Annotated in this window: 56 protein-coding genes (1 of these 56 cut by a window edge); 31 read left to right on the plus strand and 25 right to left on the minus strand. The window is 72.7% G+C overall.

Features of this window, described 5'->3' with window-relative positions:
- Nucleotides 1-448: 448 nt before the first annotated feature.
- From FLX07_RS28650 to FLX07_RS28665, 4 genes are all read right to left on the minus strand, one after another.
- The gene (locus FLX07_RS28650; protein ID WP_142574802.1) at nucleotides 449-1,660 is read right to left on the minus strand and encodes a Dyp-type peroxidase; all 1,212 of its coding nucleotides are present in this window, start codon (nucleotides 1,658-1,660) and stop codon (nucleotides 449-451) included.
- Nucleotides 1,653-2,270: a copper chaperone PCu(A)C gene (locus FLX07_RS28655; protein WP_142574803.1), complete on the minus strand. Its 618-nt coding sequence runs from the start codon at nucleotides 2,268-2,270 to the stop codon at nucleotides 1,653-1,655. The genes FLX07_RS28650 and FLX07_RS28655 overlap by 8 nt, the downstream gene beginning before the upstream one ends.
- 234 nt (nucleotides 2,271-2,504) lie before the next feature.
- Nucleotides 2,505-3,119 (minus strand): MFS transporter, encoded by a 615-nt coding sequence (locus FLX07_RS28660; RefSeq protein ID WP_167748424.1) that lies wholly within the window; start codon nucleotides 3,117-3,119, stop codon nucleotides 2,505-2,507.
- 109 nt (nucleotides 3,120-3,228) lie between these two features.
- Nucleotides 3,229-4,188, minus strand: coding sequence for an AraC family transcriptional regulator (locus FLX07_RS28665; protein WP_142574805.1), 960 nt, complete (start codon nucleotides 4,186-4,188; stop codon nucleotides 3,229-3,231).
- A 99-nt stretch (nucleotides 4,189-4,287) separates the two neighbouring features.
- On the opposite strand from FLX07_RS28665, the gene FLX07_RS28670 reads away from it, so the two are divergent.
- The 10 genes from FLX07_RS28670 (at nucleotide 4,288) to FLX07_RS28715 (ending at nucleotide 15,036) form a co-directional block, all read left to right on the plus strand.
- Nucleotides 4,288-5,244 (plus strand): SDR family NAD(P)-dependent oxidoreductase, encoded by a 957-nt coding sequence (locus tag FLX07_RS28670; RefSeq protein ID WP_142574806.1) that lies wholly within the window; start codon nucleotides 4,288-4,290, stop codon nucleotides 5,242-5,244.
- 58 nt (nucleotides 5,245-5,302) lie between these two features.
- The gene (locus FLX07_RS28675) at nucleotides 5,303-5,527 is read left to right on the plus strand and encodes a hypothetical protein (protein ID WP_142574807.1); all 225 of its coding nucleotides are present in this window, start codon (nucleotides 5,303-5,305) and stop codon (nucleotides 5,525-5,527) included.
- Between the two features lie 58 nt (nucleotides 5,528-5,585).
- The gene (locus FLX07_RS28680; RefSeq protein ID WP_189104908.1) at nucleotides 5,586-6,623 is read left to right on the plus strand and encodes an N-acetylglucosamine kinase; all 1,038 of its coding nucleotides are present in this window, start codon (nucleotides 5,586-5,588) and stop codon (nucleotides 6,621-6,623) included.
- Nucleotides 6,614-8,149, plus strand: coding sequence for a glycoside hydrolase family 3 protein (locus FLX07_RS28685; RefSeq protein ID WP_142574808.1), 1,536 nt, complete (start codon nucleotides 6,614-6,616; stop codon nucleotides 8,147-8,149). The genes FLX07_RS28680 and FLX07_RS28685 overlap by 10 nt, the downstream gene beginning before the upstream one ends.
- Nucleotides 8,150-8,297: 148 nt before the next feature.
- Entirely contained in the window at nucleotides 8,298-10,118 is a 1,821-nt protein-coding gene (locus FLX07_RS28690; protein WP_142574809.1) for an ABC transporter substrate-binding protein, read from the plus strand.
- Nucleotides 10,115-11,149 (plus strand): ABC transporter permease, encoded by a 1,035-nt coding sequence (locus FLX07_RS28695; RefSeq protein ID WP_142574810.1) that lies wholly within the window; start codon nucleotides 10,115-10,117, stop codon nucleotides 11,147-11,149. The genes FLX07_RS28690 and FLX07_RS28695 overlap by 4 nt, the downstream gene beginning before the upstream one ends.
- Nucleotides 11,146-12,078, plus strand: a complete 933-nt coding sequence (locus FLX07_RS28700) for an ABC transporter permease (RefSeq protein WP_142574811.1) — start codon at nucleotides 11,146-11,148, stop codon at nucleotides 12,076-12,078. The genes FLX07_RS28695 and FLX07_RS28700 overlap by 4 nt, the downstream gene beginning before the upstream one ends.
- A gap of 5 nt (nucleotides 12,079-12,083) precedes the next feature.
- Nucleotides 12,084-13,115, plus strand: coding sequence for an ABC transporter ATP-binding protein (locus tag FLX07_RS28705; RefSeq protein ID WP_142574812.1), 1,032 nt, complete (start codon nucleotides 12,084-12,086; stop codon nucleotides 13,113-13,115).
- Entirely contained in the window at nucleotides 13,112-14,143 is a 1,032-nt protein-coding gene (locus tag FLX07_RS28710; RefSeq protein ID WP_142574813.1) for an ABC transporter ATP-binding protein, read from the plus strand. Before FLX07_RS28705 ends, FLX07_RS28710 begins: the two co-directional genes overlap by 4 nt.
- Nucleotides 14,140-15,036: a GNAT family N-acetyltransferase gene (locus FLX07_RS28715; RefSeq protein ID WP_142574814.1), complete on the plus strand. Its 897-nt coding sequence runs from the start codon at nucleotides 14,140-14,142 to the stop codon at nucleotides 15,034-15,036. The genes FLX07_RS28710 and FLX07_RS28715 overlap by 4 nt, the downstream gene beginning before the upstream one ends.
- 2 nt (nucleotides 15,037-15,038) lie before the next feature.
- Here the strand turns inward: FLX07_RS28715 and FLX07_RS28720 are convergent, their stop codons facing one another.
- Nucleotides 15,039-16,145, minus strand: a complete 1,107-nt coding sequence (locus tag FLX07_RS28720) for an exo-beta-N-acetylmuramidase NamZ family protein (protein ID WP_142574815.1) — start codon at nucleotides 16,143-16,145, stop codon at nucleotides 15,039-15,041.
- A 24-nt stretch (nucleotides 16,146-16,169) separates the two neighbouring features.
- Between FLX07_RS28720 and murQ the strand changes: the two genes are divergently transcribed.
- The 3 genes from murQ to FLX07_RS28735 all read left to right on the plus strand — a co-directional run bounded on the left by murQ (nucleotide 16,170) and on the right by FLX07_RS28735 (nucleotide 19,049).
- Entirely contained in the window at nucleotides 16,170-17,072 is a 903-nt protein-coding gene (gene murQ, locus FLX07_RS28725; protein ID WP_142574816.1) for an N-acetylmuramic acid 6-phosphate etherase, read from the plus strand.
- Nucleotides 17,073-17,076: 4 nt separating this feature from the next.
- The gene (locus FLX07_RS28730) at nucleotides 17,077-18,126 is read left to right on the plus strand and encodes a serine hydrolase domain-containing protein (protein WP_223854117.1); all 1,050 of its coding nucleotides are present in this window, start codon (nucleotides 17,077-17,079) and stop codon (nucleotides 18,124-18,126) included.
- Between the two features lie 110 nt (nucleotides 18,127-18,236).
- Nucleotides 18,237-19,049 carry a DUF1206 domain-containing protein gene (locus tag FLX07_RS28735; RefSeq protein ID WP_142574817.1) on the plus strand — a complete coding sequence of 271 codons (813 nt, stop codon included), beginning with the start codon at nucleotides 18,237-18,239 and terminating at the stop codon, nucleotides 19,047-19,049.
- A 22-nt stretch (nucleotides 19,050-19,071) separates the two neighbouring features.
- On the opposite strand, the gene FLX07_RS28740 is transcribed toward FLX07_RS28735, so the two are convergent.
- On the minus strand, nucleotides 19,072-19,671 hold the full coding sequence (locus FLX07_RS28740; protein WP_142574818.1) for a TetR/AcrR family transcriptional regulator: 600 nt from the start codon (nucleotides 19,669-19,671) through the stop codon (nucleotides 19,072-19,074).
- Nucleotides 19,672-19,811: 140 nt separating this feature from the next.
- Here FLX07_RS28740 and FLX07_RS28745 point away from each other — a divergent pair, with 140 nt between their 5' ends.
- A complete protein-coding gene (locus tag FLX07_RS28745; protein WP_142574819.1) occupies nucleotides 19,812-20,756 on the plus strand; it encodes an SDR family NAD(P)-dependent oxidoreductase in 945 nt (314 codons plus the stop codon).
- Between the two features lie 59 nt (nucleotides 20,757-20,815).
- Here the strand turns inward: FLX07_RS28745 and FLX07_RS28750 are convergent, their stop codons facing one another.
- Nucleotides 20,816-21,769, minus strand: a complete 954-nt coding sequence (locus tag FLX07_RS28750) for a methyltransferase domain-containing protein (RefSeq protein ID WP_208762438.1) — start codon at nucleotides 21,767-21,769, stop codon at nucleotides 20,816-20,818.
- A 225-nt stretch (nucleotides 21,770-21,994) separates the two neighbouring features.
- On the opposite strand from FLX07_RS28750, the gene FLX07_RS28755 reads away from it, so the two are divergent.
- From FLX07_RS28755 to FLX07_RS28795, 9 genes are all read left to right on the plus strand, one after another.
- Nucleotides 21,995-22,678, plus strand: coding sequence for a DUF998 domain-containing protein (locus tag FLX07_RS28755; protein WP_142574820.1), 684 nt, complete (start codon nucleotides 21,995-21,997; stop codon nucleotides 22,676-22,678).
- Between the two features lie 48 nt (nucleotides 22,679-22,726).
- A complete protein-coding gene (locus FLX07_RS28760; RefSeq protein ID WP_142574821.1) occupies nucleotides 22,727-23,098 on the plus strand; it encodes a YciI family protein in 372 nt (123 codons plus the stop codon).
- 22 nt (nucleotides 23,099-23,120) lie between these two features.
- Nucleotides 23,121-24,401 carry an RNA polymerase sigma factor gene (locus FLX07_RS28765; RefSeq protein ID WP_142574822.1) on the plus strand — a complete coding sequence of 427 codons (1,281 nt, stop codon included), beginning with the start codon at nucleotides 23,121-23,123 and terminating at the stop codon, nucleotides 24,399-24,401.
- An 80-nt stretch (nucleotides 24,402-24,481) separates the two neighbouring features.
- Complete coding sequence (locus FLX07_RS28770) at nucleotides 24,482-25,051, plus strand: ArsR/SmtB family transcription factor (protein ID WP_142574823.1); 570 nt, start codon at nucleotides 24,482-24,484, stop codon at nucleotides 25,049-25,051.
- Nucleotides 25,044-25,895, plus strand: coding sequence for an SRPBCC family protein (locus FLX07_RS28775; protein WP_142574824.1), 852 nt, complete (start codon nucleotides 25,044-25,046; stop codon nucleotides 25,893-25,895). The genes FLX07_RS28770 and FLX07_RS28775 overlap by 8 nt, the downstream gene beginning before the upstream one ends.
- Complete coding sequence (locus FLX07_RS28780) at nucleotides 25,843-26,565, plus strand: class I SAM-dependent methyltransferase (RefSeq protein ID WP_142574825.1); 723 nt, start codon at nucleotides 25,843-25,845, stop codon at nucleotides 26,563-26,565. The genes FLX07_RS28775 and FLX07_RS28780 overlap by 53 nt, the downstream gene beginning before the upstream one ends.
- Nucleotides 26,566-26,632: 67 nt before the next feature.
- The gene (locus FLX07_RS28785; RefSeq protein WP_142574826.1) at nucleotides 26,633-27,181 is read left to right on the plus strand and encodes a TetR/AcrR family transcriptional regulator; all 549 of its coding nucleotides are present in this window, start codon (nucleotides 26,633-26,635) and stop codon (nucleotides 27,179-27,181) included.
- Between the two features lie 23 nt (nucleotides 27,182-27,204).
- Nucleotides 27,205-29,367: an MMPL family transporter gene (locus tag FLX07_RS28790; protein ID WP_142574827.1), complete on the plus strand. Its 2,163-nt coding sequence runs from the start codon at nucleotides 27,205-27,207 to the stop codon at nucleotides 29,365-29,367.
- A gap of 67 nt (nucleotides 29,368-29,434) precedes the next feature.
- Nucleotides 29,435-30,322 carry a universal stress protein gene (locus FLX07_RS28795; RefSeq protein WP_223854118.1) on the plus strand — a complete coding sequence of 296 codons (888 nt, stop codon included), beginning with the start codon at nucleotides 29,435-29,437 and terminating at the stop codon, nucleotides 30,320-30,322.
- 116 nt (nucleotides 30,323-30,438) lie between these two features.
- Here FLX07_RS28795 and FLX07_RS28800 read toward each other — a convergent pair whose 3' ends face one another.
- From FLX07_RS28800 to FLX07_RS28825, 6 genes are all read right to left on the minus strand, one after another.
- Nucleotides 30,439-30,783 carry an RNA polymerase-binding protein RbpA gene (locus FLX07_RS28800; RefSeq protein WP_142574828.1) on the minus strand — a complete coding sequence of 115 codons (345 nt, stop codon included), beginning with the start codon at nucleotides 30,781-30,783 and terminating at the stop codon, nucleotides 30,439-30,441.
- Nucleotides 30,784-30,908: 125 nt separating this feature from the next.
- Complete coding sequence (locus FLX07_RS28805; RefSeq protein WP_142574829.1) at nucleotides 30,909-32,258, minus strand: MFS transporter; 1,350 nt, start codon at nucleotides 32,256-32,258, stop codon at nucleotides 30,909-30,911.
- A gap of 117 nt (nucleotides 32,259-32,375) precedes the next feature.
- The gene (locus tag FLX07_RS28810; RefSeq protein ID WP_142574830.1) at nucleotides 32,376-33,173 is read right to left on the minus strand and encodes a glycerophosphodiester phosphodiesterase family protein; all 798 of its coding nucleotides are present in this window, start codon (nucleotides 33,171-33,173) and stop codon (nucleotides 32,376-32,378) included.
- Between the two features lie 57 nt (nucleotides 33,174-33,230).
- Nucleotides 33,231-33,536 (minus strand): acyl carrier protein, encoded by a 306-nt coding sequence (locus tag FLX07_RS28815; RefSeq protein ID WP_142574831.1) that lies wholly within the window; start codon nucleotides 33,534-33,536, stop codon nucleotides 33,231-33,233.
- Complete coding sequence (locus FLX07_RS28820; RefSeq protein WP_142574832.1) at nucleotides 33,533-35,203, minus strand: fatty acyl-AMP ligase; 1,671 nt, start codon at nucleotides 35,201-35,203, stop codon at nucleotides 33,533-33,535. The genes FLX07_RS28815 and FLX07_RS28820 overlap by 4 nt, the downstream gene beginning before the upstream one ends.
- Complete coding sequence (locus FLX07_RS28825; protein WP_167748425.1) at nucleotides 35,200-36,261, minus strand: SDR family oxidoreductase; 1,062 nt, start codon at nucleotides 36,259-36,261, stop codon at nucleotides 35,200-35,202. Before FLX07_RS28825 ends, FLX07_RS28820 begins: the two co-directional genes overlap by 4 nt.
- A 75-nt stretch (nucleotides 36,262-36,336) precedes the next feature.
- On the opposite strand from FLX07_RS28825, the gene FLX07_RS28830 reads away from it, so the two are divergent.
- Entirely contained in the window at nucleotides 36,337-36,900 is a 564-nt protein-coding gene (locus FLX07_RS28830) for an EF-hand domain-containing protein (RefSeq protein ID WP_167748426.1), read from the plus strand.
- A gap of 108 nt (nucleotides 36,901-37,008) precedes the next feature.
- Here the strand turns inward: FLX07_RS28830 and FLX07_RS28835 are convergent, their stop codons facing one another.
- The gene (locus tag FLX07_RS28835) at nucleotides 37,009-37,560 is read right to left on the minus strand and encodes a TrmH family RNA methyltransferase (protein ID WP_142574835.1); all 552 of its coding nucleotides are present in this window, start codon (nucleotides 37,558-37,560) and stop codon (nucleotides 37,009-37,011) included.
- Entirely contained in the window at nucleotides 37,557-38,201 is a 645-nt protein-coding gene (locus FLX07_RS28840) for a class I SAM-dependent methyltransferase (protein ID WP_142574836.1), read from the minus strand. The genes FLX07_RS28835 and FLX07_RS28840 overlap by 4 nt, the downstream gene beginning before the upstream one ends.
- A 128-nt stretch (nucleotides 38,202-38,329) precedes the next feature.
- Here FLX07_RS28840 and FLX07_RS28845 point away from each other — a divergent pair, with 128 nt between their 5' ends.
- The 3 genes from FLX07_RS28845 (at nucleotide 38,330) to FLX07_RS28855 (ending at nucleotide 41,322) form a co-directional block, all read left to right on the plus strand.
- Nucleotides 38,330-38,890: an RNA polymerase sigma factor gene (locus tag FLX07_RS28845; protein ID WP_142574837.1), complete on the plus strand. Its 561-nt coding sequence runs from the start codon at nucleotides 38,330-38,332 to the stop codon at nucleotides 38,888-38,890.
- Nucleotides 38,887-39,765, plus strand: a complete 879-nt coding sequence (locus FLX07_RS28850; RefSeq protein ID WP_223854120.1) for a hypothetical protein — start codon at nucleotides 38,887-38,889, stop codon at nucleotides 39,763-39,765. The genes FLX07_RS28845 and FLX07_RS28850 overlap by 4 nt, the downstream gene beginning before the upstream one ends.
- Before the next feature lie 132 nt (nucleotides 39,766-39,897).
- Complete coding sequence (locus FLX07_RS28855) at nucleotides 39,898-41,322, plus strand: hypothetical protein (RefSeq protein ID WP_189104909.1); 1,425 nt, start codon at nucleotides 39,898-39,900, stop codon at nucleotides 41,320-41,322.
- A gap of 5 nt (nucleotides 41,323-41,327) precedes the next feature.
- Here the strand turns inward: FLX07_RS28855 and FLX07_RS28860 are convergent, their stop codons facing one another.
- From FLX07_RS28860 to FLX07_RS28870, 3 genes are read right to left on the minus strand one after another with little or no spacing between them, the layout of a single operon-like run.
- Entirely contained in the window at nucleotides 41,328-42,275 is a 948-nt protein-coding gene (locus tag FLX07_RS28860) for a VWA domain-containing protein (protein WP_142574838.1), read from the minus strand.
- Complete coding sequence (locus FLX07_RS28865) at nucleotides 42,272-43,192, minus strand: DUF58 domain-containing protein (RefSeq protein WP_142574839.1); 921 nt, start codon at nucleotides 43,190-43,192, stop codon at nucleotides 42,272-42,274. Before FLX07_RS28865 ends, FLX07_RS28860 begins: the two co-directional genes overlap by 4 nt.
- Nucleotides 43,189-44,232, minus strand: coding sequence for an AAA family ATPase (locus FLX07_RS28870; RefSeq protein ID WP_142574840.1), 1,044 nt, complete (start codon nucleotides 44,230-44,232; stop codon nucleotides 43,189-43,191). Before FLX07_RS28870 ends, FLX07_RS28865 begins: the two co-directional genes overlap by 4 nt.
- Before the next feature lie 125 nt (nucleotides 44,233-44,357).
- Here FLX07_RS28870 and FLX07_RS28875 point away from each other — a divergent pair, with 125 nt between their 5' ends.
- Entirely contained in the window at nucleotides 44,358-45,110 is a 753-nt protein-coding gene (locus tag FLX07_RS28875; RefSeq protein WP_223854121.1) for a hypothetical protein, read from the plus strand.
- 8 nt (nucleotides 45,111-45,118) lie between these two features.
- Here FLX07_RS28875 and FLX07_RS28880 read toward each other — a convergent pair whose 3' ends face one another.
- The 3 genes from FLX07_RS28880 to FLX07_RS28885 all read right to left on the minus strand — a co-directional run bounded on the left by FLX07_RS28880 (nucleotide 45,119) and on the right by FLX07_RS28885 (nucleotide 48,010).
- Complete coding sequence (locus FLX07_RS28880; protein ID WP_142574842.1) at nucleotides 45,119-46,342, minus strand: beta-ketoacyl-[acyl-carrier-protein] synthase family protein; 1,224 nt, start codon at nucleotides 46,340-46,342, stop codon at nucleotides 45,119-45,121.
- A gap of 170 nt (nucleotides 46,343-46,512) precedes the next feature.
- The gene (locus FLX07_RS36705; RefSeq protein ID WP_167748427.1) at nucleotides 46,513-46,653 is read right to left on the minus strand and encodes a hypothetical protein; all 141 of its coding nucleotides are present in this window, start codon (nucleotides 46,651-46,653) and stop codon (nucleotides 46,513-46,515) included.
- A gap of 43 nt (nucleotides 46,654-46,696) precedes the next feature.
- On the minus strand, nucleotides 46,697-48,010 hold the full coding sequence (locus FLX07_RS28885) for an alpha-amylase family protein (RefSeq protein ID WP_142574843.1): 1,314 nt from the start codon (nucleotides 48,008-48,010) through the stop codon (nucleotides 46,697-46,699).
- 277 nt (nucleotides 48,011-48,287) lie between these two features.
- On the opposite strand from FLX07_RS28885, the gene FLX07_RS28890 reads away from it, so the two are divergent.
- Nucleotides 48,288-49,055: a sulfite exporter TauE/SafE family protein gene (locus FLX07_RS28890; protein ID WP_142574844.1), complete on the plus strand. Its 768-nt coding sequence runs from the start codon at nucleotides 48,288-48,290 to the stop codon at nucleotides 49,053-49,055.
- Between the two features lie 30 nt (nucleotides 49,056-49,085).
- Here FLX07_RS28890 and FLX07_RS28895 read toward each other — a convergent pair whose 3' ends face one another.
- The 3 genes from FLX07_RS28895 to FLX07_RS28905 all read right to left on the minus strand — a co-directional run bounded on the left by FLX07_RS28895 (nucleotide 49,086) and on the right by FLX07_RS28905 (nucleotide 51,633).
- Complete coding sequence (locus FLX07_RS28895) at nucleotides 49,086-50,102, minus strand: zinc-binding dehydrogenase (RefSeq protein ID WP_142574845.1); 1,017 nt, start codon at nucleotides 50,100-50,102, stop codon at nucleotides 49,086-49,088.
- Between the two features lie 90 nt (nucleotides 50,103-50,192).
- The gene (locus FLX07_RS28900; RefSeq protein WP_142574846.1) at nucleotides 50,193-51,014 is read right to left on the minus strand and encodes a class I SAM-dependent methyltransferase; all 822 of its coding nucleotides are present in this window, start codon (nucleotides 51,012-51,014) and stop codon (nucleotides 50,193-50,195) included.
- Nucleotides 51,015-51,030: 16 nt separating this feature from the next.
- Nucleotides 51,031-51,633 carry a TetR/AcrR family transcriptional regulator gene (locus FLX07_RS28905; RefSeq protein ID WP_167748428.1) on the minus strand — a complete coding sequence of 201 codons (603 nt, stop codon included), beginning with the start codon at nucleotides 51,631-51,633 and terminating at the stop codon, nucleotides 51,031-51,033.
- A 419-nt stretch (nucleotides 51,634-52,052) separates the two neighbouring features.
- Here FLX07_RS28905 and FLX07_RS28910 point away from each other — a divergent pair, with 419 nt between their 5' ends.
- Nucleotides 52,053-52,310, plus strand: a complete 258-nt coding sequence (locus tag FLX07_RS28910) for a carbohydrate ABC transporter permease (protein WP_208762440.1) — start codon at nucleotides 52,053-52,055, stop codon at nucleotides 52,308-52,310.
- Nucleotides 52,311-52,357: 47 nt separating this feature from the next.
- Nucleotides 52,358-53,728 carry a GH1 family beta-glucosidase gene (locus tag FLX07_RS28915; protein ID WP_142574848.1) on the plus strand — a complete coding sequence of 457 codons (1,371 nt, stop codon included), beginning with the start codon at nucleotides 52,358-52,360 and terminating at the stop codon, nucleotides 53,726-53,728.
- A gap of 23 nt (nucleotides 53,729-53,751) precedes the next feature.
- On the opposite strand, the gene FLX07_RS28920 is transcribed toward FLX07_RS28915, so the two are convergent.
- Nucleotides 53,752-54,388, minus strand: the 3' portion of a protein-coding gene (locus tag FLX07_RS28920) for a LacI family DNA-binding transcriptional regulator (protein ID WP_142574849.1). Its footprint extends 413 nt past the window's final position; the window shows 637 of its 1,050 coding nt (coding positions 414-1,050); the start codon falls outside the window, past its right edge; its stop codon occupies nucleotides 53,752-53,754.

The following is a 54,388-nucleotide window of genomic DNA, read 5'->3' on the forward strand; positions in this document are numbered from 1 at the left end:
CACTCCCGAAGATCATCCAACCCGCCCCCGACCCCCAGCCCCGCAACTGGCCCGACACCCCGCCCGGACACCTGCCCGCCAACCCCGCCGGAACACCGGACACCATCATGACTCCATCCCGACCTCAGACAACTCCCAGTCACAGCGGCGGACGTCACGACACGACCAGTGGCGAGGCGGACAGCGAAACCAGACAGGGCGCCAGACACGGTGCCGGACACAGTGCCATACACGGTGCCGGACACGGCGCCAGAAGCGGTGCCGGACACGGCGCCAGAAGCGGTGCCGGACACGGCGCCGGACATGGCGCCGGACATGGTGCCAGTGAGCAGGCCGACGACGAAACCGGAGGAGCTTCCTTCAGAAGCGACCTCGAAGTGCCGCCGTTCTGAAGGGGGGCGCGATCCCCGTGACAGGAACCGGGCCGGTCCGTCAGGATGCGCCGGGGTCAGGACAGGATGGTCTCCCCGATCCAGCCGTCTGGCGAACACCCGGGCGGTATGGCGAAAACAGCCGACCCGATGGGTGTGATCCACTGGTTGAGCAGGTCCACCTCGGCGAGGCGCTGCTGAATCGGGACGAACTGCCGTGCCACGTCGGCCTGATAGGACGCGAACAACAGACCCGCGTCGGGCCGGCCCTCCGGGCTGAGGCCGTACTCGTAGTTGTAGGCCCGCCGCAGGATCCGCAGGCCCGGGTCGGCGACCCGGGCGCGGCGGATGTGCGCGTACTCCGAGATGATCGGCAGGCCCGACGGGCCGAGCGCGGCGAAGTCGGGCTCGTCGGTCTCGGCCCGGCCGGTCAGCGGCGCACCGGTGTCCAGCCGCCGCCCGACGCTGAACTCCTTGGCCGACCGGTCCGCGGCGTCCCACTTCTCCAGGTCCATTCGGATGCGGCGAAGCACCAGTGTCGTGCCGCCGCGCAGCCACCCGTCGCGCACCCACACGGCCCGCTCGAAGTCCGCCGACCCGGGCCGGGGGTTGACGGTGCCGTCGAGCTGGCCCATCAGGTTACGCTGGGTCGTCCCCGGCGCGCGCACCTGCGGGCTCTGCCGGAACCCGTGCTGGGTCCAGCGCACGGTGGCGAAGGAGCGGGCGTCCCTGACGAGCACGCGCAGCGCGTGCGCCAGCGTGACGCGGTCGTCCGCGCACACCTGGACCAGCAGGTCCCCGCCGCTCCAGCGGGGCTGGAGGGCGTCGACCTTGAACGGCGGCAGCGCTTGCGGCGCGAGATGCCCGGCCCCTGCCGCCTGGAACAGCCCAGAGCCGAATCCGAAGGTGACGGTGAGCCGCGCGGACAGGAGCGCGAGTTCGGCGTCGGTGTCGGCGAGGGCGGGCTCGCCCCGGGTCAGCCGCCGTGCGTCGTCGGTGAGCAGCCGCATCAGGCGCGCGAGCGCCACACGGCCGGTCCCCGTCCGCAGGTCGAACCCGGCGAACACCGCGAACGTCTGCGGAGACGTCGCGACGCCCGCCTGGTGGGCGCCGTGGAAGGGTTCGACGGCGTCGCCGCCGGGGAGGGGCGCCGGTCCGGCCGATGCGCGTCCTGGAGTGTCCGGTACGGCGGAGACCGGGGCGCAGGCCGCCGCCGCGGCGGCGGCCCCTCCCGTGAGAAGGCCGCGCCGGGTCAGTCGCAGTCCCGCCGCGTATCCGCCCTCACTCATGAGAGGCGTAGGACTCGTTGGCGCCGGCGAAGTCCTTGGCCACCGCAATGAAGGACACCGTCCTGCCGTCCTTCAGGGTGAGCGTGAAGGGCACCTCCACACCCGGCTCGACGGCTGTGCGCACGCCTATGAGCATGATGTGGTCGCCGCCGGGCTGCAGCACGTGCCTGCCGCCGGCGGGGATCACGAACCCGCCCTGCTTGCGGCGCATGGTCGTGGTGCCGCCGTCTCCGACGACCTCGTGCAGCTCCACGGACGAGGAGACGGGAGTGCTCGCCGCGACGACGGTCACCGCCTCGCCGGTGGTGTTGACCAGCGTGGCGAAGGCGGCGCTCATGCCGGAGCGGGCCGTCTTCACCCACGGGTCGCTGATCGACAGCGGGGCGGCGGCCGAAGAGGCGGGGGCCGGCGAGGCCGCGGTAGCCGTAGCGGCCGCGATGGTGGTGGCCGCGGTGGTGGTGGCGGTGCCGGCCACGGTGTGGGGAGTGGCGCCGGTCACGGTGTGGGGGATGGCGCCGGTCACTGTGCCGGACGGCGCGGAACAGGCCCCGGCGGCCAGGAGTGCGGTCAGCGCCGCCGGGAGCACGCGGGTAACGGTCGTGATGGGCATGCGAAAGCCTTCTCTCGGTCGTCCGGCGGGCACGCGGATGGCGTTCCTGGGCATGCGAGGCAGACCCTGTGGGCCGTCCCCTGCGGGCCGTCCGCTGCAGGCCGTCCCGGCGGCGCGGCGGGGACTGGCCGCCACGGCCGAAGATCGGGCATACGCGCGGCATGCTCCGCCGGAAAAAGCATCGACAACGCTCCCGGGGCCCTATGCGGCCGGGAGCGGGTGAGGAGAGCCGTCTCAGATGGACGGCTGGAGAAGGCGAGGGGGGCCGCGCCGGGTGACGCAGTGACGTGGCGCGACGGAGCGCGGCAGGCACGGCTCGTCCGGGTGCGGCGACGCCGGCGGCGTGAACACCGGCGGTGCCGGATCGGCCGCGATCCTCGTGAGCCGTACGGCGAGCCGCCGCAGCAGCGCCCACAGGGCGGCCTCGCCCCTGGCCAGCCACAGCGCCGTCAGCACCACCGCCCAGCCGTGCCCGGCCAGCATTCCGAAGCCCGGCCCGGCATGCGCGTGCCCGGCCATGGCGAGCCCGGTCGGGACATGCTGCGCGAGGACATGCTGCGCGAGGGCATGCTCAGCCAGGACATGAACGGCGGACGACGACGGGGACGACAGGGCGAACAACACGTGCAGCGCGACCTGCAGGGCCGCGAGGAGGGGCAGGATCGCGCGCAGCGTCCGTTCCCTGCCCGACAGCGGCAGCGCGGCGGCGAAGACCGCCGGCAGGCCCAGCGCCAGCGCGCCGGGGGCGACCTCACCACCGCTGACCAGGTGCGCCACCATGCCCAGGCCGAGGCACACCGCGGTGAAGGCGGCGGCTCGGGCGAGGCGGAGAGGCGATGTCACCGGCATGGCACAGCCAATATGGCATGCCGGGTGCCCGGTTCCCGGTCCGGGACGCCGTGTCGCTCGCGGCGCGGACGTCCGGTTTCTTATCCGCCGTCCCTGCGGCGATGCCGGTTCAGCCGGCGGGCTGCGGTGCCGGGCTCGGGGACGCGACGACGGCCGGAGCATCCGCCCGCTGCCGTCGATACTCGCGCGGTGAGCTGCCGGTGATCCGCTTGAACGCGGTGCTGAGGGCGCTTTCCGAGCCGTAGCCGACGGCGAGGGCGATCGTGGCGAGCGTGTCGTCGCCGATGCGCAGACGCTGGGAGGCGAGCTCGATCCGCCACCGGGTGAGGTAGTCGAGGGGGCCGAGACCGACCGTGTCCTTGAACCGCGCGGCGAGGGTGGATCGGGACACCGCACCGGCCCGTGCCAGCTCCGCGACGGTCCACGGGTGGGCGGGCCGGGCGTGAATGGACCGCAGCGCCGCCGCGACCACGGGGTCGGCGAGACCGGCGAGCCACCCCGACACCGCGTGGGGCTCGCGGGCGAGATGCAGACGCAGGACGTGGATGAGCATGACCACGGCGAGATGCTCGGCCACGAGCGTCGAGCCGATCGGACGCCCCCGCAGCTCGGCGTCGATCTGACCGAGGGCCCACCGCACCGCGCTCGCCTCGTCGGTGTCCGCGGGCACGTGGATGACCGGGGGCAGCCCGTCGAGCAGGAGCCCGCGCGCGCGGTCGCCGAACGAGAAGCGGCCGCCGACGAGGAAGGTGTCGACACCGTCGCCGACGTGGGGGAGGCGGTCCCCTGCGGCCGTCCACAAGGGCCCGGCGTCGACCGGGACGGCGTCGGGGTCGCTGAAGAGCGTGAAGGCGAGGGGGTGCGTGAGCAGGAAGCAGTCGCCCTCCGCCAGAGGGATCGGCGCGGTGAGGCCCTCGACGTCCAGGAGGCACCGGCCGCGCCGGAGGGTGTTGAACTTCACGCCGTCCGGCGGTTCGAAGCGCACCGCCCAGCTGCCGCCCGCCGTCATTCCCGTGGACAGGTGCGCCCTGGTGCCCAGCAGCGCGAGCACGTCTTCGAGCGGATCCATCTGCTTCCCCCGCGGCGATTCGAGTCGATTGGACGTACAATGAAGTTCTGTGGACTTTCTATTATAGATAGTCTGAGTCGTGGCTTCTAGCGTGGCCTCATGAACAGCAACCAGACTCGTCTCACGACTCCGTTCCACTCCCACGCCACCGCTGCGGAGGTCATCGAGGGGGTGGATCTGACCGGGCGGCGCGTCGTCGTCACCGGCGGCGCCTCCGGCATCGGCACCGAAACCGTCCGCGTCCTGGCCGCGGCCGGCGCGGAGGTCACCATCGCCACCCGCGACCAGGCCGCCGCGGCGAAGGTCGCCGCGACCTTCGCCGACCTGCCCGGAACCGTGCGGTCCGCCGCGCTCGACCTGGCCGATCTGTCGTCGGTCGCGGCGTTCGTGCGGGACTGGCGCGGCCCGCTCGACGTGCTGGTCGCCAACGCCGGGGTCATGGCCATCCCGGTGCGGGAGGTGACCGCACAAGGCTGGGAGATGCAGCTCGCGACGAACTATCTCGGACATTTCGCTCTGACCATGGGCCTGTACAGCAGTCTGCGGGCGGCGGGCCGGGCGCGGATCGTCGTCGTCAGCTCCGGGGCCCATCGCGACGCGCCCTTCAACTTCGACGACCCGCAGTTCGAGCGCCGGCCGTACCACCCGTGGGCGGCCTACGGGCAGTCCAAGACGGCGGACGTCCTGCTCGCGGTGGGTGCGCGCCGGTGGGCGGCCGACGGAATCACGGCGAACGCGCTCAACCCCGGCTGGATCATCACGAACCTCCAGCGTTACATGGACGAAGCGACCATGCGGGAGATGGGCGCGATCGACGAGAACGGCGAGATCATCCCGCAGCCCTACCTCAAGACGCTCGCCCAGGGCGCGGCGGCATCGGTGCTGCTGGCGGCCTCGCCCCTGGTGGAAGGCGTGACCGGCCGCTACTTCGAGGACAACCAGGAGGCCCCGCCCGCCACCCCCGAAGTTCCGGGCGGCGTGGCGGCCCACGCGCTCGATCCGGACGCGGCGGACCGCCTGTGGGACTACGCGAGTTCGGTGCTCGCAACGGCATAGGAAATGTGCCGTTTGGGCACTTCAAGAGATATCGGCGGCGTGTTCGATGGGGGGAACCATGGCTGTATCGGCAGACCTGGCGAAGCTGCTCGACCGCGAGTACGAGGACAAGACCCTGGACGAGATCATCAAGGCGCCGGTGGACGCGCTGGCCGGTGTGAGCGCGGAGGACGCGGAGCTGTTGAAGAAGGCCTTCCACGTCAAGACCGTCGGGGATCTCGGACGCAACAAGTTCTTCCGGGCGGCCACCGCGCTCGTCGATCTCACCGACAGCAAGAAATAGCCGGATATCTCGCCCGACCGGTGGCCGTTGTAGAAGATTTCCATCGCCTTATAGGTTGATGGAAGGTATCTACAAGGGGGCGGCCGTGGGGGCTCTGTTCGTCGGCGTGGACGGGGGCGGCACCAGCACGCGCTGCGTCGTGGTCACCGCGTCGGGCGAGATCGCCGGGCGGGGACGGGCCGGCGGTGCCAACGCGATCTCGGTCCCCGACCCGGTCGCCAACCTGCGCGCCGCGCTACTCGGCGCGCTGGAGGGCCTGGACCCCACACGGGTCGCCGGGGGCGTGTTCGGTCTGGCCGGGTCCGCCCGCGCCGCCGAGCCCGCCGAGCGGGCCTGGCGGGAGGCCGGGCTCGCCGGGCGCCCGGCGGTGGTCGCGGACGTGCTCGTCGCCTTCACCGGCGCGACCGATCAGCCCGACGGCGCGGTCCTGGTGGCCGGCACCGGCGCGATCGGCGCCCGCGTCCGCGACCGCCGCGTCGTACGGCGGGCCGACGGCCTGGGCTGGCTCCTGGGCGACGAGGGCTCGGGCGTGTGGCTGGGCCGCCGGGCCGCCGCCGCGGCGCTGCACGCGATCGACGGCCGGGGCGCGCCCACGGTGCTGGTCGCCCGGGTGGCCGAGGCCGTCCTGGGAACGGGGGCGCCCGGCGAGGACGACGGGCCCGCGCTCACCCAGGCCCTGGTCGCGGCCGTGTACGCGCGGGTCGCCGAGTCGGGGCCCGCCTGGCTGGGCACGCTCGCGCCCGTGGTGGACGCCGCCGCCCGCGAGGGCGACGAGGTGGCGCGCGGCATCGTCGCCGAGGCGGCACGCAGGCTGTGCCGTACGGCAGGGGTCGTCGTGGGGGAGGGCACTCCTGCACGGGGAGTCCGGGCGGGGGGTGGCGGAGGGCCGCTGGTGCTCGCGGGGTCGCTGCTGACCGAGCCGACCGAGCTCGCCCATCTGGTCCGGGCCGAGCTGGGCAGGCGGGCCGTGCTGATGCGCGCGGGAGACAACGCGGCGGGGGCCGCCGCGCTCGCGGTGCGGTCCGCCCTGCCCGGCGATCCACGCGCCGACGAGGCGCACCGCGTGCTGATCGAGCAGGGGGGCCCATGGGGCTGAGCGGCGGCGAGCTGGACCGGATGGCGATGGCCGTGCTCCAGCCCGGTTTCGAGGGCACGGAACCGCCCGACTGGTTGCGGCGGGCGCTCGGCGAGGGCCTGGGCGGGGTGGTCCTGTTCGCCCGCAACATCGCCCGCAACATCGCCCGCAACATCGCCCGCGACGTCGCGCGCGACGTCGCCCGTAACAACGCCCGCGGCTCGGTGGCCGCCCTGGTCGCCGATCTGCGCCGGGAACGGCCGGACGTGGTCGTCGCCGTGGACGAGGAGGGCGGCGCCGTCACCCGGCTGGAGGCCGCCACCGGCAGCTCCTGGCCGGGCAACCTGGCGCTCGGCGTCGCCGGCGACGAGTCGCTGACCCGCCGGGTGGCGCGGCAGATCGGCCGCATGGTCGCCGCCGCCGGCATCACCCTCGACTACGCCCCGGTGGTGGACGTCAACGCCGACCCCCGCAACCCCGTCATCGGCGTGCGTTCCTTCGGCTCCGACCCCGACGAGGTCGGCCGCCACGGCGCCGCGTGGATCGAGGGGCTGCAGAGCGCGGGGGTGGCCGCCTGCGCCAAGCACTTCCCCGGCCACGGGGACACCGTGACCGACTCCCACCTGGCGCTGCCCGCCGTACGCGCCTCCCGCGAGGTGATAGAACGGCGCGACCTGCCGCCGTTCCGGGCGGCCATCGCGGCGGGCGTGCGCGCCGTGATGTGCGGCCACCTGCTCGTCCCCGCCGTCGACGCGCTCCCCGCGACGCTGAGCCGTGCGGTGCTGACCGGCCTGCTGCGCGAGGAGCTGGGGTTCGACGGGCTCGTGGTGACCGACGCGATCGAGATGCGCGCGGTCTCCGCCCTGCACGAGCCGGGCGAGATCGCGGTCCGCGCGCTGGCCGCGGGGGCCGACGCGATCTGCGTCGGCGTGTCCTCGGCCCAGGGGGAGAGCGTCTACGCGCTGCGCGACGCGATCACCGGCGCGGTCCGAGACGGACGGCTGACGGACGAACGCCTGGCCGAGGCGGCGGGCCGGGTGCGGGACCTGGCCGCGTGGTACGACGCTCGGGCCGAGGCCAGGGCCGCGGTGGCCCGCGACGCCGACGAGGGCCTCGGCCTGGCGGCGGCGACGGCCGCCCTGCGCGCGACCCCGGCGGAGCAGGCGGCGGCGCCGCTGACGAAGGCGCCGCTGGTGGTGCACCTGGCGGCGCGGCCCAGCCAGGCCGTCGGCCGCGCGACCCCGCTGAAAGTCGGTCAGGCGATCGAGGAGATCCTGCCCGGGACGGCGACGGCCGAAGTGGACGGCGACGGGCACCTGCCGGATCTGAGCGAGGCGGGGCGCCCGCTCGTGATCGTCGTCCACGACGCCGTACGGCACGCCTGGATGCGGCGGCTCCTGGAGGAGGCGCTGCGGGCCCGCCCGGACGCGGTCGTGGTCGAGACGGGGATGCCGGGGCCGCCCGCCGGGCGGCTGTATCTCACCACCCACGGTAACTCCACGGCCTCCGCGCGGGCGGCGGCCCGCTGGCTCACCGGCGGCGCCTGACCGGTTCGCCGGTCGCTCACGTGAGACGTCTTCGCAGGTAGTGGCCTCGGTAAAAATTAACTCCATCTCCACGTCTGCTCGTGGAAAAAATTGACGGCATCGCGAGCGCGCCCGTATTGTCCAGGCAATCGGGAACCAGGAGCAGCCCATGAAGCGACTCGCAGCGATCATGGCGGTGGCGTCCATCGTCACCGTGACCGCCTGCGGCACTACCGGGACGACGGACACCGCCCAGCGGGGCGGCGGCGTGTACACCACGATCGACGGCAGCAAGCAGATCAACGCGAGCGCGCCGATCAACCCGTTCAACCCCGTCGGATCGGTCTTCTCGGGATACAACGGCATGGCGCTGGCGTGGCCCAAGAACGACCCCACCGACCCCAACCAGTTCTACCCGGCCATCGCCAGGAGCTGGAGCATCTCCCCTGACCGGTCGGAGGTCGTCATCCGCCTGCAGCCGAACGCCAGGTGGTCCGACGGCGTGCCGGTGACCAGCGAGGACGTGCGTGTCTCGATCGGTCTCGCCTACACCCAGGGCGGCACGGCGTACGCGCTGGACCCGAAGGCGGCCGGCGCCGCCGCCGACATCCAGGTCGTCGACCCCAAGACGATCAGGGTGACACAGGGCGCCAACCGCAGCTCGACGTTCCTCGCCAACCTGCTGTCGACGGTGGTCGTGCCCGCGCACGTCTTCGGGAAGCTGCTGCCCGCGAACTTCTGGCAGACGCTCAAGGTCGCCCAGCACGGCCAGGGCGCGGCGGCCGAGAAGGCGAAGAGCCAGATCACCGGGCTGGCGGAGAATGTCATCGCCTTCGACCCCGGCCACGACGTGTCCGCCGGGCCGTTCGTGCTGGAGCGGGTGAACCCCGGCGCGGCGCTGCTCACGCGCAACCCCTACTTCTACGCCCGGCAGAACATCGTGCCGGACAAGGTGAAGCTCCTGAACTACACCGGCAACGAGCAGATCTGGAACTACCTGATCGCCGGCCGGCTGGACAACGCTCCCTTCACCTCCGTGCCCACCGCCGTCCTGGACCGAATCCGCGACGCGAAGGGCAGCGAGGTGATCAAGGGCTACTCTCCCGTGGCGGTCTCCCTCGCGTTCAACCAGTCGCACAAGCCGTACGACAACGTGCACGTGCGGCGGGCGATCGCCTACCTGATCGACCGCGCCCAGGTCACGAAGATCGCCTCTCCGGAGGGCGGCACGCCCGCCGTCACCACCTCCGGCATCCACGCCAAGGCGGCCCGGGCCTGGCTGGGCGACGCGTTCGACAGCCTGAATCAGTACCGCGTGAGCCCCGCCAAGGCCGACGCCGAGCTGAAGGCGGCCGGCATGACCAAGCGGGGCGGCCACTGGACCCTGCCCGACGGCAGCCCGTGGAAGGTCCGCATCCACGTGCCCGCGTCGTTCTCCGACTGGGTCGCCGCGGCCAAGTCGATCACCAGCCAGCTCGGCGACCACGGCATCGACGCGAGCGTGGTCACCGCCGCCGACTACACCCTTTATCTCGGAGAGCTGGCCGACGGCAAGTACGACCTCGGGTTCTGGCTGATCGGCCTCGGACCCTCGCCGTACAACATCTTCCAGCGGCTGTACGGGCAGGCGAACGGCTGGCAGATGTTCGGCGGCCGGCTGCGGCACGTCGCGCCGGGCACCGAGGGCAACTGGATGGGCGGGCCGGAGAAGGCCGACGCCGGCGCCGCCGGCACGGTCGACCCCGGCGAGCTGACCAGCAAGCTGAACTTCGCGTCCCACGACGAGCAGCAGCGCATCGTCGGCGTCCTGGCCAAGGTCGCCAACGAACAGCTCCCGGTCGTCCAGCTCTGGGACTACGTGAACACCCAGTTCGTGAACACCTCCCGGTACACCGCGTTCCCGCCGGACGACGACGAGTCCCTGCGGCTGTCGTCCGGGGTGTGGATGCAGCTCGGGATGATCAAAAAAGCGGAGAAGGGGCAGGCATGACGCACGCCGTTCCGGGGCGTCCCCGGCTGGGCGCGGTCGCCAGGAAGATCGGCGGCCATCTGGGCCGCGGCCTGGCCATGATCTGGGTCGTCGCCACGATCAGCTTCGTCATCATCCGGGAGATCCCCGGCGATCCCGTGCTCGGGCAGTACGAGAGCCTGATCCAGAAGGGCATGTCGCCCGAGCAGGCCGAACGGGCCACCGCCGTCCTGTACGGCTTCCTGCCGACCGGCAACCTGTGGCAGCAGTACGTCGGCTACATGGGCTCGCTGCTCCACCTCGACCTCGGGCGGTCACTCAGCACACCAGGCGTGGAGGTGACCACGCTCATCGGCCACGCGGCCCGGTGGACCGTGCTCCCGGTCCTCGCCGGCACGCTGCTGAGCTTCCTGCTCGGCGTCACCATGGGCGTCTACGCCGCGATCAAGCGGTCGGGCAAGCTGGGCGACGTGCTCGCGCTGTCCGGCTCGCTGCTGCACGGCGTGCCGGTGTACGTCATCGGCCTGCTGCTCACCGCGATCTTCGCCACGCTGTGGCCGATCATGCCGTCGGGCGGGCCGGTGGACGTCGAGTTCGTCCCCGGCTTCAACGCCGGCTACATCGGCTCGCTGGTGCACCACGCCGTGCTGCCGGTCGTCACGTACACGCTGGCCAGCTACGGCGGGTGGATCCTCGCGATGAAGTCGAACGTCGTCGCCGTGCTCGGCGACGACTTCATCCTCGCGGCCGAACTACGCGGCCTGCGGCGCGGCTTCGTGTTCCGGTATCTCGCGCGCAACGCGATCCTGCCGCTGTTCACGATCCTCGCCCTGTCGATCGGCATGCTGTTCGGCGGCTCGATCTTCATCGAGGAGATCTTCAACTACCCGGGCCTCGGCCTGCTGCTCGTCAACAGCATCAGCAGTCGCGACTACGCGCTGATGGGAGGCACGTTCCTGGTGATCACGGTGGGCATCGTCGTCGCCAACATCGCCGCCGACCTGCTGTACACGGCGATCGACCCCCGGGTCAGGAGCGGAGGCGCGGCATGACCGTCATCGTCAACCCGGAGGGGGCGATCAGCCCCGGGGCCGTGCCGGCCGGGACGACGCGGGCCACGCTGCGGCGCAACTTCTGGCGCGGGGTGTGGCGGGTGCTGCGGCGCAAGCCCAGCCGCATGGCCGGGGTGGGCATCGTCGTGCTGTTCGCGGTCATCGGTGTGGCCGGGCCGCTGCTCTACCCCGCGCAGCTGCCGCGCGACGACAACGCGCTGTACGCGCCGCCGAGCCTGGCCCACCCCTTCGGCACCGACTTCGAGGGCACCGACGTGCTCGCACTGGTCGTCACCGGCGCGCGCTACGTGCTGCTCACCGGCCTGGCCACGGCCGTCATCACGGTCGCGCTCGGCACGCTCATCGGGCTGGTCGCGGGCTTCCACCGCGGCCGGTGGGACACGCTGCTGATGCGCCTGACCGACATGAACCTCGCGATTCCCGGCCTGCCGCTGCTGCTCGTGCTGTCCACGGTGTGGAAGTTCGAGAGCCCGCTGGAGATGGGCCTGGTGCTCGGGGTGCTCGGCTGGGGCGGCATCGCCCGCGCCGTGCGGTCGCAGACGCTGTCGTTGCGCGAGCGCGGCTTCATCGAGGCCGCCCGCGGCCTCGGCCTGCCCACCCGGCACATCATCGGCCGCGAACTGCTGCCGAGCATGGCGCCCTACATCGCGATGAACATGCTCATCGCCGTCACCGGCGCGGTGTACGCCCAGGTGGGCCTGTTCTTCCTCGGCGTGCTGCCGTTCGAGTCGAACAACTGGGGCGTGATGCTGAACCTCGCGGTGTTCAACGGCGGGGCGCTCACCACTCCCGCCGCGCTGCCGTACCTGCTGGCCCCGCTGATCGCGATCCTGCTGCTCACTCTGGGCATCGTGCTGATCGTGGACGCGATGGACGAGATCTTCAATCCCCGCCTGCGGGAGGAGTAGCCCCCATGACCGCTCACACGGCCGCACGTCACACGGCCGCACCGGGGGTCCGGATCCGGGACCTCACGGTCGTCTACAAGACGCCCGCCGGCGAGCTGCCCGCCGTACGCGGCGTCGACCTCGCCCTGGCCCCCGGCACGATCACCGGCGTCGTCGGCGAGTCGGGTTCGGGCAAGTCGACGCTCGCGTTGTCGCTGCTCAACGCGGTGCAGCCGCCCGGCAGGATCGCGGCGGGCAGCGTCGAGATCGACGGCCTCGGCGACGTGCTGACGCTGCGGGGCGAGGACCTGCGCCGCACCCGCGGCCGCCAGGTCGGATACGTCTTCCAGGCCGCGCAGAACTCGCTGAACCCGCTGAAGACCATCGGCAAGCAGCTGCTCGACCTCGGCCGCTCCCACGACGTGGAGGACCTGCGGGGGCTGGTGCGCGACGCCAAGGACCTGCTGGCCCGCATGGGCATGGACGGCGCCCGGGTGCTCGACTCCTACCAGCACGAGCTGTCCGGCGGCATGCGCCAGCGGGTCGGCATCATGCTCGCGCTCGTCCTGAACGCCAAGGTCGTCGTTCTGGACGAGCCGACCACCGCCCTCGACATGATCACGCAGGCCACGATCCTGCGGATCATCCGCGAGGTCCACGAGGAGCGGGCGCTCACCACGCTCGTCATCACCCACGACGTCGGCGCGGTGGCCGAGGTCGCCGACAGCCTCGCCGTCATGTACGGCGGCCGGGTGGTCGAGCACGGCCCGGTGACCGAGGTGCTCGGGAGCGCCCGGCACCCGTACACCCAGGGCCTGATCAGGGCGATCCCGCGGCTGTCCGGCGATCTGTCGCTGGCCCGGGCGCTGCCCGGCCGCCCGCCGACGCTCGGGACGCTGCCCACGCAGGGCTGCGTGTTCCGCGAGCGCTGCGAGCGGCGGATGGAGGTGTGCGAGACCGACGAGCCCATGTCCGTCACGCAGGACGGCCGCACCGTCGCCTGTCACGCCGCCGACCGCCACCTCACCCTGGTCAAGCGGAAGGAGGAGTTCGTGTGATCACGGGGACCGGCATCACCAAGATCTTCAAGCAGCGTGGCAGCGTGCTCGGCGCCCGCGAGGTGCCCGCGCTGCGCGGCGTGGACTTCGCCGTCGCCAAGGGCGGCGCCGTCTCGTTCATCGGAGAGTCGGGCAGCGGCAAGACCACGCTCGGCCGGATCGTCGCCGGCCTGGAGACCCACGACGCGGGCGAGATCGTCATCGACGGCGTGCCGATGTCCACGCTGAGCCACCGCAGGCGGCAGCCGTACTTCCGCCGGATCCAGCTCATCCACCAGGACCCCTACTCGGCGCTCAACCCCACCCGGACGATTCACCAGACGCTGGAGGCGCCGCTGCGGCTGCGCGCCCGGCAGGCGGGCCGCCCGCGCTCGTGGGTCGACGGGCGGGCCGCGGAGCTGCTGGCGATGGTCGGCATCGACCCCGGCTACGTGCTCCCGCGCTACCCTCACCAGCTGTCGGGCGGCATGCGCCAGCGCGTGGTGATCGCCCGCGCGCTCACCATGGACCCCGAGGTGCTCGTCGCCGACGAGGCCGTCTCGATGATCGACGTGTCGCTGCGCCTGGGCATCCTCGCCCTGCTGAAGGACCTGCGCGAGCGCCTCGGCGTGGGCGTGCTGTTCATCACCCACGACATCGCCACCGCCCGCTACATCGGCGACGACGGCGAGCTGTACGTGCTCTACCGCGGCCAGGTCGTCGAGCGGGGCGCCACAGAGAAGATCATCTCGGACCCGGTCCATCCGTACACGCAGTCGCTGCTGTCGGCGATCCCGGTGCTGCACGGCCTGGAACGGCCGGGCGCCGAGCGGGTCGTGCCGAGGGAGATGCAGCGGGAGGGCGAGCCCGACGGCGGCTGCCTGTTCGCCCGGCGCTGCCCGTTCAGCACCGAGCGCTGCGAGAACGAGATGCCCGTGCTGGGCCGCGACGGAGGGCCGGAACAGGAGGCCGGGCAGGAGGGTGGGCAGGAGTACGCCTGCTTCCACCCCAGGCGGCGCAGCGTGATCCCGGTGGGGGTGGGCGAGTGACGGACATCCTTCCGGTCGAGGCGGACGGGGCGCTGGAGCGCCTGGCCGCCGCCGCGCTGTGGGCCGACGCCGACGACGCCGCGCTGGTCGTACGGCGGCTGGCCGACCCGCCGGGGGAGCGGGCGTGGACGGTCCTGGCCACCCCGGACCGGGACGGCGCCGTGTTCACCTCGATCGGCGCGGACGGCGCCGGTCACATCGACCTGATCGCCGTGGATCCCGCCGCCCGGGGCCGGGGGATCGGGCGGGCGCTCGTGGGCGCGGCCGAGGAGTGGATGCGGGCGCGCGGCGCGGCCGAGGCGAGGTTCGCCGGCAACCCGCCCTGCTACGCCTGGCCCGGGATCGACGTGCGCTACACCCCGGCCGCCTGCCTGGCCGAGAGCCTGGGTTACGAGCGCTACCGCGTGGCCTGGAACATGACGGCCGACCTGCCCGCCCGCTACGACGAGGCCGAGCACGAGGCCGACCTGGCCCGGCTCGCCGCGGCCGGGGTCACCGTCGCCGCGGCGCCTGCTCACGGTGACCCGGCCGGAGAGCGGGCGCAGGTCGCGGCCTTCGTCCGCGAGCAGTGGAACGACAAATGGGCCTGGGAGGCCGAGCAGGCGACCGGTCTGCATTACGCCTTCCGCGACGGGGCGGCGCGCGACGGGGAGATCCTCGGCTTCGCCGCCTGGGGCGCCCGGCCGCTGTGGTTCGGGCCGATGGGCACGGCCGAGGCCGCCCGTGGGCTCGGCGTGGGCCGGGTGCTGCTGCGCCGCTGCCTCGACGAGCAGGCCGCCGCCGGGCAGACGTCCGCGCAGATCGGCTGGGTGGGCCCGCTCCGCTTCTACTCCCGGGCGGTGGGCGCCCGCGCCGAGCGGGTGTTCTGGCTCTACCGCCGCGCGCTGGGCTGATGTCAGCCGTACAGCAGTTCACCCTGGGGCGGGCCCGGCGGGGGGCACAGCCCGCGGGGGTCGCGGCCCGCCTCCAGGTGCTCGCGCAGCGAGGCCGAGCCCCACAGCAGGTCGAGGAACGGCTCGCAGGCGAAGTCGCCCGGATACAGGCTGCGCAGCACGTGCAGGACGGACACACCCGTCAGCACCGGCGGGAAGGCCTCCCGGTCGGTCACGTGCAGCTGCACGCCGCGCACCACGACGCCCGCGTGCCTGCCGAACGTCGGGGTGAACCACGTGTCGCGGAAGCGCACCCCGGGAAGGCCGAGATCGTTCAGCGCGGCGGCGAACCGGCCGTCCGCGTACGGCGCGCCGACCAGCTCGAACGGCCGGGTCGTGCCCCGGCCCTCGGCGGCGTTCACCCCCTCCAGCAGCCCGGTGCCGGGGTAGACCAGGGCGGTGTCGAGGGTCGGCATGTTGGCCGACGGCAGCACCCAGGGCAGCCCGGTGCGGTCGAAGTGCCACTGCCTGCGCCAGCCCTCCACGCACACCACGTCCAGCTCGGCGCCGATCGCGCGGTTGGCGAACACGGCGATCTCGCCCGGCGTGAGGCCGTGCCGTACGGGCAGGGCGGCGCGGCCGACGAAGCTCGCGTAGGCCGGGTCGAGCACCGGGCCCTCGGCCACCGCGCCGCCGATCGGATTGGGCCGGTCGAGCACGGTGAACCGCAGCCCGAGCCGGGCGGCCGATCCCATCAGGTCGTACATCGTCCAGACGTAGGTGTAGAAGCGCGCGCCCACGTCGCACACGTCGAAGACGAGCGCCTCCACCCCGGACGACGCGACCAGCGCGTCCAGGTCGCCGCCGGTCCGCCGGTAGGTGTCGAGCACGGGCAGGCCGGTGACCGGGTCGGCGGTGTCGCCCTCGCCGCCGCCCGCCTGGGCCGTGCCGCGCAGGCCGTGCTCGGGGCTGAACAACGTGGTCACGGGCACTCCGGCGGCCAGCAGGGCCGGTGCGGCGTGGGTCAGATCGGGCAGGACTCCGGTGGGGTTGGTGATGAGCCCGACCCGCACCCGTCCGGTTCCCGGCGTGCTCGTCAGCCGCTCCAGCCCCGTACGCACACGATTCATCTAGCACTCCGAAGCTGAGGAACCATGACCCACTCACTCGCCGCTCTCGCCACCGAACAGAGCGATCCCCGCTTCAGCGGGATCGACACGCTGCCCACGGAGGAGATCGCCCGGCTCATGAACGCCGCCGACGCCGCCGTCCCGGCCGCCGTGGGCCGGGCCGTCCCGGCGATCGCCGCGGCCGTCGACGCGATCGCCGCGCGGATGGCCGACGGGGGCAGGCTCCTCTACGTGGGCGCGGGCACCTCCGGGCGGCTCGCGGTGCTCGACGCCTCCGAGTGCCCGCCGACATTCGGCACGCACCCCGACCTGGTCCAGGGCATCATCGCGGGCGGCGAGGCCGCGCTGGTGCGCTCGGTCGAGGGCGCCGAGGACGACGCGGAGGCGGGCGCAGCCGTGATCCGCGGCAAGCACGTCGGCCCGCTCGACTCCGTGGTGGGCATCTCCGCCAGCGGGCGCGCGCCGTACGTCGTCGCGGCGGTCGAGCAGGCCCGGCGGCTCGGCGCGCTGACCGTGGGCCTGGCCTGCAACACCGGCACCCCGCTCGCACGCGCCGCCGACCACGCCGTCGAGGTCATCGTGGGGCCGGAGGTGGTCACCGGCTCGACCCGCCTCAAGGCGGGCACGGCCCAGAAGCTGGTCCTCAACATGATCTCGACGATCACGATGATCAGGTCGGGGCGGACGTACGGGAACTTCATGGTCGACGTCGTGGCCAGCAACTCCAAGCTCGTCGACCGGGCGGCCCGCATCGTCTCCGACATCACCGGCACGCAGGTGCCGCGGGCCCGGGAGGTCCTGGAGAGCGCGGGACGGGACGTGAAGACGGCCGTCGTGATGATCGAGCGCGGGGTGGGCGCCGACGACGCGCGGGCGCTGCTCGCGGCCCACGGCAACCGGCTCGGCCCGGCGCTGCACAGTGCATGACCAGATGCCCGGGCCTGACCAGACGCCTCAGCACATGCTGGAGGACGTCCTGCGGGCGGCCGTGCCCGAGGTCGCCTCGGCGGCGGTCGCCGCGATCGCCGTGGACGGGCGTACGGTCGCCGCGGCCGCCGTGGGCGAAGCCCTGCGGTACGCCGGTCCGTCCGGGGGGCTGCGGGCGCGGCGGCCGGCCGTGGCGATGGACGCGCTCTTCGACATCGCCTCCCTGACCAAGATGTTCACGGCCGCGGTGCTCGTCTCACTGGCCCAGCAGGGCGCGCTCGACCTCGACGAGCCGGTGGCCGCCCGGCTGCCCCGGTTCTACGGGGACCGGCCCGAGATCACGGTACGGCACCTGCTGACGCATTCGGCGGGCCTGCCCGCGAGCCGCCGGGTGGAAAAGGAGCCGGAGGAGGCCCGCTGGGACCTGGTGCTGTCCACTCCGGTGCAGGGGCCGCCGGGGACGCACCTCTACTCGGACGTCGGCATGATCACGGCCGGGCGGCTGGCGGAGGCCGCCGGCGGTGCGCCGCTGGACGTGCTCGTGCGCGAGCGGGTCACCGGGCCGCTCGGGCTCGGCGCCACGACGTACGGGCCGGTCGAGCCGGGCCGGGCCGTCGCCACCGAGTTCAAGCGCGGCATCTGCGTGCGGGGTGAGGTGCACGACGAGACGGCCCACGCGCTGGGCGGCGTGGCCGGGCACGCCGGGCTGTTCTCCACCGCCGCCGACCTCGTGCGTTTCGGCGAGGCGCTGCGCACCGGCGGCGGCCCGGTGCTGTCTCCCGCCTGGACCGCCGAGATGCTGCGTGACCAGGGCGTGCCGGGCGCCGCCTTCCGCCAGGGGCTCGGCGTGCGCATCGACGACCCGGCGATCGTGGGGCCGCTCGCGGGCGCGTTCGGCCACTCGGGCTTCACCGGCACGTCGCTGGTCGTCGATCCCGCCCGCCGGCTGACCGTCGTGCTGCTCACCAACAACGTCCACCCGCTGCGGGGCCGCCCCGGCATCCGCGACCTCCGGCACGCCGTCGCGGCCGAGGCCCTGCGCCTGGCCGGCTGAGCCCGGCGGATGTTTGATCCTCCTCGTCCGGGTCAGTAGGCGGTCAGTCCGGCAGACGGACCGATCCACCGACCGATCCACCGACCGATCCACCGAGGAGAGGAGCCGCGATGACGACCGCCCACCAGGCCGGCCGCCGTCTCGAAGGGGCGGCCCGCAAAGCGGCCGACCACCCTGTCCTGGAGAAGCTCGCCAAGGTCGGGTTCGCCGCCCGGGGCGTCCTGTACGCGATCATCGGCCTGGTCGCCCTCCAGATCGCCTTCGGCGGGGGAGGGGAGGCCGACAAGAGCAGCGCGCTCCAGATCGTCCGCGACGCGCCCCTGGGCGACCCCCTGCTGTGGGTCATGGCCGTCGGCCTGGCCGCACTGACGATCTGGCAGGTCTCCGAGGCCGTCTGGGGCCGGCCGGGGGTCAAGGAGCGCGTGGAGGCCGTGGCCAAGGCCGTCGTCTACGCCGCCCTGGTGTTCTCGATGGTGGCGCTGCTCACGCGCAACAAGGCCGCCTCCTCGTCCGACAGCCAGTCGCAGGACGTCACCAAGACGCTGTTCGAGCTGCCCGGCGGCCAGTTCCTGGTCGGCCTGATGGCGCTGGGCGTGATCGCCCTCGGCGTCTTCTGGATCTACGAGGGCTGGACCGAGAAGTTCATGAAGGACATGTACGTGACCGGGCCCCGTGCCCGCGGTGTCGTCGTCAAGCTCGGCAAGGCCGGCTACATCGCCCGCGGCGTCATCGCGCTGGCCGCCGGCGCCCTGATCGGCCAGGCCGCCCTCACCTACGACCCCGACAAGGCGGCCGGCATCGACGGCGCGCTCAAGGCGCTCGCCGACACCCCGGCCGGGCCGTGGCTGCTCGTCGTGGTCGCCGTCGGTCTGGTGCTGTTCGCCGTCTACTGCTTCGCGGAGGCCCGCTGGCACCGGGTGTGAGCGGGCCCGCCGGAGTCCCGCCTCAGGCAGGCGCGCCCGGCGCTCCGTGGCGCAGGCCGTCCATCAGCAGGTCGAGCAGGCGCCCGGCCTGCTCGCGCTGCGCGGGTTCGCCGGCGGCCAGGCAGATGCCGTTCACGCCGGTGAGCACGTCCTCGGCCGCCACTTCCCGCCGCAGCGTCCCGGCCGCGCCGCCCGCGTCGAGCAGCGTGCCGATCGCCCCGATGAGCCGGTCGCGGCTGTGCGCGTACGGGTTGGCGCCGGAGGCGATCACGGCGCGCAACGCGTCGGCCATGCCCCGCTTGGTCGCCAGGTAGTCGACGAAACGGTCCATCCAGGCGCGCATCGCCACGTCGGGCGGCAACGTGTCCGCGAGCTCGGCCGCCGCGTCGCACAGCTTCGCCAGCTCGTTGCGGTAGGCCGCCTCGATCAGCGCCTCCCTGGTGGGGAAGTGGCGGTAGAGCGTGCCGATGCCGACGCCCGCCTCCTTCGCGATCGCGTCGAGCGTGACGTCCGGCCCGTCCTGGGAGAACGCCCGCACGGCGACGTCGAGCAACCGCTCGCGGTTGCGCCGGGCGTCGGCGCGCAGGGGCTTGGCTCCGGATGGTCGAGCGGGGGTGGACACGGCTCCTCCACGACGCGAGTTGCTAACCGGAGGATCCTCCGATTAGTGTTACAGGCGTACCGGAGGTTCCTCCGGTTTTCCTTGATTGTAGCGGCCGGGCTCCCGAGGGGCGCCTGCCGCCGTACGGGACGGGGACGACCATGACTCAGACCACGCCTATCACCACTCCGTTCACCGGGCAGTCCACCGCGGCCGAGGTCCTGGAGGGCGTCGACCTGCGCGGGCGGCGGGCGATCGTGACCGGAGGGGCGTCGGGAATCGGCGTCGAGACCGCCCGGGCGCTGGCCGCGGCGGGCGCGGAGGTGACGATCGCGGTCCGCGACCTCGACGCGGGAAAGCGGACCGCTGAGGCCATCGCCGCCACCACCGCGGGCGCGCCCGTCCTCGTCGCGCCGCTGGACCTCGCCGACCGGGCCTCCGTCGCCTCGTTCGCCGCCGCGTGGGAGGGGCCGCTGCACATCCTGGTCAACAACGCCGGAGTGATGGCGTGCCCGGAGGCGCGGACGCCGGAGGGCTGGGAGCTGCAGTTCGCCACCAATCACCTCGGTCACTTCGCGCTGACCACGGGACTGCACCCGGCGCTCGCGGCGGCCGGCGGCGCGCGCGTCGTGTCGGTCAGCTCCAGCGCCCACCTGCGGTCGGCGGTCGTCTTCGACGACATCCACTTCCGGGAGCGCCCGTACGACCCGTGGCTGGCGTACGGGCAGTCGAAGACGGCCAACGTGCTCTTCGCGGTCGAGGCAGGCAGGCGGTGGGCCGGCGACGGCATCACGGTCAACGCGCTCATGCCCGGCGGCATCCGCACCAACCTCCAGCGGCACCTGGACCCCGACTACATCGAGCGTCGTCGCGCGCTGGGCAACTCGACCGGCGTGACGTGGAAGAACACCGAGCAGGGCGCGGCCACTTCCGTGCTGCTCGCCGCGTCGCCGCTGGTCGAGGGCGTCAGCGGACGCTACTTCGAGGACAACCAGGAGGCGGAGCCGAATCGGGAGGGGGCCGGCCGGGGCGTCGCGGCGTACGCGCTCGACCCGGAGGCGGCTACCCTCCTCTGGCAGGTGTCGGTGGACCTGCTCGCCCTCTAGCCAGGGCCTGTCTCACAGCCTGGCGGTTTGGCAGCGGTCGGACAACGTTGGATCCGCGCCTAACCGAGTGCCGGCGGCTGCTCGGCTGGACGGCGTCCCCAGGCCGAGATCAGCGGCGCGAGTGTCAGGTCGAGTTCGCCCGCGTGGATGGCGGCCAAGTGCGCGTCGATCTCGGCGTCGTCGGCAAGGCCGGCCGCGAGCAGCTCGCCGCGCACGTGCCGGATGGTCGCCGCCTCCAGCCGGTCGCAGGCCGGCCCGCCGACCGGGAAAGAGCCCGCCGCGGCGACATCCACCAAGCCGGCCTCACGCAATGCCCGCGGCAGTGTCCGGCCGTAGCGCAGGTCCGCGCCGCGGCGCGTCAGCAGCTCCCGGACCGCGTCACGCAGCCGGTTGGCCCGCCGCTGCGCCGGGCCGCTGTCGTCCAGGCATGCCAGTGGCTGCAGAGCGGTGTCGGCGTCCTCGATCAGCAGCCAGCCGCCGGGCCGCAGCGCCGCCGCCATCGTGGCCAACGCCCGAGCCCGGTCGGGCACATGGACCAGCACGAGCCGGGCGTGCACCAGATCGAACGTTCCCGGCTCCGGGGGCGGATCAAGGGCGACGTCGTGCCGGCGCACCTCGTATCCGCCGCCTGCCTCCAGCCACGACGGGTCGATGTCCGTGGCCAGCACGTGCCCGGTCGGACCGACGGCCGCCGCGAGCGCCTCCGGGATGCTGCGGCCACCGGCCCCCACCTCCCAGCAGCGCGAGCCGGCCCCGACCCCCAGCCGATCGAAGTGCCCCCGCGTCACACCGTCGAACAGCTCGGCCAGCCAAACGAATCGCTCGCCCGCCTCGGCGCGTGCGTTGTCCAGCAGGTACCCGCGGGCGGGAGCGGGCTCTCCACCGAGCGCGGTGGTCCCGCCCGTCGGATCCGGTCGGTCACTGTCGCGCGGCGGGCGGGGCGAGGAGGTCATCACCACATGGTCACCTCCCCAGACCACCAGCGCCACGACGACGGGAGAGGGATATCTCACACAGCCATGACAGGACAGCGCGCTGACCGGACTGCCGGCTACGGCCGGTTCGGCCTCCGCTCGCCAGGCCGTCTGTGCCTGCGGCCGGGCGCGGTGCTCCCCGGGAAGCGCCGCCGGAAAAAATCTCGAAAAAGTCCGGGAGGCGTGTCGATCCGGGAGCGTCCCGTTCGAGGAGTGGGTGAAGGGCCGGTGAGGGACCGGCCCCCGCCGGAGGGAGAACCACCCATGACCACCGCCCGCGCCGCCACCGCCCGCCCTGGCACCGCCCGCCCTGGCACCGCTCGCACCTGCGACCGGGAGACCGGCATCACCCGCAGCCTGCTCGGGTACGGCGTGATCGCCGGCCCGGTCTACGTCGGGGTGTCGCTGGCCGAGGCCCTGACCCGGGACGGCTTCGACCTGACCCGGCACGCCTGGAGCCTGCTCGCCAACGGCGACCTCGGCTGGGTCCACATCGCCGTCTTCGTGCTGACGGGGGCGATGACCGTCGCCTTCGCCGTGGGCCTGCGCCGGGCCCACGGTCGCGGCTGGGCCCCTCGCCTGCTGGCCGTGTACGGTCTGAGCCTGCTGGCGGCCGGGGCCTTCCGGGCCGACCCGGCCGGCGGCTTCCCCCGCGGCGTGCCGGCGGGCGAGGCGAGCTGGCACGGCGTCGCGCACCTGGTCTCCGGCGGCGTCGGGTTCGCCTGCCTGGTCGCGGCCTGCTTCGTCCTCGCCCGCCGTTGCGCCCGGAGCGGGCAGGTGGTCTGGGCGTGGAGTTCGCGGGCGATCGGCGTGCTGTTCGCGGCCGGGTTCCTGGCCGTGGCCTCGGGGGCGGGTGCGACCTGGGCCAACCTCGCCTTCACCGGCGCCGTGGTGCTCGGCTGGGCCTGGATCGGCGCCCTCGCTGTGCACGCCTACCGGAACGCCTGACCCGTCCCGCGTTCACCTGATAGATGATTGACCGGAAGGAGACGACCGATGCGTTACATGGTTCTGCTCAGGGCCGCCCAGCCCGCCACCCCGCCGCCCGCCGACCTCATGGAGGCCATCGTCAAGCTCGGCCAGGAGGCGACCGTCGCCGGGGCGCTGCTCGACACCGCCGGGCTGGCGCCCAGCGCGTCCGCGGCGAGGGTGCGCGTGGCCGAGGGCGGGCTCAGCGTGACCGACGGCCCGTTCGCCGAATCGAAGGAGCTGATCAGCTACGCCCTGTACGACGTGCGGTCGAAGGAGGAGGCCGTCGAGTGGGCCGCGCGCTTCATGCGCCTGCACCGCGACCTGTGGGAGGGCTGGGAGGGCGAGGCCGAGGTGGTCAAGGTTCTCGGCCCCGAGGATTTCGCCCCGCCGGCCTGAACGTTGTGAGCTGAGCACTCCGATGACCGGCACCGAGGCGCTGCTCGCGGCGCACCGCGCGATCGAGGCGGTCTGGCGGATCGAGTCCGCCAGGCTCGTGGCGGGGCTGGCCCGCCTCGTCGACGATGTCGGCCTGGCCGAGGAGCTCGCCCAGGACGCGCTGCTCATCGCGCTGGAGCAGTGGCCGGAGGCGGGCGTCCCGGACAACCCGGGCGCCTGGCTCATGGCCACCGCCAAGCACCGCGCGATCGATCATCTGCGGCGGCGCAGCCGCTACGAGCGCAAGCTCCAGGAGATCGGCCGTGACGTCGGGAGCAGGCCGCAGCCGGACCCGGACGCCGACATGCACGACCACATCCGCGACGACATGCTGCGGCTCGTCTTCACCGCCTGCCATCCCGCGCTGACCACCGAGGCGCGCGTCTCGCTCACTTTGCGCCTGCTCGGCGGTCTGACCACCGGGGAGATCGCCCGGGCGTTCCTGGCCACCGAGCCGGCGGTGGCGCAGCGGATCGTCCGCGCCAAGCGCACCCTGGCCGCCAAAGGGGTCAGGTTCGAGATGCCTGCCCCCGGCGACCTGGCCGAGCGGCTGGCCTCGGTGCTGGAAGTCGTCTACCTGATCTTCAACGAGGGCTACTCGGCCACGGCGGGAGACGACTGGACCCGCCCCGACCTCTGCCACGAGGCGCTGCGCCTGGGCCGTCTCCTGGCGGGCCTGCTCCCCGGCGAACCGGAGGTGCACGGCCTGGCCGCGCTGATGGAACTGCAGGCCTCCCGCCTGCGCGCCCGAGCAGGACCGGACGGCGCGCCGGTCCTGCTCCCCGACCAGGACCGGCGCCTGTGGGACCGGCTCCTGATCCGCCGGGGCCTGGAGGCGCTGGAGCGGGCCGAGTCGCTCGGCGGCGCCTTCGGGCCGTACGCCCTGCAGGCGGCCATCGCCGCCTGCCACGCCCGGGCCGTCCGCGGCGGTGACACCGACTGGGAGCGCGTCGCCGCGCTCTACCGGGTGCTCGCCCACGTCTCGCCCTCTCCCGTGGTCGAACTGAACCGCGCAGTCGCGGTCGCGATGGCCGGCGACCCGGCACGCGGGCTGGAGATCGCCGACGCCGTCGCCGGTGACAAGGCCCTGCGCGGCTACCCCCAACTTCCGGCGGTACGCGGCGACCTGCTGGCCCGGCTGGGCCGCACGGACGAGGCGCGGCGGGAGTTCGAACGGGCGGCGTCCCTGACCGGCAACGAGCGGGAGCGGGCCCTGTTCCTGGCCCGCGCCCTGTTCCTGGCCCGCGCGGCCGACCGCGGGTAGCCGACCCCCTTCTGGTGCCTCTTCCTCTTCCGCCAGCCCCATTGACAAAGACAATTTTTACGTACAACATTGTTTTTGCGATGAGAGACATCCTGTACCTGGAGCAGATCGAGCAGGCCGAGGCACTGCTCAAGCCGCAGCGCATCGAGGTGCTGCGGCAGCTGGCCGAGCCCCGCACGTGCACCGAGGTGGCGGCGGTGCTCGACCAGACGCCGCAGCGGGTCTACTACCACGTCAAACGCCTCGTGGAGGCGGGTCTGGTCGACCAGGTCTCCGAGCGGCGGGTGCGCGGCATCACCGAAGGCATCTACCAGGCGAGCGCCCGCTCCTACTGGCTGGCGCCCAGCCTGGTGGGCCGCATCGGCGGGCTGCGCCGCCGGCAGGACGAGCTCAGCCTGGGCTACCTGCTCGACCTCATGGAAGAGGTGCAGGCCGACATCGCCGCGCTCGACCGGGCCGCGCCGGAGTTGCCGTCCATCGCCGTGTCCGGCGAGGTGCGCGTGCCCCCGGAACGCCGCCTGCAGTTCCTGGCCGACCTGCGCACCGCGCTGCAGGACCTGTTCACCCGCTACGGCGGCGCGGAAGGCGACGCCTTCAAACTCGCCGTGGCCTGCTATCCCCACTACCCCCAGGGAGACGACCGTGAGTGAACCGATGATCGTCCGCGTCCGCCTCGCCGCCCCGGTGAAGGAGGTGCGCCACGCGCTGACCGACCCCGCCGCGATGCGGGTGTGGCTGGCCGAGCACGCCGAGGCCGACCTGCCCGGCCGCTACGCGTTCTGGGGCCGCCGCACCCCGGAGGGCGACGCCCCCCACCAGCGCCCGCTGCACGCCGACGACCACACGCTGCGCTTCGCCTGGCTGCTGGACGGCGTGGAGACGACCACCGAGATCACGCTGACGGAGGAGTCCCCGGACGCGACCGTCCTGACCCTGTCGCAGAGCCACTTCGACTTCCAGGACGTCATCACCGGAGCGAGCATCCGGGGCGTGCTGCAGACCTTCTGGTCGCTGGCGCTGTCCAACCTGGCCGACTACGTCGAGGGACGCGAGATCGGCCCCCAGCCCGACTTCACCTCCGCCGACTTCCGCGGCGAGACGGTCATTGACACGCCGGTCGACCAGGTGTTCGACTCCCTGGTCGACTCGGACAAGGCGAGCGACTGGTTCGGATACCCCATCGGCATCGAGCCGCACGTCGGCGGGCGCTTCGCCATGGGCGGCCTGGACGCCGATCCGCACCCCGCGAAGATCATCGACCTGGTCCCCGGCAAGACCATGTCGGCCGACTGGGGACCGGGGGGCGTCGTCACCTGGGACCTGGAGGACAGCGGCGGCAAGACCCGCCTGACGTTCGTCCAGAGCGGCTTCGACACCGCCAACCCGCCGTACGCGGCCTGGACCGGATGGCTCAGCGGCCTGGCCGCGCTGCGCCGTTACCATGAGGCGCCCGGCCGCCACCAGATCTGGCTCCCCGTCGAGCCGGCGGCCTGACCCCACCCCGCCCGCCCGGGTGCTCGACGTCGGCGGCGGCACCGGAGTGCACGCCGTGTGGCTGGCCGCCGACGGCTACGAGGTCGAACTGCTGGACCCGGTCCCGCTCCACGTCGAGCGGGCCGGGGCCCTGCCGGGGTTGACCGCGCGGCTGGGCGACGCTCGCGACCTGCCCCTGCCGGACGCGAGCGCCGACGCGGTCCTGCTGCTGGGCCCGCTCTACCACCTGGCCGACCGCGCCGACCGGGTCGCCGCCCTGGCCGAGGCGCGCCGCGTGGTGCGCCCCGGCGGGCTGGTGGCCGCCGCCACCATCAACCGCTACGCCGCCGTGCACGACATGGTCCACCTGGGGGTCTACGAGCAGGAGCAACACCGCCTGGCCGCGCGCCAGGCCTTGGAGAACGGCCGCCTGCTGGGTCCCGGGCCGGGTTTCCCGGCCTACCTGCACGAGCCCGAGGAGGTGCCCGGGGAGTTCGCCGACGCCGGGCTTCCCGGCACCGAGCGCTACGGCCTGGAGGGCGCCTTCTGGCTGTACGGCGACGTCAACGACTGGCTCGACGACCCCGGACGCCGCAGGCTCATGCTCGACGCCCAGCGCACGCTGGAACGCGTGCCGTCGCTTCTCGGGGTCAGCGGCCATCTGCTCACCCTCGCCCGCCGTCCCGCGTAGGCTCCCGCCTCGGTCAGAGCTGGCCGATCGGTCAAATGTTGGCCGATCGGTCAGCTAAGGTGTCCGTATGGCACGTTCCGCAACCACCATGCGCGCGGACATCCTGGACTCGGCCGTGCGGCTGTTCGCCGCCCACGGCTTCCGCGGCACCTCCCTGCAGGACATCGCCACGGACGCGGGCTGCTCCAAGGCGTCCTTGCTCTATCACTTCACGAACAAGGACGCGATCTTGACCGAGCTGCTGGCGCCCGTCGGGCCGGAGTTCGCCGCGCTGGAGGGGCGGCTCGCCGAACTGGACGGCGAGGAGGCCGCCCGTGCCGCCGTCGCCGGACTCGTCGATCTGTCCCTGCGCTTCCGGCTGCAGGTGAAGATCCTCCTGCAGGACGTCGACGCGCTGATCAACCGGCCGGAACTACCGGACGTGGACGGCATCACCGAACGGCTTACGGACGCCCTGTCCGGCGGTTCGGCCGCCCCCCAGGCCCGGGTCTGGGCCTGGATGGCGATGCTGGGGATCATCCTGACCAGCGCCGGCGAGCTCACGCTCCCCGAGGAGACGCTACGCGCGGAGCTGACCCGCGGCGCGTTGCGGACGCTCGGTCTGCAGACCGACTGACCTCCCGAAGAAAGAGATCTGCTTTGGCAACCCTGCTGTACCGGCTGGGCCGGTTCTCCTTCCGCCGACGCGGGCGCGTGGCCGCCGTGTGGCTGCTGCTGCTCGTGGTCCTGGGCCTGGCCGCCGCGGCCTTCCACGGACCGACCGGCGACAAGTTCGCCATGCCCGGCACCGAGTCGCAGCGGGCGCTGGACGCCCTGGCCAAGGAGTTCCCGCAGGCCAGCGGTGCCACCGGCACCATCGTCGTCGCCGCTGCGCAGGGCCGGAAGCTGGACCCCGCCGCGATCGCGCCGGTGGTCAAGGAGGCCGCCGGCATCCCCGGCGTCGTCGCCGCCCTCGACCCCTTCACGTCCGGCGCCGTCTCCGCCGACGGCCGCTACGCCCTGGTCCAGGTGCAGTTCGCCAACGCGCTCAAGGATGTCACCGAGGCCCAGCGCGAGGCGTACATGAAGGCCGGCTCCTCCGTGACGGGGCTGCGGGTCGAGCACGGCGGTGAGGTGCTGAACGCCGCGCCGGAAGTGGGCGGGTCCGAAGGAATCGGCGTCGTGATCGCCGCGGTGGTGCTGATCGTCACCTTCGGCTCGCTGGTGGCCGCCGGCATGACCCTGCTGAACGCGCTGATCGGCGTGGGGGCCGGCATGGGCGGCCTGTTCGCGCTCAGCGGCGTCGTCGAGCTGACCTCCGTCACGCCGGTGCTGGCGCTGATGCTGGGCCTGGCCGTGGGCATCGACTACTCGCTGTTCATCACCTCCCGCTACCGCCAGTTCCTGGCCGAGGGCGTGGCGCCGGAGGAGGCCGCGGGCCGCGCGGTCGGCACCGCCGGATCGGCGGTCGTGTTCGCCGGTGCCACCGTGGTCATCGCCCTCGCCGGTCTGTCGGTGGTCGGCATCCCGTTCCTGAGCGTGATGGGCCTGGCCGCCGCCGGCACCGTGGCCGTCGCCGTGCTGGTCGCCCTCACGCTGCTGCCCGCCTTCCTGTCGTACGCCGGAGCCCGGGTGCTTCCCCGCAAGCAGCGCACCGGCGAGAGCGCGGGCGCGGGCGGCAGGGGCTTCGGCTACACCTGGGGACGGGTGGTCACCCGGCTGCGCGTGCCGATCCTGCTGGCCGGGGTCCTCGGCCTCGGCGCGCTCGCGCTGCCGGCCCAGGACCTGCGGCTGGCCCTGCCCGACGCCGGCACCGCCGCTCCCGGCACCCCCGCCCGCGAGGCCTACGACCTGACCAGCGAGGGGTTCGGCGAGGGCTTCAACGCCCGCCTGATCGCCGTGGTCTCGGCCGCGGACCCGGCGGCCACGACCGCCGCCGCCGGCGAGGCCGCCAAGCTGATCCAGCAGACCCCCGGCGTGCTGGCCGTGGCCCCGCCGCAGCCCAACGCCGCGGGCACCACCGCGCTGCTGACCATCATCCCCAAGGCCGGACCCACCGCCGCGGCCACCGAGGACGCCGTCCACGCCATCCGCGCCAAGGTCGCCAAGATCGGCGGCGCCGAGATCGCCGTCACCGGCGCGACGGCCGTGGGCATCGACGTCTCCGACAAGCTCGCCGACGCCATGCCGGTGTACCTGCTGCTGGTGGTCGGCCTGTCGGTGCTGCTGCTCATGCTCGTCTTCCGCTCGATCCTCGTGCCGGTCAAGGCGGCGCTGGGCTTCCTGCTCACCGTCGGCTCGACCTTCGGCATCACCGTGGCGATCTTCCAGGAGGGCCACCTGGCCGATCTGCTGGGCGTGGACGTGCCGGGCCCGCTGGTGAGCTTCCTGCCGATCCTGCTCATCGGCATCCTGTTCGGCCTGGCCATGGACTACGAGGTGTTCCTGGTCTCGCGGATGCGCGAGGACTACGTGCGCGGTGACGCTCCCCGCCAGGCGACGATCAACGGTATGGGGCACAACGCGCGGGTCGTCACCGCCGCGGCGCTGATCATGACGGCCGTGTTCGGCGGGTTCGTGTTCATGAACGACCCGATCATCAAGTCGATGGGCTTCGCGCTGGCCGTCGGCGTGCTCGTCGACGCCTTCGTGGTCCGCATGACCCTCGTCCCCGCCGTGATGTCCATGCTCGGCCGCGCCGCCTGGTGGCTGCCCCGCGCCCTGGGCCGGGCGCTGCCCGACCTGGACGTCGAGGGTGAGCGCCTGCGCCACCACCTCACCACCGGCGCCGCCGAATCCCCGGAGCGGGCCGGCGTGATGTGACCCGGGGCCGGAGGTCCCGCTCCGGCGGGACCTTCGGCGCTCGCACGCCCCGGTGGGGAGCGGTCTGATGGAAGGACCGGAGAAGGAGGGCCTCATGATCGTCGTGGGTGTCGACGGCTCGGACGCCGGCATGGAGGCCGCCTGCTGGGCGGCCAGGGAGGCCGGCCTGCGCGGCGTCCCCCTGCGCATCGCCAACGCCATCCCCGCCTGGGCGTGCTCGACCGCGCAGCAGGGTGCGTACACGAAGGTCGCGGCGTGGATGCGCGACGGCGCCGCGGCCGTGCTCGGCGCCGCCACCGAGCGGGTTCTCGCGCAGGCCCCCCGGGTGCCGGTCGACACCGCGATCCTGGCCGGCGACCCGCGCCCGGCGCTCGTCGAGGCGGCGGTGGACGCCGATCTCCTGGTGGTCGGCAACCACGGGCTCGGCGGCTTCCGCGGCCTGATGCTCGGCTCGGTCGCCTACGGCGTGGCCGGTCACGCCCCGTGCGACGTGGTCGTCGTGCGGGAGGTGCCCTCGGCGCCGCGCCCGGAGATCGTGGTGGGCATCGACGGATCGCCCGCCTGCGCCAAGGTACTCGACTTCGCCTTCGCCGAGGCGGCGCTGCGCGGGACGACCCTGCGCGTGGTGCACGCCTACAGTTCCCTGAATGCGGGCGGCGGCCTGGCGCCGCTCCCCGACGACTTCGACGACGAGAAGGCCGAGGTGCGGATGGTCAGGGAGGCTCTCGCCGGGCGGCGCGAGCGCTATCCCGACGTCAAGATCGTCGAGGAGGTCGTCCGGGGTCACCCGGTGGACGTGCTGGGGCAGGCGTCGGCGAACGCCGACCTGCTCGTCATCGGCTCCCAGGGGGCCGGCGAGTTCCGCGGCCTGGTCTTCGGATCGGTCTGCCAGGCCATGCTCCAGCACGCGACGTGCCCCATGGTCGTCGTACGCGTGCCGGCGCCGCCGGGCTGAGCAGCCCGGATCGAGCAGTCAGCCCGGATCGAACAGCCCGGAAGATCAGTCCGGACACGCGGAACGCCCCCGGCGGCCGGAATTTCCTTCCGGCCGCCGGGGGCGTTGCCGACGTCCTACGCGCTCCTGCGCCGCTGCTCGCGCAGAATGGCGAGGCGCTCGTTCAGCACCTCTTCGAGGTCCTCGATCGAGCGACGCTCCAGCAGCATGTCCCAGTGGGTCCGCGGGGGCTTCGCCTTCTTCTGCTGGGGCTGCTCCGCGTCCACCCGCAACGCCGGGCTGCCGCAGTGACGGCACTCCCAGGTCGTGGGAATCTCGGCCTCGACGGCGAGCGGGACGGTGGTGAGATGGCCCTTGGGACACGTGTAGGACACCTCCTGGCGCGGGGCCAGATCGGTGTTGCGGTCGTTCTCGTAGCTGGTCGCGCCGAGCCGGGTACCGCGAAGTGCACGCTCGCCCATGTCTTTAAGCCTCCTGAGGTCCCCGCCTTCGAGGGGTTCGTTCGCCACCGCGTACAACGCCTGATACCGTGTGTGGATTCCCAGCCGAGACCTGATCCAATCGCGCTTTTTCCGTCCCACTGGTCTCAGATGTGGTCGGGCACCTCGTTCCCCGCCTCACGGATGGCCTGAGGCAGGTTGACAACGGTGAGCAGTACGAACCCGATGACGAAGAACACGATCAGCGAGACGATCGCGGTGCGGTAGCTGTCGGTGAGCTGGAGCGCCAGCGTGAGCACCAGCGAGCCGAGGAACGCCGAGCCCTTGTCGCTGATCTGGTAGAGGCTGAAATACTCCGCCTCCCGGCCGGGTGGGATCACCAAAGAGTACAGCGAGCGCGACAGCGCCTGCGTGCCACCCATGACGATCGCGATGGCGAAGGCGATCGCGTAGAACTGGACCGCCGCTCCCTTCTGCAGGAAGTAGGCCACCGCCACCACCACCGTCCACACGACCAGGCTGGCCAGGACCGTGCGCTTGGTCCCGATCCTGGCCGCGATCCACGCGAGCCCGAGCGCGCCGCCGACGGCGATGAACTGCACCATGAGGATCGCCCCGATCTGGTGCGTCTGACTGAGCCCCAGCTCCTGGTCGGCGTACGTCGCGGAGAACCCGATCACCGTCTGCACGCCGTCGTTGTAGATCAGGTAGGCCGCGAGGAACAGCAGCGTGCGGGGATAGCGCCGCAGGTCCATGAGGGTCCGGCCGAGCTGGCGGACGCTGCCGGCCGCGACCCGGGCGGCGGTCGCCTCGTGGACCGGCACCCGCCGGTTGCGCAGGCGCAGCATCGGGATCAGGGTGAACGCGCCCCACCACAGGCCGGCCGACGCCAGGCTCACGCGGACCGCCAGGCCCTCCTCGACCGCGCCGGACAGGTAGAGCACCAGGTTGAGCGCGAGCAGCAGGCCGCCGCCGAGGTAGCCGAAGCCCCAGCCCCTGCTGGAGATCGCGTCGCGTTCCTCCGCGCCGGAGATCTGCGGCAGGAAGGAGTCGTAGACCACGCGCGCCGAGCCGAAGGTCACGTTGGCGACCAGGAACAGCACGCCGCCGAGCAGGTAGCCGCCGCCGGAGACGAGGTAGAAGCCGAGCGTGGCCGCCGCGCCCACATAGGCGAAGGCCCCCAGGATCTGCTTCTTGCGGCCGGTGTGGTCGGCCAGGGCGCCGACGATCGGCATGATCACGATCTGCAGCAGCACCGAGATCGTCACCAGTGCCGTGAAGTACGCCTTCGGCCGCAGGTCGAGGCCCAGGAACGCGACGAAGCCGTCCTCGCCGCCCGCCGCCGTCGTGGCGACCGAGGTCAGGTACGGCCCGAGGAAGACGGTCAGGACGGTCGTCTGGAACGCCGAGTCCGCCCAGTCGTACCAGTACCAGCCGCGTTGCTCGCGCCGCCGGGCGCCGGGGATCTCCTCCTGAACGACCTGGGGAGCGGTCATGGTCTCTCCTCACGGGGGTGGAGCGTCGCCGGGGGCCCGGGGCTCGCAGGGGTTCGGCGGGGGCAGAGGCTCAGCGGCTTCGGCGGGGCGTTCCCGGCCGGGCGTGACGGTCCGGAGTCACGGCTCGGCCGGGCGGGGGTGCCACTGCCCGCGTGACTTGAGCACGTCGCGCAGGCCGCTGATGTTGTCCGTCATGATCCCGTCGACGCCGAGATCGAGCAGATGCGCCATCGTCACCGGGTCGTTCACCGTCCACACGTGCACCTGCATGCCGATCGCGTGCGCGGTCCGCACGAGGGCGCGGGTGGTCACCCGCAGGCCACGGAACCCGATCGGCGCCTGCGCGCACGGCACTCCCGACCGGGCCAGCCCGGACAGCAGCCTGCCGTACCCGCCTCCCATCGCCGCCGTGCGCAGGGCGGCCAGGCCGCGCGGGCCGAGCGAGAAGCAGACCTCCCGGTCGATCGCGCGCCGGGCGCGCGCCAGCCGCGCGTCGGAGAAGGAGGTCAGGCACACGCGGTCGTAGGCGCGGGTGCGGCGGATCGCCCGGGCCAGCGGCGCGATGGCGGCGCTCTCCTTGACGTCGATGTTGAGCCGCACGTCCGGCCAGGCGCCGAGCAGGTCCTCCATCAGCGGGATCTCGTGCCGGCCGCCGATCCTGGCGCTGCGCACCTCGCGGTAGGGCAGCCGTGAGATGCGGCCGGTGCGGTCGGTGACGCGGTCGAGAGTGTGGTCGTGGAACGCGAGCAGGACGCCGTCGGCGGTCGCGTGCGCGTCGGTCTCCAGATAGGTGTAACCGAGCTCGACCGCCCGGGAGAAGGCGGCCATGGTGTTCTCGCGAGCCTCCGCCGCCCCGCCTCGATGCGCGAAGGCGAGCGGTCCGGGATGGTCGAGGAACGCGAAACGGCGATGCACGAGAGGAGTATGCCGGGTTCCGGCCAAACAGTCAGCGCACCAAGATGAACATTTGCGTCACAAGAGTCCCTTGTCATCCATGTCCGACGCTCCTTGTCCGGTCCGGTCGCGCGCCACGAGGCCGGCCAGGTGGGCGGCGATGTCGTCGATCGTGGGGTGATCCCAGGCCAGGGTCGGCTCGACCAGGAGGCCGACGGCCTCCTCCACGTCGACGCACAGACTGAGCGCGTGGATCGAGTCCAGGCCGTAGGAGCGGAGCTTGACCGACGGGTCGATCTCCGCGGGTGGCCGCCCGACATAGACGGCCACCCGCTCGATCAGCCATCGGCGCAGGTCGTCGTGGGGCCCGGGGGCGGTGTTCATGCGACGGTCTCCAGCAGGTCGTTGAGCGCGGGTTCCAGCTCGGCGTGCAGCGGGGTGAGGGTTCCGCTGAGGAACAGCTCCCGCATGTGGCGGCGGCGAAGCTTGCCGCTGGTGGTCTGCCGCACCGCGCCACGGGCCACCAGCATCAGGCTCAGCGGGATGCCGAACTCCCGCGTCACCTGGTCCATGACCCGGTCGGCCGTCTCGCCGAGGTCTCCCTGTCCCCGCCGCATCTCCTGCACCACAACGACGTGCTCCCCGCCGTCCGCGCGGCGGACGCCGAAGGCGGCGCTGCGCCCCGCGGCCGGGTTGGCCCGCGCGGCCGCCTCCTCCAGGTCCTGCGGATAGAGGTTGCGGCCGTTGACGATGATCACATCCTTGATCCGCCCCGTCACGTAGAGCTGGCCGTCGAGCAGGAACCCCAGATCCCCGGTGCGCAGCCAGCGCCCGTGCTGTGCGGAATCGCCGGCCCGGAAGGTCGCGCGGGTCTCCGCCGGGCGGCCCCGGTAGCCGAGGGCGACGCTGGGGCCCGAGACCCAGATCTCCCCGATCTCGCCGTCGGCGAGGGAGCGCGAGCCGTCCGGTTCGACGATCCGCAGGTCGAGCCCGGAGACCGGGCCGCACGCGACCAGGGGAGTCCCCTCGGGCGCCGGGACCGCCCGATGCCGTTCCAGCGCGGAAGGGTCGAACCGCCGCACGGTCACGCCCTGCCCCTGGGGCACGCAGGTGACCATCAAGGTGCATTCGGCCAGGCCGTAGCCGGGGTTCCAGGCGGTCGGGCGGAAGCCGGCGGGAGCGAACCGCCGCTCGAACTCGGCGAGCGTGCCGGCGCGGATCGGCTCGGCTCCGCTCACGGCCATGGTCAGTGAGGACAGGTCGAGGCCGGCGAGTTGCTCGTCGGTGATCCTGCGCGTGCACCAGGCGTATCCGAAGTCCGGCGACACGGTCCAGTCCGCGCCGTACCGGCTGATCAGCTCCAGCCAGCGCACCGGCCGCGCGACGAATGAGGCCGGTGACATGAACACCAGGTCGGCGCCCGTATGGAGCGCCTGCAACTGGAGGCCGACCAGGCCCATGTCGTGATAGTGGGGCAGCCACCCGGCCAGCCGCCGCACCGGCCTGTCCCGGGCGAGCAACCGGAAGAGCTCCAGGTTGTGCAGCAGGTTGCCGTGCGAGACCTCGACTCCGCGCGGGTCGCTCGTGGAGCCGGAGGTGTACTGCAGATAGGCGATGGTGGCGCCGGTCATGGCCGGCGGGGTCCAGGCGTCCGGATCGGCGGCGGCGTGATCGGCCACACAGGCCGAAAAGGCGGACAGCTCGGACACGTGCCCGGAATCGGTCAGGACCAGCCGCGCGCCCGCGTCCCGCATCAGTGTCCGTACGCGGCTCCCGTGCGCCGCGCCCGTGTCCGGCAGGGGAGCGGGGATCGCCGGCACCCGGGCGTAGAGACAGCCGAGGAACGCGACGGTGAAGTCGAGCCCCGCCGGGTAGAGCAGCAGCACCGGCTGATCGGTCAGGCCGCGTCCGGCGAGCCACACGGCGGTGGCGCGTGCCCGCCTGTCCAGCTCGGTGAAGGGGAGCCGGACCGGGCTGCCGTCGTCCCGCACGAAGACGAACTCCCGATCGTCGGCGAGGCGGGCCCGTATGTGTGCGACGAAGTCGGTCATTCGGGCAGTCCCTCTCGTACGTACCAGGAGATCAGCCGGTCGAGGGTCGAGCGGGTGACGGCGGGCGGGGCCGTCGCGTCCCGCCACGCGAATTCGTAGTGGTGCCGGAAGTAGACCGCGGTGTACTTGGCCCGCATGTTGACCACCGCCTCGAACCGGCTGAACGGCCTGTCGCGGATCTCTTCGAGCGTGGCGGGAACCAGTTCGATCGGCAGGTGGGCGTTGATCACGTCGAACAGGTCGCGCACCGGCACGGTGGCTCCGTTCACCACGTGGGAGACCGGACGCACCCGGTCCGCGGCGGCGAGCGAGACCAGCCGGGAGACCGTGGTGTCGACGGGGGTCAGGTGGAGGTTGGCGTCCGGATGGCAGGGGATGCGGACCCGCTCCCCGGGCGTGCGCCGGGCGAAGAAGGAGATCACGCGGAGGAAGTCGTACAGGCCGTAGTCGGTCAGCGCCCGACCCGTGCGGGAGTGCCCGACCATCACGCCGAGCCGGGCCACCAGGGCGGTGCCCTCGCGGACGGACCGCGACCGTGCCAGCGCGATCTCCGCCTGGCGTTTGGAGTATTCGTAGAAGTTGCGGAACCGGTCCGGCGGATCGTGCGACGGCCAGTCCTCGGGCACGGGGCCCTCGGTGTCGAGCCCGCACTGATAGGCCGTCCCGACGAGGATGTAACGCGAGCCGGGCCGGGCGTGCCGCTCGTAGGCAGACAGCGTGTTCGCCGATCCCGTCACGTTCACGTCCAGGAGCTCCTCCTCGCGGCGGGGGAAGAAGGTGACGAGCGCGGCGACATGCCAGTAGGTGCAGGGCTCGGCGAACACCTCGGCGAACGGAAGACCGAGGTCCGGCTCGTCCAGCGCCAGCCCGCGCACCCGGAGGCGTCCCGCCGGGGACTCGTCGAGGCCGAGGCAGCCCAGCGCGTCCGCGACCCGGCGGCGCACCACCTCCGCGGAGGCGCGGGCGAGGGCGATCACCTCGTCGCCTTGGGCCAGCAGTGTGCCGATGAGATGAGAGGCCACGAAGCCGTTGGCCCCGTCGATCACGTGAATCCGCACCACGGCACCTTCCCACAAGTGGTCGCGGAAGGTAAAGTCACGGTCGCTCACGGTAACGGAACTCGGGAGGGGTCCATGCTCAACGACCTGCAGCAGCGCAAGCTGACCCATCTGTTCACGCTTCTGGACGTGGACGACGACGGGACCATCGACAAGATGGACTACACCGCCTCGGCCGACCGGCTGGTCAACGCCTTCGGGTTCGCGCCGGGCTCCACGCAGTCGCAGCGGGTCCGGGACCGGTACGCGCGGCTGTGGGACGAGGTCACCCTGCCCATGGACGCCGACGGGGACGAGCGCGTCGAGCTGAAGGAGTTCATGGCCGGGTTCTACCGGTTCGTCACTCAGCCCGAGGCGGGCTACCACACCCACGTCGCACCGGTCGCCGACGCCTTCTACGACCTCATGGACACGGACGGAGACGGGAGGATCACCCGGACCGAGTACCTGCGGATGGCCGCGAGCGCCTTCCGCATGTCGGAGGCGAACGCCGCCGCCGCGTTCGAGCGACTCGACCTGGACGGCAACGGCTCACTGAGCCGGCAGGAGCTGCACATGGCCAACGAGCAGTTCTTCCGCAGCCCGGACGCGGAGTCCCACGGCAACTGGCTGTTCGGCCCGCTCCACACGCAGAACTGACCCGCGCAGAACTGACCCCGCGCGGGCTGAGCCAGTGCGGGCAGAGGGCTCGCGGCGCGGCCGTTCCGCGAGCCCCTGTGTGGTCCCGTTGATCGTTTCAGTGGGCGGCTACCCGCGGGACGGCGCCCATTCCTGCCGCCGGCTCTCCGCCATCGCGATGGCCGCGGCGATGGCCACGTTGACCGAGCCCACCCGGCCGACCTGGGGGATGTAGGCCACCGAGTCGGCCGCCTCCAGGCAGGCGGGGGAGCAGCCGTGGTCCTCGCTGCCGAGCACCAGGCAGACGTCACCGTCGAGCTTGGCCTCGTGCAGGGGGGCGGCGTCGCCGGTCAGCTCGACGGCGACCACCCGGAACCCCGCCTCCCTCGCCGCGCGTACGGCCTCGGTCACCGGGACGGGCTCGTGCCACTCGACCAGACGATCGGTGCCGAGTGCCGTCTTCTGGGCCTTGGGGTTGGTGGGCGGAGTGGCGTTGCCGGCCAGCCAGATCGTCTCCGCGCCGAAGGCGGCGGCCGTACGGAAGATCGAGCCGATGTTGAAGGGGCCGGTCACCGACTCGAGGATCAGCGCGAGACGCCCCTCGGTGTTGCGGCGCCAGGTGCGGTTGAGCCGCTTGACGTCGGTCGGCTTGAGCTGCCTGCGCGGGTTGGGAGTGCTCATCGCTCCTTGCTCTCTCGCTCCTGGAGGTCTCGCTCCAGGATCTCGGCGGGGCGGGCGTCGACCCGCAGCACACGGTAGGCGGACCGGGAGGCCAGCCGTGAGGTGGGCAGGCCCTGGTCGCTCAGCCAGCGCTGCAGCGAGTCGGAGCCCAGATGCTTCTGCACGACCAGGTACGCGCTGCCGTCGGGGGTGAGCCGGCCGAGCCACCGGGTGAGCATCTCGTGGAGCGCGGCCTTGCCGATCCGGATGGCCGGGTTCGACCAGATGGCCCGGAACCTGACGTCCTCCGGCATCTCGTCGACATGAACCGACCTTACTTTGTCAAGGCCGGCGCTCTTGGCGTTCCGCGCGCACAGCTCCACCGAGCGGCGATTGACGTCGACGGCCCACACCGTGGCCTTCGGCGCCCGCGACGCCATCGTCAGCGCGACGGGCCCGTATCCGCACCCGAGGTCGAGCAGGTCGCCCTCGGCCGGGGGCGGGGGCACGGTCTCCAGCAGCACCCGGGTTCCCGGGTCGATCCGTTCGGGGGAGAACACCCCGCGGTCGGTCTCCAGCCGCAGGTGCAGATCCGGGAGGACCAGGGCGACCGAAGCGGGCCGGCTGGCCGCCTGGGGGCTCTCCTCGAAGTAATGGGCCACGTGCCCAAACGTACCAACGCCGCGGACCTGTGATCTCCGCGCGTGCGAGGACCGGGGACAGGCTGAAACACTTCCGGCCTTCCGGACACGTACGAGATGACGGAGAAAGCGGTGAAAGGGGAGTATCGGTGGCCCGCTCGGACCTGAGGCGTCGTTTCGAGGAGATCTACCTGGCGCATTACGCGGATCTCCTCGGATACGTGCGCCGCCGCACCGAGTCCCCCGAGGACGCGGCCGACACTCTCGCCGAGACCTTCGCCACCGCATGGCGCCGCATCGGCGACGTCCCGGCCGGCCCGTCGGCCCGATTATGGCTGTACGGAGTGGCCCGGAGGGTGCTGGCCAACGGGCGCAGGGCCGAGACCCGCAGGAGCGCGCTCGTGGAGCGGCTCGGCGCGGAACTCGGCCAAGGGGACGACCGCGATTGGACACCGGACCACGAGGATCTCGACGCCGTACGTGCGGCGTTCCGGCGCCTCGGTCCCGACGACCGTGAGGTGCTGGCGCTGGTGAGCTGGGAGGGGCTGGGATCGGCGGAGATCGCCACCGTGCTGGGCTGCTCGCGCGGAGCCGCCCGCCTCCGGCTGCACCGGGCCCGCAAGCGACTGACCAAGGAGCTGACCCGCGCGGGAGTGGACGTGGCCCGGTACGGCGTCCGGATGCCCGCAATGGCGCGAGGAGAGGCATGATGACCTACGACCGCGATGACCTGCACCGGCTCGTCGCCGGCATCGCTCCTGCCCCCGGCCCGGGGATGACGCCGGCCGCCCTGGACCTGCTGGAGGAGATCGTCTCCGGCCCGGTTCCGGCGGACCGGCGCCGTGTGAGGGCAGCGGTCACCGGGGCCGCCGGGACCATCCTGCGCAGCCGTCGGCTGGTTCCCGCGATCGTCTCGCTCACCGCCGTTCTGCTCGCCGTGGGCTGGCTCGTGCCCGGGGCGGCCGGTCTCGGCCCCGCACCCGCCTCCGCCGCGCTCGACATCAGGCCGGAGGGCGACCACTACGTCGTCAAGGTGCGGGACCTTTTCGCCGCTCCCGCGATGTACCAGCGCGAACTGCGCGAACGCGGCCTGGACGTGGAGGTGCGCCTCGTGCCGGTATCGCCCGCCTCGGCCGGGCAGGTGTTCTACCTCGACGGCACCACGGACCACAGCGCCATCACCGCGATCGAGAAACCCGGCGAGTGCGCCCGCTTCGGCGGCTGCCCCATCGGCTTTCGCATCCCGGTCCGGTTCCGGGGGCACGCGACCGTGTACCTCGGCCGCGCCGCACGGGCGGGGGAGCGCTACGGAATCCTGGAGTCCTTCGACCTGGAGGGCCAGCCCTTCCACTGCGTGGACTACGTCAACAAGACCGTCGCCCAGGTCCTGCCCCTGCTCCGGGAGCGCGGCCTGCGGGCGGAGTTCACTTCCTACATCACCAAGGGGCCGAGGCCGACCGCCCCCGCCGGCTGGTACGTCCACGGAGGGGTCATGGTCGCCGACGGGCAGGCGCTCGTGCTGGTCAACCCCACTCCGAACCCCCAGCCGCGCCCCACGGACGCCTTCTGCTCCGACGGTCCCTGAGACCCCGGCGTCCCTGAGACCCATGCCCACAGCCATGCCCACAGCCATGCCCACAGCCATGCCCACAGTCATGCCCGGCTGTCGCGTGCGAGCGCCGCCCTGCCGGATCTCCCCTCAACGAATGGGTTTTTCATGCCCGCATACGTCCGTGCCCTGCTCCCGGTTCTCGCGGGGATCAGGCGTCACCGGGTCTTCACGGTCGCGCTCGTCGCCGCAGCCGCACTCAGGGTGATCACCATGCTCGGTTATCCGCCCGCCCGGATGTACTGGTACGACTCGTTCGCCTACCTGCACAACGCCGTCCATCTGCAGCCGGATCAGGGGTTCCACCCGATCGGGTACCCCCTGCTGCTGCGCGCCCTGCTGCCCTTCCACAGCGTCGGGGTGGTCGTCGCCGTGCAGCACGCGATGGGCCTCGCGACCGGTGTGGTCGTCTACGCGGCGCTGCGCGGCAGGGGACTGCCCGGCTGGGCCGCCGTGGCCGCCTCGGCGCCGGTGCTGCTCGACGCGTCGTTCCTCCGCCTTGAGCACGCCGTGGTGTCCGACACGCTGTTCATCCTGCTGGTGGTCGCCGCCACGGCCCTGCTGGTCCGCCGCCCGGTGCCGTCCGCGCGTGCCGCCGCGACCGTGGGCCTGCTGCTCGCGGGCGCCACCCTCACCCGGACGATCGCGCTGCCGCTGATCCTGCTCGTCCTGCTGGTGCTCGCCGTCCGCCGCGTGCCCTGGCGCCGGCCGGCCGTGCTCGCGCTGGCCGGGCTGCTGCCGGTCGCCGCGTACGCGGCGTGGTACGGCGGGGTTCACGGCCGCGTCGGCGTCAGCGGCTCGGACGGGGTGGCGTTGTGGGCCCGTTCGATGACCTTCGCGGACTGCGCGGTCATCCAGCCTCCGCAGGACCTCGCGCCGCTGTGCCCGAACGGGACCGTCCTCGACGCCGCGGGGGAGTACGTGTGGGCGAAGGAGTCCTCCCTCAACCGGCTTCCCGGCGGACACGTCGCGCTCAACGACCGGGCGCGTGCCTTCGCGCTGCGCGCCGTCGCCGCCCAGCCGTTGGACTACCTGCGCGAGGTGGTGAAGGACACGGCGCTCGCGTTCCCCTGGACCCCCGTCGCCCACCCGGCGCGCACCGTCCCCGCGTTCGGCTTCGCCCTCGGCACCTGGCCGCTGCCCGCCGGCCAGCCGCTGGCCGACCAGGTCAGGCGGGAGTACGACCCGGATCTCACCGGCATGCGCTCGGTCCGGCCGTACGCCGACCTGCTGATCGCCTACCAGTATCCGGCCTACCTGCGCGGGCCGTTGCTGGCCGCCGTCCTGCTGCTGGGTTCGATAGGGGCGCTGCGGCGATCGGGGCGGGCGGCGGCGCTGCCGTGGGCGGTCGCCGTGACGTTGCTGGTCGCGCCGGTGGCCGTGCTCGACTTCGACCACCGCTACGTGCTTCCCGTCGTGCCCGTGGCGTGCCTGGCGGCCGGGCTGACCTTCGCCCGGCCTCCTCGCCGCGCGGCGGTGCGGAAGGCCGGTGAGACGCCCCGCGAGGTGCCGTCTGCTGAACGCGGCGGGTGACGGGCTCAGGGGATGCGGGCGCCCAGCAGCATCGCCGCCGCGGCGGCCAGCAGGCCCGCGACGATCGCCGCGACGAGGAACCGCTGGGTGATCTCCTGGTGCACGACCTTGTAGCCGAGCGAGGTGCCGATCTGCGTGTACACGTCGCGCAGTTCGCTGCCCGACTCCGCGGTGTACGCCCGGCCTCCGGTGCCGTCCGACAGCGACTTCAGCGTGGTCTTGTTGACCGGCACCTGCACCGCCCGGCTGTCGATCGTCACTGTTCCGTCGGGCGTGCCGTACGCGATCGTGGAGACCGGCACCTTGGCGCCGACCGACGCCTCGATGGCCTCGTTGACCGACCGCCCGGAGGTGTTGTCGCCGTCCGACAGCAGCACGATGGCGGAGGGGGGCGGATCGCTGACGGCCCGCTGGTCGAACGACCTGATCGAGTCGAGTGAGTTGAACACGGCCTCACCGATCGCCGTGCCGGGCCGGGTGGTGAGGCTGGAGATCGCGGTGTTCACGGCGGCGTGGTCGGTGGTGGGGGAGACCACGACGGAGGCCGATCTGGCGAAGGCCACCACTCCGACGTTGAACCGCTCGGGCAGGTCTTTCACGAACTGCTGGGCGGCCTGCTTGGCCGCGACGAGCCGGGTGGGCGGGACGTCGGCCGACTCCATCGACAGCGACACGTCCACGGCGACCATGATGGTGGCGCGGTCGCGGGGCACCCGCACCTCGCCCGCGGGCCGGGCGGCGCCGAGGACCAGCAGGCTCATCATGACGAGGAACAGCACCGCCGGCACGTGCCGCCGCCAGGTGGGCCGCTCGGGCGCCACCAGCGACAGCAGCGCGAGGTTCGTGAAGCGCACGGTGTAGCGGCGGCGCGCGAACTGCACCGCGACGTACGCCGCGATAAGCGCGGTGACCAGGACGAACAGCCAGAGCCAGCCGGGGGCGAGGAAGGTCATGCGCCCGCCTTCCTGTTCGCGGCCCGGCGCAGCAGGTGGGAGGCCCGCCGCTGGCGCAGCACGAACTCGGCGATGTCGAACACCCAGTCGCGGTCGGTGCGCAGCACCAGGTGGGCCGCCCCGGCCCGGCGCAGCGCCGCCCGGGTCGCCAGGCGCTGCTCGGCCGCCGCCTCGGCGTACCGCTCCCTGAGCGCGTGCGACAGGTGGACGCCGCGCGAGCGCCCGGTCTCGGGGTCGGAGAGGGTGACGAACCCGACATCGGGCAGCTCCAGCTCGCGCGGATCGATGATCTCCACGGCGAGCACCTGATGCCGCGCGGCCAGGCGGCGCAGCGGCGGCTCCCAGGAGTCGGGCGAGTCGAGGAAGTCGGAGACGACCACCCGCAGCCCGCGTTTGCGGTGCGCCGTCGCCATCATCTCCAGAGCCTCCCCGAGGTCCACCGCGCCCTGCGCCGGCGGCGCGCTGAGCAGCGAGTGCAGCAGAGCGTACAGCCGGGGCCGGCCGGGCTTGGCCGGAAAGCGGTGCACGTCGTCGCCGTGCAGGATGTAGGCGCCGAACCGGTCGCCCACCCGGCCGGCCAGGATCCCGATCGCTCCGACGGCGCTGATGGCCAGGTCGCGCTTGGACATGTCGGCCGTGCCGAACTCCATGCTGGCCGACAGGTCGGCCACCGCCCAGGTCTCCAGCTCCCGGTCGGCGATCAGGTCGCGCACGTGCGGGACCGTCGTGCGCGCCGTCACCGCCCAGTCCATGCGGCGCACGTCGTCCTCGCCGGGCACGTACACCCGGGTGTCGCCGTGCTCGCTGCCGGGCCCGGGGATCAGCCCCTGGTGGCGGCCCTGCAGCAGCCCGTCCAGGCGCCGCACCACCGTCAGCTCCAGCCGCCGCAGCGCCTGGTCGGGGTTGGCCCCGCTCATCGCATGCCCTGGTTCCACACGACGAGCGGCGGCGGCACCGCCTGCAGGACCCGGCGTACGACGTCGTCGGGGTCCACCTCGTCGGCCAGGGCGTCGAAGGTGAGCATCAGCCGGTGTGACATGACGTCGACCGCCACGTCGCGGACGTCGTCGGGCAGCAGGTAGTCGCGTCCGCGCAGCAGGGCCAGGGCCCGTCCGGCGGCGATCAGGCCCAGCGTCGCCCGGGGGCTCACCCCGATCTCGATCGTGTCCTGCAGGTCGGCCAGGCCGTAGTCCGCCGGGGTGCGGGTGGCCATGACCAGCCGTACGACGTAGTCGGCCACGAGCTGGTGGACCGAGACCTCCTCGGCCATGTCCTGCAGCCGTACCAGTGTGGCCGGGTCGAGCACCGGCCTGGGCACGGGCGGGCGCACGCTCATCCGCTGCAGGATCTCCAGCTCCTCGTGCGCGCTCGGATGGGACACGCGCACCTTGAACAGGAACCGGTCGCGCTGCACCTCGGGCAGCGGGTAGACGCCTTCCGACTCGATCGGGTTCTGCGTGGCCAGCACGACGAACGGCCGGGGCAGCGGATGCGTGCGCCCCGCGAGCGTCACCTGCCGCTCGGCCATCACCTCCAGCAGGGCCGACTGCACCTTCGCCGGAGCGCGGTTGATCTCGTCGGTGAGCAGGAAGTTGACGAACACCGGCCCGAGCTCGACGTCGAACCGCTCCGAGCTCGGGTGGTAGACCCGGGTGCCGACGATGTCGCTGGGCACCAGGTCGGGGGTGAACTGGATGCGGGCGAACGTGCCGCCCACGACGGTGGCCAGCGTGGAGGCGGCCAGCGTCTTGGCGACCCCCGGGACGCCCTCGAGCAGGCAGTGTCCCCGGGCGAGCAGCGCCACCAGCAGCCGCTCGACCATGTGCTCCTGTCCGACGATCACACGCCGGACCTCGGCCAGCGCCTCCCGCAGGGCGTCCAGCCGGACCTCGCTCTCCTCCTGCTCCGTCACGCCCTTGCCGGGCTCCGGGTCACTGCGTTCATCGGCAACGGTCATGCTCGTTATTCAATCGTGACTCGGCTGGAGAATCCATTTCTCTCCCATTTGCCCGTCCCGGCGCGTGCCACACCCCTTGACGCGCCCGCGTGTTCCGCCGGAGGGGGTGTGTTTTGATGTGGGGGATGGTCACTCCCCTGCAGTACGGCGACCCGCCCCACGTGGGGCCGTTCGCGCTGCAGGCGCGTCTGCAGACGGCCCCGGCCGGGCTGGTCTACCTGGGCCAGGCGCCCGACGGCCGGGTGGTGTCGGTGGCCGTCCTGTCCAGCGGCGCCGCACTCGACGCCGCCGCGAGGGACCGGTTCGTCACCGCGATCAAGGAGGCCCAGAGCCGTACGGGTGTACGCGGGTGGGGCGCCTCCCTGGTCGACCGGGTGCGCGGCCGGGTGCCTCCCGACACGCCTCCCGTCCTGGCGATGCAGGGCGGCCCCGCGCCCTGGGTGGCCGTGCCGTACCTGCCGAACGGACCAGGGGCCGAGCGGTTCCTCGACCCGGTCACCGTGTCCGGCACGCTGATCGGGCAGCGGCACGGGCCCGACTTCGCGCACTACTGGCTGGGAGACCGCACCCCGGCGCTGCCGGCCCCGCCCGCGCCGCCCCCGCCGCCGGTGGCCACCCGTCGCTCGGTCGTGCTCGCCTCGACGCTGCTGGCCACGCTCGTGCTCGCGCTGCTGCTGGTCGTCTGGATGCTGCTGTTCCGCGGCGAGGACGAGCCGGAGCCGCCCCGGCCGCTGCCGAACACGCAGTTCGTGCCCACCCCGCCGCCCGAGCCCGCCTCGCCCGAGCCGCAGCAGCCCACCCCCGGCCCGTCCGGCGGCGGCGACGGCAGCGAGAGCCCCTGGCCGGACGACCTCTTCGACGGCCGCGGCCCGATCTGACGCACACGTCAGGCACCGGCGAAGACCAGCGAGGCGTTGTGGCCGCCGAAGCCGAAGGAGTTGACCAGCCCGGCGCTCCAGCGGCCGCTGCGCGGCGCTCCGGCCACCAGGTCGAGCTTCACCTCCGGGTCCATTTCGCCGAGGTTGCGGATCGCGGGGATCACCCCGTCGCGCAGGGCGAGGACGGTGGCGATCGCGCCCAGCGACCCGGCGGCGCCACACAGGTGACCGGTCATCGACTTGATCGCGGTGACCGCGGGATGCGTCCCGATCGCCTCGGCGATCGAGGCGTTCTCGGTCAGGTCGCCCGTGGGGGTCGAGGTGGCGTGGGCGTTCACGAGCCCCACGTCGAGCGCGTCCAGACCGGCGTCGGCCAGGGCGAGCCGAATCGCCCGCGCCTGTCCGGCCGCGTCGGCGGCGGTGATGTGGTGGGCGTCGGAGGTGACCCCGGAGCCGGCGAGGGCGGCGTGCACCCGTGCGCCGCGGGCGGCGGCGAACTCCTCGCGCTCCAGCACCACCAGCGCGGCCCCCTCGCCCAGCACGAAGCCGTCGCGACCCACGTCGAACGGCCGCGACGCCTCCTGCGGGGCGTCGTTGCGCGTGGAGACGGCCTTGGCCTGCGCGAACCCGGCCAGGGTCAGCGGATGGACGCACGCCTCCGCCCCGCCGGCGATCACCACGTCCGCGCGGCCCAGGCGGATGAGGTCCAGACCCATCCCGATCGCCTCCGCGCCGGTGGCGCACGCGCTCACCGGCGTGTGCGCGCCCGCGCGCGCGCCGAGCTCGATGCTGACCACCGCCGCCGGCCCGTTGGGCATCAGCATGGGCACCGTGTAGGGCGAGATCCTGCGCGGGCCGGACCGTTCGAGGATCTCGTTCTGCGTCAGCGTGGTCAGGACGCCGCCGACTCCCGTGCCGATCACCACGGCGAGGCGCTCGGGTTCGACGCCGGGCGCCCCCGCGTCCGCCCACGCCTCCCGCGCGGCGATCAGCGCCGCCTGCTGGCAGCGGTCGAGCCGCCGCGCCGTCACCCGGCCCAGCACCTCGGCGGGGTCCACCGGCAGCCGGCCGGCGATCCGCACGGGCAGGTCCTCGGCCCAGTCCTCCTCGATCAGGCCGATGCCGGACCGTCCTTCCAGCAGGCCCGCCCAGGTGGTGGCCACGTCCGCGCCCAGCGGTGTTATCGCGCCCAGCCCGGTGACCGACACCCGCGCCCTGATCCCGTCTCCCATCGACGACCCCTTTTCTGTGACGGCCGCACCGACCCGTTTGTACGGCGGTGGGCGAGTCGCGCCGGATTCTTCCGGTTCTCACGCTCCCAAAGCACCCACATCTCAGGCAGGCGTGCCGATCAACCAAAAAGCCGCGGAAGATTTGTCGGTGCCGCGCAGCCCGCCGCCTGTCACCGGTCCGTGGTTCGCCTGCCGGCCACCTGCCGCGCCAGGGCGAGCTGGTCGGCCGCGGACGGCTCGAGGAACGCGGGGGCCAGACGGGCGAGCAGCGCCCCGCCGACGATCAGGCAGGTCCACCTACGGTTCAGCACGGTCCGACGGTCCCGCGCTCGCGGTGCTTGCCGTGCCGTCGGGTCACGGTCCGGGGACGAGCACCCGCCACCCGTGGGCGGGCACGAGAGCTGGATCCTCGTCCGGGCCGCCCGCCCCGGCACAGCTTTCTGCGACGGTCAGCTTGGAGACGTCCACGGGGAAGCGGTAGGCGTCGTCGCCGATGTTGAGGAGCGTGACGACCTCTCCCGTCCCCGCCCGGCTGCGCAGCGCGAGGGCCCTGTTGGCGACGTGCTCGGCCTCCGTACGAGCCCGGACCAGCCAGGGGTGCCGGCGGCGCAGCCCGGCCAGCCGCTGGTGGAGCCGGTAGACGGGCATGCCGTGCGACGCCAGGTCGTCCGGGCCGTCGGGGAAGGCGGGCCGGATCGCGTCGTCGCCCCCGGCCCGTTCCTCCTTGACCCCGAGGAAAGCCTGCTCGTCGCCGTAGTAGAGGCTCGGCACCCCGCCCACGGTCATCAGGACGGCCAGCGCGTGCCCCAGGTGCCGCGGATCGGCGAGCCTGCTGGCCAGGCGCGTCACGTCGTGGTTGCCGACGAACGTCATGGGCGCGAACACCTCCAGCAGCCCGTTGTGCCGGTCGAGCGCCCAGGCGAGTTCGAAGAAGTTGCCGTCGTTGAGCGAGCTCCAGATGGCCTTCCACAGCTCGTACTGCGTCACCGAGTCGAGCCCGCCCTCGGTCACGTACGCCGCGTAGTCGCCGTGGATCACCTCGCCGGCGAACCAGGCGTCCGGATGCTCCCGCCGCACCCGGGTGACGGCCTCCCGCCAGAACGCGCGCGGCACCGCGTACGCCGCGTCGAGCCGCCAGCCGGACGCGCCACGGCCGAGCCAGTGGCCCATCACCCGTACGACGTGGTCGAGGACGGCGGGCTCCGCGTGGTTCAGCGCGACCAGGTGGTCATGGCCCTCGAACACGGCGAAGCCGCCAGCGCCGTCACCGGGCCGGAACCAGCGGGCGGCGGGGGAGCCCGGCCCTTCCGCGAGTGCCCGCGTGAACATCGGGAACCCCCTGCCCACGTGGTTGAACACCCCGTCGAGCAGCACCCGCAGCCCGCGCCGCCGCGCCTGCGCCACCAGGTGGTCGAAGTCGTCGTCGTCCCCGAGCCGGGGATCGACCCGGAAGTGATCCACCGTGTCGTACCCGTGCGTCTCGGACGCGAAGATCGGGCCGAGCTGGAGACCCGAACAGCCGAGGTCCACGGCGTAGTCGAGCCAGCTCTCCAGACGCCGCAGCCGGTGCGGGACCGGCGCTTCCCCGGGTGTCGCCGTCGGCGGGGCGCCGGTGAAACCCAGCGGGTAGACATGCCACCAGATCGCGTGGTCGCTCCACGACGTCACATCTGCTCCTCATCGTCGGGCTGTCCGGTCGTCGGTCTGTCTCGTCACAGTGTCGTCGTCCTGGTCACAGTGTCGTCCTGGTTACGGTGTCGTCCTGTCACAGTGTCTCGTCGCGGCCCGCCGCGGCGCTCCCCGGCGTGTGCGGCCGAAGCCTGACCGCCGCCGAGAGCACGGCGTTGCCCGCAGAGGTGAGCCTGGCCAATACCGGGCTGCCCACCGCCCGCTAGGCTCGCTCGTCGGGTCACGGACAAACGGGTGTATAGGGGGACGAAGTCGCATGGGTGTCGGACAGGTGGTGCTCCTGCTCCTCGCCGCCATGGCCGCCGGATGGGTGGACGCCGTCGTCGGCGGGGGAGGGCTGCTTCAGCTTCCGGTGCTGCTCCTGGCCGGGCTCACGCCGGTCCAGGCGCTGGCGACGAACAAGTCCGCCGCGATCTTCGGGACGGGCTCGGCCGCCATCACCTACGCGAGCAAGACGAAGCTCGACCGGGCGGTGGCCGTGCCGGCCGCGGCGCTCGCGGTCGCCTTCGCCGGCCTCGGCGCCGCGTCGGCGGCGCTGCTCGACGCGGACGTGCTGAAGCCGCTGGTGATGGTCGTGCTGCTGGGCGTGGGGGCGTTCGTGACCCTGCGGCCGGGTTTCGGCCGCCTGCCCCACCCGCAGCTGCGTACGCCCGCCCGGGTGGTGACGGGGGTCGCGGTGGCGGGCGTCGGCATCGCCTACTACGACGGCATCGTGGGGCCGGGCACCGGCACGTTCCTGCTCATCGCGTTCACCTCGATCCTCGGGATGGACTTCGTTCAGGCCTCCGCCACCGCGAAGGTCGTCAACACCGGCACCAACCTCGGAGCGCTCGTCGTCTTCGCCGCGCAGGGCCACGTGGTGTGGGCGCTCGGCCTGGCCATGGCCGCCTGCAACATCGCCGGGGCGCAGATCGGCGCGCGAATGGCGCTCAACCGGGGTGCGGGGTTCGTCCGCGTCGTCCTGCTGTGCGTGGTGGCCGCCCTGGTCGCCAAGCTCGGGTACGACCAGTTCCTCGCTCGATGAGATCGCACCGGCCGGGGCCGGGTCGGCGCCTCAGCTGTGGGGTTCCACCACGACCTTGAGCCCGCGCCGGGAGACGGCGGCGGCGAATGCGTCCGCCGTGGCCGCGAGCGGGAAACGGTCGGTGACCAGCGACGACACGTCCACCGACCCGGTTTCGACGAGGCGGATCGCCCGGGGATAGGTGAGGTTCATCCGCCGGACCAACGCGAGCGTGAGGCCCTTGCGCCGGGCCAGCGACGCGGGAAACGACGTGCGGTCCTCGTCGGGGATGCCGGCCAGGACGACCCGGCCGCCGGGCCGGGCCGCGGTCATGGCGACGCGGACCGCGTCGTCGTCACCCGCCACCTCGAAGGCCACCCGTACGCCGAGGCCATCGAGCCCGTCGATCCTGGTCCACGCGGCGGGTCCCGCCTCCTCCGGGGACAGGGCGTGGTCGGCGCCGTACCGCAGGGCGGCGGCGCGGCGGTGCGGCAGGGGATCGACGGCGACCACCGTCGAGGCGCCGGCGAGCCGGGCGAGCCGGACCACCAGCAGCCCGATCGGCCCGCAGCCGACGACGGCGACGGGCGCCCCGAGCCCCAGATGCCCCAGGTCCACGGCGTGGATCGCTACACCGAGCGGTTCGAGCATGGCCCCGTCGCCGTCGGAGAGCGAGTCGGGCAGCGGATGCAGCAGGTCGTCGGGCCAGGCGAGCCACTCGCACAGGCCGCCGTCGAGCCTGCCGTGCCCGGCGAAGCGGACATCCGGGCACAGGTTGCCGTATCCCGTCGCGCACACCCCGCACGTGCCGCAGGGGATGGCGGGGTCGACCGCGACCCGGGTGCCGTGGCGCGGGCCGCCCTCGATCACTCCGGCGATCTCGTGCCCCACGACGAGCGGATCGTCCAGCACCGCGTCGCCGATGCCGCCTTCGGTGTACCAGTGCAGGTCGGAGCCGCACAGGCCGACCGCGGTGACGCGCACCAGGCTCTCGCCGGGCCCGGGAACGGGGCGAGGCTCCTCGGACAGCCGGATGTCGCCCACCTTGTGCAGCCGGGCGGCCCTCACCGTCTGGTCCCTCGCGCCATCGCCGCTCCCCCTTGATCCGTCCTTCACCTTGATCGTAACCCCGCGCCCGAACGGGGGTTCCGGCGCCCGTCAGAAGCGATAACGCAGGATCCAGCCGGCGTTCCTCCACGCGGGGACCAGGCCGATCAGGGCCACCAGCAGACGGTAGTGCAGCGGGGAGCGTCTGAGCAGGGAGGCGTCACCCGGGCTGCCGACCTCCGCGAGACGAAGCCGGTGATGGAATCCTTCGACGTCGCGCGGGTCGTCGGGAAACCACTGTTCGGCGATCCCGAATTTCGTGAAAAGCGCCACGGGCCGTTTCTCGCGCTGCTTCCGCACCACGGGGGAGGTGATGTTGAAGCAGATCTCGCCACTGGGAAAGTGCTCGACGATCTGGGTGAGGATCCGCCGTACGTCGTGTTCGGGGAGGAAGTTCAGCAGGCCGTCGGCGACCACGATCGCGGGCCTGCCCCGGGGGATCGAATCGAGCCAGCCGGGCTCGGTGACGGACGCGCCGACGGCGGTGTGACCGGGCCGTGGGGAGTACAGCCGGCCGGCGATCTCGACGATGTCCGGGAAGTCCACGTCGTACCAATGGTGGCCGTCTCCCGGGTCGACGCGCCGGACACGGCTGTCGAACCCGCAGCCGATGTCGAGGACGACCGCGCCGGGCGTCCGGCCGAGAAACGCCCTGACCCAGTCGTCCATCATCCTCGAACGCACCCCGACCGCGAAGCGTCCGAGGCCGAGCGGCTTGAACTGGTCGAAGTCGAAGTCCAGCAGGGCGATCGCCTGCTGGGCCCACTCGTCGCCGAGGATCGGGTGCCGGTCCCGGCTGTCGAGCCAGCGCAGGTAGAGCTCCAGAAGCGCGGTGACGCGCACTCCCGTGAAGTTGACGGGGATCTTTCCCATTCGGTCCTCCCGGTGGTCACACCGGTCGCTCGCTGCTGCGGTAACCGGTCTGGTGGAGCACGGCCAGCAGGAAGTCGCGGATCTCGTCCTCGCTGCTGGTGTCGGGCTGGGTGGTGAGGTGCGTGCCGACCGCGCCGGTGAGAATCGTCTGGATGACGCCGAGGTCGGCGGAGGGGGGGAACCTCCCGCGGTCGCGCGCGTGCTCCAGGCTGGCGCGGATCGCCTCCTCGCGCCGCCGGATGCTTGCGTTCCAGTACGCCTCCCGCAGGGCGGGATAGTCGTGGAGCGATGTCATCAGCCGGCGGGTGAGCTTGCGTAGCCGGGGCAGGGCCAGGTGGCGGGCCCATATGGCGAGCATCTGCTCGATGTCGACCGGCTCCGGCGGCGGAGGCGACGCGTCCTGGCCCGCGCCGATCGCGGCGACGAGCAGCCGGATCTTGTCGGGGAACCGCCGGTACACCGTCGCCCGGGTCACCCCCGCGCGGCGGGCGACCTGCTCGATCGTGACCGCGTCGATCCCGCGCTCGATCAGCAGATCCACGGCTGCCGCGAGGATGGCCGCGTCGATGTCCGCGCTTCGCGGACGTCCCGGCGGCCGCTCCCGTTCCGCTTCCTTCACGGCATTTACAATACAGTGCAGATCTGTATCGTAAATGCCTCGGTGGAGTCGGCCGGGGCTCCGGTGGCTGGTCGGCGCGTACGACGCGCGAGGCCGTCCGGCTGTGTGGGAGCCCGCCCGGTGGAAACCCGGGGACGTGCCCGGCATGCGGTGGGGAGCATGGCGGCCTTTCTTCGGCAGGGTGTGGGCAGCGGGTTGGAGAGCGCTTTCCTGAAGCCCGGGGCCTCGGTGATCTGCCCTGTCAATACCGGCCCTCAGCGCCCGGGAACCCGCAGGTAAATGAGGCAGGGCTGAGTCGGAGCGGCCGGCTGCGCGGGCGCGGAGGAGGATCTCCCCTTGACACGCCTCGTCTTCCGCGACACTCTCTCTCCGGAGAGCGCTCTCCAAGCCGTACGCCGACGAGGAGAGCCGGTGCTCGCGTGGCAGACGTCTGTCAGATGGCCGTTGCGATCTACGCGTTCATGACCGCGTGGGGGGAGGTGCTGTTCGCCTCGGTCATGACCGACAAGTCGAGCCGCACGCTCGCCGTCGGCCTTCGGGGATACGCCACCGAGAACGACGTCTACTGGAACCAGATCATGGCGGCCTCCCTGGTCGTCGGCGTCCCCGTGGTGGCCGGGTTCCTGCTGCTGCAGCGCTACCTCGTGCAAGGACTCACCGCGGGCGCCGTGAAGTGAACGCTCACGATCACCGCCACCACCATCGAACCAAGGAGAACCAGCGAATGGAGCCGCAGCGCGGCCATGCCCCCGATGTAACCGCTTTCACCGATTTCGTGTGGGGCGTCGCCACCTCGGCCTACCAGATCGAGGGCGCGACCCACGAGGACGGCAGGCTGCCCTCGATCTGGGACACCTTCTGCGAAGTGCCCGGGGCGATCGACGGCGGCGACACGGGGGAGGTGGCCTGTGACCACTACCACCGGTGGCGCGAGGACGTCGGCCTGCTCGAACGCCTCGGTGTGGACGCCTACCGCTTCTCGGTGGCCTGGCCGCGCGTGGTGCCCGACGGCACGGGACCGGTCAACGCCCGGGGGCTCGCCTTTTACGACCGCCTCGTGGACGCCCTGCTCGACGCCGGCATCCGGCCGTTCGTGACCCTCTATCACTGGGACCTGCCGCAGGCGCTGCAGGACCGCGGCGGGTGGCCCGAGCGCGACACCGCCCAGCGCTTCGCCGACTACGCGGCCGTCGTGGCCGAACGGCTCGGCGACCGAGTCGCCGACTGGACGACGCTCAACGAGCCGCTGTGCTGCTCCTGGCACGGGCACCTGGAGGGCTCCATGGCGCCCGGGGTGAAGGACCTGGAGGCCGCCGTCCGCACGTCCTACCACCTCCACCTCGCCCACGGCCTGGGCACGCAGGCCATACGGGCCGTGGCGCGGCTCACGCCGTCGATCGGGATCGTCAACAACCTCAGCCCGTGCGACCCGGCGACCGACAGCGAGGAGGACCATGCCGCCGCGCGGCGCCTCGACGGGCACGTCAACCGGTGGTGGCTCGACCCGGTCACCGGTCGCGGCTACCCCGAGGACATGCTCGCGGTCTACGGCGTCGATCTGCCGATCCGGCCGGGTGACCTGGAGACGATCGCCGCCCCGCTCGACTACCTGGGCGTCAACTACTACTTCCGGCAGGTGGTGGCGGCCGACCCCGAGGGGCCGGTGCCGTACGCCCGGCAGGTCGAGGTGCCGGGGGCGACCACCACGGCCATGGGCTGGGAGGTCGACGCGGGCGGTCTTGAGCGCCTGCTGGTGCGCCTGGCCCGGGAGTACGCCGCGCCCCGTCTGTACGTCACCGAGAGCGGCTCCGCCTGGCCCGACACGGTCGGCGCCGACGGAACCGTCGACGACCCGGAGCGTCTGGCCTACCTGGAGGACCACATCGCGGCCTGCGGCCGGGCCGTCGAACAGGGCGCGCCGGTGGCGGGCTACTTCGCCTGGTCGCTGCTGGACAACTTCGAATGGGCCTACGGATACGACAAGCGGTTCGGCCTGGTGCACGTCGACTACGAGACCCAGGCGCGGACTCTCAAGTCGAGCGGCCGGCGCTACGCCGAGATCATCGGAGCGAGCAGGCGGCCGCGGGTGGCCTGAAAAGACACGGCGCCGGTGGTCTGTCAGGCCGATTCGCGGACCACCAGCGTCGGCCGCATGATGACCGAGGTGACCTGGAAGTCCGGGTCCGCGGCATGCGCGAGCAGCAGACGGGCCATCTCGGCCGCCATGTCCTCCATCGGCTGGCGCACGGTCGTCAGCGGCGGGCGGCAGGTGACCGCGGCGCTGTCGTCGAACCCGATCACCGCGATGTCCTCGGGCACCCGGCGCCCGAGATCGCGCAGCGCGAGCAGCGCGCCCTGCGCCATGAGGTCGTTGGCGACGAAGACGCCGTCGATGTCCGGGTGCTCCTTGATGAGCCGGTGCATGCCGGCCTCTCCGCTCGCGGGCATGAAGTCGCCCTCCACGGCCGGCACGTACGGGTGGCCGTGCCCGGCCATGGCCTCCTGGAATCCCGACAGCCGGTCCTGGGCGGCGGGCACGTCGAAGGGGCCGCTGATGGTGGCCACTCGCCGGCAGCCGCGCGCCACCAGGCGGTCGGCCGCCAGCGCCGCGCCGGCCCGGTGGGCGAGGTCGACGTAGCTGATCGGGATCGGGCGGGCGGGCCGCGCCCACAGCACGGCGGGCAGCCCGGCGTCCACCAGCAGCTTCGGCAGCGGGTCCTCGCCGTGCGTCGAGACCACCAGGGCGCCGTCGGCG

It is taken from the genome of Microbispora bryophytorum (assembly GCF_006874465.1).
Lineage (GTDB): Bacteria > Actinomycetota > Actinomycetes > Streptosporangiales > Streptosporangiaceae > Microbispora > Microbispora bryophytorum.

What these genes read in the sequence shown, in the direction of transcription:
- FLX07_RS28650 (WP_142574802.1), bottom strand. Translation starts at nt 1,660, where the DNA reads ATGAGTGAGGGCGGATACGCGGCGGGACTGCGACTGACCCGGCGCGGC.
- FLX07_RS28655 (WP_142574803.1), bottom strand. Translation starts at nt 2,270, where the DNA reads ATGCCCATCACGACCGTTACCCGCGTGCTCCCGGCGGCGCTGACCGCA.
- FLX07_RS28660 (WP_167748424.1), bottom strand. Translation starts at nt 3,119, where the DNA reads ATGCCGGTGACATCGCCTCTCCGCCTCGCCCGAGCCGCCGCCTTCACC.
- FLX07_RS28665 (WP_142574805.1), bottom strand. Translation starts at nt 4,188, where the DNA reads ATGGATCCGCTCGAAGACGTGCTCGCGCTGCTGGGCACCAGGGCGCAC.
- FLX07_RS28670 (WP_142574806.1), top strand. Translation starts at nt 4,288, where the DNA reads ATGAACAGCAACCAGACTCGTCTCACGACTCCGTTCCACTCCCACGCC.
- FLX07_RS28675 (WP_142574807.1), top strand. Translation starts at nt 5,303, where the DNA reads ATGGCTGTATCGGCAGACCTGGCGAAGCTGCTCGACCGCGAGTACGAG.
- FLX07_RS28680 (WP_189104908.1), top strand. Translation starts at nt 5,586, where the DNA reads ATGGAAGGTATCTACAAGGGGGCGGCCGTGGGGGCTCTGTTCGTCGGC.
- FLX07_RS28685 (WP_142574808.1), top strand. Translation starts at nt 6,614, where the DNA reads ATGGGGCTGAGCGGCGGCGAGCTGGACCGGATGGCGATGGCCGTGCTC.
- FLX07_RS28690 (WP_142574809.1), top strand. Translation starts at nt 8,298, where the DNA reads ATGAAGCGACTCGCAGCGATCATGGCGGTGGCGTCCATCGTCACCGTG.
- FLX07_RS28695 (WP_142574810.1), top strand. Translation starts at nt 10,115, where the DNA reads ATGACGCACGCCGTTCCGGGGCGTCCCCGGCTGGGCGCGGTCGCCAGG.
- FLX07_RS28700 (WP_142574811.1), top strand. Translation starts at nt 11,146, where the DNA reads ATGACCGTCATCGTCAACCCGGAGGGGGCGATCAGCCCCGGGGCCGTG.
- FLX07_RS28705 (WP_142574812.1), top strand. Translation starts at nt 12,084, where the DNA reads ATGACCGCTCACACGGCCGCACGTCACACGGCCGCACCGGGGGTCCGG.
- FLX07_RS28720 (WP_142574815.1), bottom strand. Translation starts at nt 16,145, where the DNA reads ATGAATCGTGTGCGTACGGGGCTGGAGCGGCTGACGAGCACGCCGGGA.
- murQ (WP_142574816.1), top strand. Translation starts at nt 16,170, where the DNA reads ATGACCCACTCACTCGCCGCTCTCGCCACCGAACAGAGCGATCCCCGC.
- FLX07_RS28730 (WP_223854117.1), top strand. Translation starts at nt 17,077, where the DNA reads ATGCCCGGGCCTGACCAGACGCCTCAGCACATGCTGGAGGACGTCCTG.
- FLX07_RS28735 (WP_142574817.1), top strand. Translation starts at nt 18,237, where the DNA reads ATGACGACCGCCCACCAGGCCGGCCGCCGTCTCGAAGGGGCGGCCCGC.
- FLX07_RS28745 (WP_142574819.1), top strand. Translation starts at nt 19,812, where the DNA reads ATGACTCAGACCACGCCTATCACCACTCCGTTCACCGGGCAGTCCACC.
- FLX07_RS28755 (WP_142574820.1), top strand. Translation starts at nt 21,995, where the DNA reads ATGACCACCGCCCGCGCCGCCACCGCCCGCCCTGGCACCGCCCGCCCT.
- FLX07_RS28760 (WP_142574821.1), top strand. Translation starts at nt 22,727, where the DNA reads ATGCGTTACATGGTTCTGCTCAGGGCCGCCCAGCCCGCCACCCCGCCG.
- FLX07_RS28765 (WP_142574822.1), top strand. Translation starts at nt 23,121, where the DNA reads ATGACCGGCACCGAGGCGCTGCTCGCGGCGCACCGCGCGATCGAGGCG.
- FLX07_RS28770 (WP_142574823.1), top strand. Translation starts at nt 24,482, where the DNA reads ATGAGAGACATCCTGTACCTGGAGCAGATCGAGCAGGCCGAGGCACTG.
- FLX07_RS28780 (WP_142574825.1), top strand. Translation starts at nt 25,843, where the DNA reads ATGAGGCGCCCGGCCGCCACCAGATCTGGCTCCCCGTCGAGCCGGCGG.
- FLX07_RS28785 (WP_142574826.1), top strand. Translation starts at nt 26,633, where the DNA reads ATGGCACGTTCCGCAACCACCATGCGCGCGGACATCCTGGACTCGGCC.
- FLX07_RS28795 (WP_223854118.1), top strand. Translation starts at nt 29,435, where the DNA reads ATGGAAGGACCGGAGAAGGAGGGCCTCATGATCGTCGTGGGTGTCGAC.
- FLX07_RS28800 (WP_142574828.1), bottom strand. Translation starts at nt 30,783, where the DNA reads ATGGGCGAGCGTGCACTTCGCGGTACCCGGCTCGGCGCGACCAGCTAC.
- FLX07_RS28805 (WP_142574829.1), bottom strand. Translation starts at nt 32,258, where the DNA reads ATGACCGCTCCCCAGGTCGTTCAGGAGGAGATCCCCGGCGCCCGGCGG.
- FLX07_RS28815 (WP_142574831.1), bottom strand. Translation starts at nt 33,536, where the DNA reads ATGAACACCGCCCCCGGGCCCCACGACGACCTGCGCCGATGGCTGATC.
- FLX07_RS28820 (WP_142574832.1), bottom strand. Translation starts at nt 35,203, where the DNA reads ATGACCGACTTCGTCGCACACATACGGGCCCGCCTCGCCGACGATCGG.
- FLX07_RS28830 (WP_167748426.1), top strand. Translation starts at nt 36,337, where the DNA reads ATGCTCAACGACCTGCAGCAGCGCAAGCTGACCCATCTGTTCACGCTT.
- FLX07_RS28835 (WP_142574835.1), bottom strand. Translation starts at nt 37,560, where the DNA reads ATGAGCACTCCCAACCCGCGCAGGCAGCTCAAGCCGACCGACGTCAAG.
- FLX07_RS28850 (WP_223854120.1), top strand. Translation starts at nt 38,887, where the DNA reads ATGATGACCTACGACCGCGATGACCTGCACCGGCTCGTCGCCGGCATC.
- FLX07_RS28855 (WP_189104909.1), top strand. Translation starts at nt 39,898, where the DNA reads ATGCCCGCATACGTCCGTGCCCTGCTCCCGGTTCTCGCGGGGATCAGG.
- FLX07_RS28860 (WP_142574838.1), bottom strand. Translation starts at nt 42,275, where the DNA reads ATGACCTTCCTCGCCCCCGGCTGGCTCTGGCTGTTCGTCCTGGTCACC.
- FLX07_RS28865 (WP_142574839.1), bottom strand. Translation starts at nt 43,192, where the DNA reads ATGAGCGGGGCCAACCCCGACCAGGCGCTGCGGCGGCTGGAGCTGACG.
- FLX07_RS28870 (WP_142574840.1), bottom strand. Translation starts at nt 44,232, where the DNA reads ATGACCGTTGCCGATGAACGCAGTGACCCGGAGCCCGGCAAGGGCGTG.
- FLX07_RS28875 (WP_223854121.1), top strand. Translation starts at nt 44,358, where the DNA reads ATGGTCACTCCCCTGCAGTACGGCGACCCGCCCCACGTGGGGCCGTTC.
- FLX07_RS28880 (WP_142574842.1), bottom strand. Translation starts at nt 46,342, where the DNA reads ATGGGAGACGGGATCAGGGCGCGGGTGTCGGTCACCGGGCTGGGCGCG.
- FLX07_RS28890 (WP_142574844.1), top strand. Translation starts at nt 48,288, where the DNA reads ATGGGTGTCGGACAGGTGGTGCTCCTGCTCCTCGCCGCCATGGCCGCC.
- FLX07_RS28900 (WP_142574846.1), bottom strand. Translation starts at nt 51,014, where the DNA reads ATGGGAAAGATCCCCGTCAACTTCACGGGAGTGCGCGTCACCGCGCTT.
- FLX07_RS28915 (WP_142574848.1), top strand. Translation starts at nt 52,358, where the DNA reads ATGGAGCCGCAGCGCGGCCATGCCCCCGATGTAACCGCTTTCACCGAT.